Genomic DNA, 57671 nt, shown 5'->3' on the forward strand with positions numbered 1-57671 from the left:
TGGCGTCGGTGTTGGTTGTTCGGGGGCGGGTGTTGGTGGTGTTGGTGTTGGCGCCGGTGTTGGTGGTGTTGGTGTTGCAGTTGGTTCCGGTTCCGGCGTGGGTATGGGCGTCGGCGTGGGTATGGGCGTCGGGGCTGGTGCCGCTGCAGGTGTGGGTGTTGGTGCCGGTGTTGGTGTTGGTTCCGGCGCGAGTGTTGGAGTTGGTGTTAGCCCGGGTATGGGCGTCGGGGCGGGTTCCGCTGCGGGTATGGGCGTCGGGGCGGGTGTTGGTGTTGGTGTTGGTTCCGGCGCAGGTGTTGGTTCCGCTGCAGGTGTTGGTGTTGGTGGTGTTGGTGTTGGTTCCGGCGCGGGTGTTGGTGTTGGCGCGGGTGTCGGCGTCGGTATCGGCGCGGGTGTCGGCGTCGGTATCGCTTCCTTAAGGGGGATGAGAGAGACAGTGGCGACTGCCGCACTGGTGGCGCCGAGGTTATCTGTAGCGCTGTAGGTGAAGTTTGCCCCTGTGAAATTGCCGGACGCCTGGAAGAACAACTGGGTAATTTGCTCGGCTGTCAGGATTTGACCTGCCGTGACCCGCACTCCCTGGCTGGGGTTGCCCAAGAACAGCGTGCCTTCATTGGCTGGTGGCAAGGTGTTTACGGTAAAGGAAACCACCGTGCCGTCGGGGTCGGTTCCTCCGAGTCCGGGGATGTTCACGATTGTTTCCAGCAACAAAGCGACGCTGGAGTTGTTGGCGACGGGCGGCTGGTCGGTGGGAGGTAATAGTGCTAGCAGGGAGGCTGTAGCGGGGGCTGGACTAATGGCGCCGCGGCTGTCTGTGGCGCTGTAGGTAAAGTTGGTGGCTGCGAATTCGCTGGTTGCTTGGAAGAATAACTGGCTGATTTGAGTTGCGCTAAGTCTTTGGCCTGCCGTGATCCGGATTCCCTGGCTGGGGTCGCCCAAGAACAGCACGCCTTGAGTTGCCGCCGGCAGGGTGTGGATAGTGAAGAATTCGATCGAGTTGTCGGGGTCTTTTGCCGTGAGCTCTGTGAGGTTGACGGTGCTGTTTGGCGCCAGTGTCTTGCTGATGTTTGTGGGTACCGGCGGGTAGTTGAACGCTAGGGACACCAGAGAAACGGTGGCGGCAGGACTGCTGTCACCGAGATTGTCCTTGCTGCTGTAGGTAAAATTAGCTCCTGTGAAATTGCCGGCAGACTCGAAGAATAACTGCGTCATTTGCTCGGCTGTCAGCGTTTGACCTGCCGTGACAGCGATTCCCCCTGTTGCGGGGTCGCCCAAGAACAGGACGCCTTGATTTGCCGGCGGCAGGGTGCTGATTGTGAATGTAACCACTGTGCCGTCTGAGTCTCTGCCTCCGAGCCCGCTAATTTGGACAACGCTGTTGGGCGCGATCGCCACATTGCTGCTGTCGGCTGATGGAAGCTTGTTGGGTGTTGGCTGCGCGAGTAAAATGGCGGTGGTGACAGTGGCTCTGGACTCGGAACCGTTGTTATTTCTGGGTTCGGGGTCAAAAGTGGTCGCTCGACTCTGGGAAGTATTGCTAATGGTGCCCGTCGCTGGAACGACTACTGTTACTTCGCGGTTGATGTTGCTGCCGCTAGTCAAACTGGGAATTGTTGGGAAGGTGACAACCCCTGTCACTGGGTCGTAAGTGCCGTTATCGGATGCGCTGACTCCCGTTAAACCGGGAATGATGCTGTCTGTAATCACTACGTTTTCAGCAGCATTCGGCCCATTGTTTGCGGTAGTTATAGTATAAGTCACGGAACTACCAGCAGGAGCAGATGTGAGACCGCTTTTGGACGTAACCAGGTCGGCTAAAGCATCGATCGAGGTAATGACTCGCCCCCCCGCCTGACCGGGCAATGCGAATGTCGAGCCGTTGTTGTTCGTCAAGTCGGGGTCAAAAGTGGACGCTCGACTCAAGACAATGTTAGTGATGCTCGTCAGGGTAGGCGGCGGTACAAACATCAGGGTGCGGGTGACGCTGCTGCCGCTGGCTAAAGTCGCGATCGCTGGGAAATCGATCGTCCCTGTGTCTGGATTGTAGGTTCCTTCATCGGACACGCTGACATTAGTTAAGCCGGGAATCAGGCTGTCGGTGATGACTACGTTGGTCGCGGGACTCGGCCCTAAGTTGGTAGTAGTAATTGTATAAAGTAGCGTGTCGCCCACCTTGATGCTGGCGGGAGCCGTTTTTTGGGTGACAACATCGGCCACAGCATCGATCGAGGTAATGACTCGCCCCCCCGCCTGACCGGGCAATGCGACTGTCGAGCCGTCGTTGTTGGTTAAGTCCGGGTCAAAAGTGGACGCTCGACTCAAGACAATGTTGGTGATGCTCGTCAGGGTAGGTGGCGGTACAAACATCAGGGTGCGGGTGACGCTGCTGCCGCTGGCAAAAGTCGCGATCGCTGGGAAATCGATCGTCCCTGTGTCTGGATTGTAGGTTCCTTCATCGGACACGCTGACATTAGTTAAGCCGGGAATCAGGCTGTCGGTGATGACTACGTTGGTCGCGGGACTCGGCCCTAAGTTGGTAGTAGTAATTGTATAAAGTAGCGTGTCGCCCACCTCGATGCTGGCGGGAGCCGTTTTTTGGGTGACAACATCGGCCACAGCATCGATTGATGTGGTGACGGTGGCGTTGGGGTTTGTACCGTTGTTGTTGGCCGGAGTGGAGTCGGGAGTGATGGAGGTACTTCTGGCCGTGTTGCTAATGGAAGTTAGGGTGGGCGGTACTGTGAAGCCGATCGTCCGGGTGAGTGTCTCCGCATTGGCGATTGCCACCGGCCCGAAGGTGACAATGCCTGTCACTGGATCGTAAACGCCGCCGTTAGATGCCGTTACTCCGGTTAACCCGGGAATTATGCTGTCCGTGATGGTTACAGCTTCTGCAGGACTGGGCCCTAAGTTGACTGTAGCGATTGTATAGCTGACTGAGCTACCGGCGCGAGCATCCGTAGAGCCGGTTTTGGTGGTTGCCAGATCCGCGTTGGGCGCAATACTTGTCGTAACCGTAGAGTTGGTGGGAGTGCCGTCTTTGTTGGTTGTCGAGCCGTTGTTGTTAGTGGCGATCGGATCGAAAGTCGCCGCGCTACTCCGGGCGGTGTTGCTGATGTCGGTACGGGTGGCTGGGGCAATGAAACTGATGGTGCGGGTCGCAGTAGCCGCAGTTGCCAGCGCCGTCAGTGCTGGGAAGGTGACAATGCCCGAAACAGGGTCGTAAGTGCCGTCGTCCGATACGCTGACTCCTTTTAAACCCGGAATAATGCTGTCAGTGATTGTCACATCGGCAGCGGGGTCTGGCCCCCTGTTAGTCGTACTCAATGTGTAGGCGACGCTTGACCCGGCCGAAGTAGTCACAGGGCCACTTTTGGTAGTAACTAAATCCGCGACTGTATTGACAACTGTGGTAAAGACTACACCAGGCCCCTCGATTTGCCCAGGTGCAAGCACACCGCTGTTGTTGCTGAGGTCGGGGTCGAAAGTCGAGCTAGTGCTGAATGCAACGTTGGCAAAACTGCTACCGCTGGTTAAACCGGGCGGCAAATCAATTGTCAGTGTGTAAGTCAGAGTCTCGCCGGCATTGAGAACCGGAATTAACGGCCAGGTGACAGCCTTGGTTTGGTTCACGTAAGTGCCGTTGTTGGAGGCACTGAGAACCGGGGGCAATCCGCCCGGACGCAGGAGTTCTAAAGGTATTTCGTCTTGAATCAGAACATTTGTAGCAGGCGCTGGCCCCCTGTTTACAGTAGTAATCGTGTAGGTAATGCTGCTTCCGGGCTTGACGAACTGTGGGCCGGTCTTAATAGTGGCAACCTCTGCGGTGATACTGGGAGGATTGATAGTTTCAACTACGAGGTTTTGAAGTTCGTGAATGTTGTTGGCGGCTCCTGTGGAACTGCCAAAACCAAATTTGAAAATTGGCGGTACTCGGCCGTTTTCGATTGCCAAGTTGGGGATATCGATCAATGTAGTTTCGTAGATGTCGTCGAAATTTTCATCGAAGGCAACGGTGAGGCGAGAGGGTTCCACCGGATCATTAGATGGATTCAGCGTAATTTGAACGGATCTTTTGGCTAAATTGCGCTCGCTCGTGAACGTATTGCTGAAATTAAAACTGCGGCCGGCAATAGGGCCACTAAAGTCAATGCTCGTAGGAATGTTATCGATGCCGAAGGGAACGATCGCATTTGTTAAAAACTGATAACCGTCTGCTTGATTTCCTCTAACAGTTACTGAATCAGGTCTGAAAGAACCAATAGAGGAGCCTGGAATCGGAGGCGGCTCTGGGCCAGAGCGCCCTTCTGTGGATGTTGAAAAATTGCCAAACTCGTCAAGCCCAATGCCTAAATAACCTCCCTCAATACCGGGTATACCCGTTCGTGGAGCGTAAGCCACAGAACCGCCATAACCCCCAGTCCTTGTTGGGCTAACAGTGCCGTCAATCAAGAAGAAACCCAGCCCGTCCCCTGGCTGAGGGCGAATATTGGGTTGCGGAGCCTCAAATTGCTCCCTTGAACCGTAAGAATAAAAATCAAACTGAACTCTGAGACCGTCGGTTGAAGGAATGGGGTTGTTGTAGATAACGAAGGCTTCCCGAAGGTTTACTGCTGGAGTTAATAGCAGAGCGCCATCGCCGGGACTTGCACCGCCCAAAGCCGGAAGTACGCCGGATACTGTGCCTCCGGTAATGCCGGGGATAAGTTGATCGGCTGCTGGAAGGTTACTGCTGGGATCGAACAGTGCCCCGTCGTTTCCCCCGTAAATCCAAGGCCCCCTAACTGTGGAGTTTTTGAAGGTTTCGTTAACTAATGTGCCGAGGGCGTAAGGGTAGGCTTCGAGCACTTCTTTTTCAATGGCGATTCTCGCCTTTATTTCCCCGGTCGCAAATTTTAATTGCCAGTCGCCGCCGAGTGCCGCACTCCCCGTCAAGTTGTCGGAAGCTGCAATATCTGCACCGACAATCAAGCTCAGCCTCCGCACGAAGGCCTCGCCGTTTTCCCCCGCTGCGACGCTGCACCCGAATAACAAGATATCTCCTCTCTCGCTGAGGACTTTTCCCCACTGCTGTAACAAATGACTGTAGGTTTGTAAGTTGTCGTTGCAGAGTTCGATCGACCCTAGCTGCACCCCCGCTTCTCGACCGTGAGAAACTATCTGAAGGCTGTCTAAATCGCTGCAATTAGCCAGAATTCTAGTAATTTGCTCGACTCCATCCCGCGTCGAGTCCAATACAAATACCTCTGTGTCGGCTGTTGCTCCTCTTGCCAAACTGTCGAAGTTCTCTACTCTGGCATCGAGAAACAGTACATTTTTTAGAGTCCGGGCGCCCACAGACTCGGTTGCTCGTAAAAATTCTCTGTGGGGATGCCCAATTCCCGCGTCGCCACCAAGTTTGTGAGACAGGAAACACTCGTCTGCTTTTACTTGTTTTATTTGTTTTTTCTGATGATAAGTAGTTGTTTTTCGGAACTTTGTGCCAGCAATCCTTGCGGTGGAGTCACATATTTTTTGGGTTAGAAAGATTGATTTATTGCAGATGCTTTGCATGGTCAAATTGTCTCACGGATTGTAGATGATGTACCTAGTTCAAGATGATAATTATCACGTATTGAAAAGGTTAAATTGCAGACTAAGAGGCTCTGCTGCTTGACTTAAATCAAGAGCAAAAAGCGAATTTTACTCAGCAAAAAGCAGTGCTATATTGATATTGAATAGCATTGAAAATATAGCCGGCAGAAGCGCTGATGATTGGGGGTTTAAATCCCAATAACCTTTCTATCGGGTGACATTTTGCCTTCGGCTTTTTTCTGTTCTGTTAGCGAGTGTATCTGTTACACGCCTAGCTCTGACATCGCGCAGTAGATAAGAACACGAGTTCTCAAAAATTTACTTGATGAGGTTTTCTGTACCTCGTCTAATGCACTTTAGTTTGCAGATAAAACTCTCTATTTCTAGACGTATAAACCTGGTTTGAGGGACGAAAAGACTTCTTTGCAGCCCTCGCTCCCGGTAAACAACTCGGTTTCTTTGGTGTTGGTGTGCAAGCCCTGTTCACAATAGCAACCACACATTAATTAGGGAGTGATAGCCGTCACATAATTATGCCGGCCGTGCCCGAAGTGTCATTCAACTGAGATCTTTTACCATTATCAATAACCCTTCTATGGGGGGGGTCTCCTGCCCAGCCCATAAGAAAATTCACTTGTTGTGGAACAGACCAGAAAGCCTATTCTTGAAAATGGTGTAACATATGAGATTCAATTGAAATCGGCATACCCTGTATCGACGAAGCGTCTTAAAAATTCATGACTTGGAGTCTGGAGATAGCAATCTAGGTTTGAGACTGTTTCGCTACGATCGCAAAAACAGATTCGTGCAGCCCACAACTAACTTCTCAAACTGTCAACTTAGAGTCTTCGAGCGAGTTTCTGTTTAAGATAAATGCTCGGGACAATGTTTCGTGCAGAATTTTTCATGATGTTTTGGAGAAACTGATTTGGAGATTTGCCCCTCAGCTACTTACGATTTTTGTTGGCTAATTTTCTTAACTGCAGGAGTTACGACCAGGAGACTAGAAACCCAATTTATTCCTAGATTTCTCGCCGCCCAACCAAAATTTATCATCTAAACCTGGTTTCTGATCGTAAGTTGTCAACTAGAAAAACACCGATCGCAATCCGCCCGTTATGGCAACTGTAACCAAGCAATAATGCTCGATTAGGTTTTAATTGCTGAGTTGGGGCGTGGGTCGTCCAAAACAAGCTTCACCAATAATCATTACACGTAAGTACATATTAACTCATTGATGACTACATCCGCAAATAGACGTAGATACAAGCACCAGTATAAGCTATATCTTTTGATCCCCAACGTCAAGTGTTCTGGCTTGGTAGTACCGACAATCTTGACAGGGCCCAGAAGGATTGACAGCGCAGCGAATGTAATTTGAGCGGGCGTTATACTCGCAAGTGATATCGCCGATCGAATAACCGAGGCTTTGTATGTAAGTCCGATCGGCAGTGGGTAGTTGAGTTCGCATGGGTCTATTCGCTACCGCAAGTCTGGCCGCTGCAATTCTATCGCGGGCTTGGCTCTGGGCAGAGCGCATCACCCACAAAGACAGCAGCGACGGAGCTAAACCTATGAAAATAATCAGGAGAGCAGTTAGCACATTTTCAGAGCTTATGTGGAGAATATGTTTGTTGATTTAGGCGATGGCAACAGAAAATCCTCCCCTAAAAGACGGTTTTAAATAAGAAAAGTTTCCGATCAATTCTCAAACTATGCCGCCCGTGTGTTAACCGTTAGCTGGCGGCTGAGTCGGGCGATCGCGCGCAGCGCCAGGGTTCAACAAAGCCAGAAGTGCTGATATGATGTGATGTGATATTATGTCAGGTCAATTATCAGCAATCAAATAGGTTTGTAGTGACGAATGCCAGTCCTGAAAAAAATTAGAGGACTTGGATTCATCACTACAAACGCGAGAGCGATTATTTTACAGGAATACATATGAGAAACCGAGTCGAGTTCAAAAACAACCAAGCCAGAACATGGGGTAGCTATTGTTTGAGAAACCCGGTTGCTCTCCAAAACCACAACGGTTAAACCTTAGCAATATCCCCCGCTAAATCCATCAACGAACCCGCGCCCTCCACCTTAGCAACATCTAACAAAGTTTTCAAAACCGAATCGGGATTCAAACTCATCGAATCAATTCCCAACTCAACCAAGAAACGAGCAAACTCCGGATAATCGCTGGGCGCTTGACCGCAAATCCCAATCTTGCGATCGTACTTCTTGGCAGCTTTAATCGCAATTGCTACCATTCGCTTGACAGCTTCATTCCGTTCGTCAAAAATGTGCGCGACTAAAGCAGAATCCCGGTCTAATCCTAATGTTAGCTGAGTTAAATCGTTAGAGCCGATCGAGAATCCGTCAAAAACTTGGGCGAATTCGTCAGCAAATATGACATTGCTCGGCAATTCGCACATCACATACACTTGCAAGCCGTTCTCGCCCTTAACTAAACCGTGTTTTGCCATCTCGGCTAACACTTTTCGCCCTTCATCTGGGGTGCGACAAAATGGAATCATCGGAATCACATTTGTCAAGCCCATTTCGTCGCGAACTCGCTTTAATGCTTTGCATTCCAAAGCGTAAGCTTCGCGGTAATTCGGGTCGTAATAACGAGAGGCGCCACGCCACCCGATCATCGGGTTTTCTTCCTTGGGTTCAAACTGCCGACCTCCCAAAAGATTAGCATATTCGTTGCTCTTGAAATCGCTCATCCGCACGATAACTGGATTTGGATAAAATGCGGCGGCAATTGTGGCAATTCCGTGGGCGAGTTTGTCGGTGAAGAAATCGGGTTTGTGTTGGTAAAGTGCTGTGAGTTCTGCAATTTCTTCCTTGACTGATTCATCCACTAATTCATCAAAGTGAATCAGTGCCAGTGGGTGTGCTTTAATGTGATTTGCAATGATGAATTCCAACCGCGCTAAGCCTACGCCGTCGCAAGGAATGGCTGATAAACCAAAGGCTTCTTCTGGGTTCCCGACATTCATTAAAATTTGAGTGCGGGTGCGGGGTAAATTCTCGATCGCAGTTTCTTGAATTTCAAAAGGAAGCAAACCGGAATAAACTTTGCCTTCGTCTCCTTCGGAACAAGAAACAGTGATTTCTTGATGATTTTTCAAGATTTGAGTGGCGTCGCCGGTGCCGACAATGGCGGGAATTCCCATTTCTCTGGCTATGATGGCGGCGTGACAAGTGCGGCCGCCGGAATTGGTGACGATCGCACTTGCTTTTTTCATAATCGGTTCCCAATCCGGGTCGGTTTTGTTGGTAACTAAAACTTCTCCTGATTGAAATTCAGCGATTCTGTGCACATCTAAAATTATACGGGCTGGGCCTTGTCCGATTGATTCGCCAACGGCGCGTCCTTTTGCTAAAACTGCACTGCTACCTTGCAATTTGTAGTTTCGCAAAACTTTAGCAGACTTTTGAGATTGTACTGTTTCGGGTCGCGCTTGGACAATAAACAATTCGCCCGTATTGCCGTCTTTTGCCCACTCAATGTCCATCGGGGTATAAGTCCCGCGCACTTTAGAGTAGTGTTCTTCGATGACTACTGCCCATTTTGCTAGTTGCAGAATTTCATCATCTTGTATGGCAAATTTATTTTTTTCGGCTGCTATCACGGAGACGTTTTTGGTGTATTTAGAACCGCCGATGTCGTACACCATTTTGAGTGTTTTGCTGCCGAGGCGTTTGTCTAAAATCGGGCGAAAACCTTGTTTTAATGTTGGTTTAAAGACGAAGTATTCGTCGGGGTTGACGGTTCCTTGGACGACGTTTTCGCCTAATCCGTAGGCGGCGGTTACTAATACGGCGTTTTTGAATCCGGTTTCCGTGTCGATGCTGAACATGACGCCGGAGGATGCTAAGTCCGATCGCACCATTTTTTGGACACCGACTGATAGGGCGACTTCAAAGTGGTCGAAACCCCGCTGTTGGCGGTAGGAAATTGCGCGATCGGTGAATATGGAAGCAAAGCATTTGTGACAGCATTCGAGGACGCCTGCGCAAGCTTGGACGTTCAGGTAGGTTTCTTGCTGTCCGGCGAAACTGGCGTCGGGTAAGTCTTCCGCGGTGGCGGAGGAACGCACTGCTACGTCTGTACTGTCGCCGTAGCGATCGCACAATTTTTCGTAAGCATCCGCTATCGCCGCTTGGAGTTCTCGCGGAAATGGTGTGTCGAGAATCAGTGCCCGCGCTTGCTTGCCTTTTTGTCGCAGGTTCTGCAGATCTTCTACGTCTAAATCGGCAAAAATTTCGCGCAATTTAGCTTCTAAACCCGCTGACTGGATAAAGTACCGGTAAGCGTGTGCTGTAGTTGCAAATCCGTTGGGAACTCTAACTCCTTGGCCAGTTAATTGTTGAATCATTTCCCCCAAAGAAGCATTTTTACCGCCTACTAATGGGATGTCGGCGATGCCGACTTCATCAAATAACAATACTAAGGCTTTTTCTTTGGGAATAAAACCGGGTTTTTGTTCAATTGCTAAATTGTCGAGCATTGCTTTTTTCCTCTCAACTTCTGCTCATTTCGGTCAAAGGACAGTAAACAAAAGACAGTTTATTGGGAATTGTAATTTTGTTACAAAAATTCTCAAAATTTTTCCTAGGCTGTATCAACCGAGTTTTCGATTGCCTCTACTTCAAGATTATCACTTTTTGGCTAAATAGCAAGGCCTGTTGAGATTTTTTATTTGATTGCAAAAAGTAAAGAAATCGCAGTAATGAGTTTATGTAAGGTATTCTAAAAGAAGTGGTAAAAATATGAATAGCGAAGATAGTTCCCACCGTTTTTTTGGCGTTGAGCGCTCATTGGTGCGGGGATATTGCTCGGATTGTGTTGGTAGCGGAATTGAAAGACAACAAAGGATGGAGTTCGAGCGCGCGATCGGCTGAACCCGCCCAAAAACCGATACTTATTTTCCGACAGGAGTCGTGAGTCGCCCAAAATTTGAGATTCTAGTTCAACCTCCCCGATTCATCTGTGCACTACATCTAAAATCTAAAATCGTGTCACAGGGGCGATCGCCCAAAAAAATACTAAGCAGCTTAGTTTCCTCCTGAAACCCAGCTTCTAAAAACCTTAAAAAATTTCCCCCTGATTGCGTTAGCCTACTTAGAGGAAAAACACAATCGCATAGGTATCAGATATTGTACCATTTTCAATAAGCCTTTTAAGGGCTGGTTAGAAGAACCCCTCCCAAGAAAATTTACTCTTTGTGAAATGGGCCGGAAAGCCCGTTCTTGAGAACCGTTCAACATCTGAGATAAAGTGCATTGTAATTGTTGAACCAAAGAGTTTTTAACTGGGAAGGGCGGGATTTGTGGCTATACAATTCTTTATATGCTATAATAGTTGGCTAAACTGCCTTATGACAAAAAACAAGGTATATGATATCAGTTTTGAGCCCACCCGCAAAGCGAAACGGCTTTAAAGTTCTTCTGGTCGAAGACAATCAAGCAGAAGCCGATCTGATTGAAGAATTATTATTAGAAACAAACGTCAGTAGAGCCGAACCCCAGAGGCTATCAGTAAGTTGTACAGACCGTCTCAGCAAAGCGCAGCAACTTTTGGTCAGCGAACATTTTGATGTGATTTTACTAGATCTTTCGCTGCCCGACAGCCAAGACTTAAATACAATTGTCAAAATACAAGAATATAGTCTAAATACTCCGATTGTCGTACTGACTGCCCGCAACGATGAAGAGCTTGCCGTGCAGTCAATCCAAGCCGGAGCTCAAGATTATCTAGTCAAGCGAAAAATTGACAGCGAAGTGTTAATTAGATCGCTTCGTTATGCAGTCGAGCGACAGCACAACCAAGAAGCTTTACGAAAAAGCGAAGAAAAATATCGCTCGGTAGTCGAGAATTCTCTCGTCGGCATTGCCATTCTGGCTCCTCCGAGTTGCCCCTCAGCACCAGAAAAATGCGAGTGGTTGGAAGTAAACGATGCTTTGTGCGATTTGCTGGGATACGATCGCCAGGATTTTTGGCATGAGAGTTGGGAGAGGTGGGTTTTTCCTGAAGACTTGCAGTCGAGTTTAGAGCAGTTAAATAAAATTTTGGCAGGGGAGAGTGAAGGCTATGTTTTAGACCAAAGGTGGCGCAAAAAAGACGGAAAAACAGTTTATACTAGAGTTTCCATGCGGTGTATTCGCGCTCTCGACGGCTCGATGGACCACCTGATTAAAGTAGTCTTGGATGTGAGCGATCGCTACCGTTACGAAGCTCAATTAAAAGCATCAGAAGAGTTTTTAAATCACACGATTAATTCTACTCCTGACCCGATTTTTGTCAAAGATGAGCAGCACAGATGGATCGTATTAAACGATGCTTTTTGCAATTTGATAGGAAAAAGGCGAGCGGAACTGATTGGCAAGTCAGGATACGATTTTTTTCGCCCCGATCAAGCGGCTTTTTTTTGGCAACAAGACGAGCAAGTATTGCAAAGAAGTCTTTCTCAGGAAACAGAAGAAAATTTTACCGATGGCGGCGGAAAAGAACGCATTATATCTACCAAAAAAACAGTTTTTAACAACGCCGACGGTCGTAAAATGTTGGTCGGAACAATGCGAGATGTTACCGAATACAAACGCCAACAAATTGCGTTGCAGGAAAGCGAAGCTCGATTTCAAATAATGACCGAAAACGTGCCGGGAATGATTTATCAATATCGGCTTTATGTAGATGGTAAAATATCTTTTACTTACGTTTCTTCTGGCAGTTTGCAGATCTACAATTTAAAACCAGAACAAATAGAAGAAAATGCCACTTTGGCTTTTGCAACAGTTCACCCAGACGACATCTCAGACTTGCAGCGATCGATCGCAACTTCGGCGGCGACTCAGCAAGCTTGGCAACACCAGTGGCGGCAAGTTATGGGAGATCGAGTGAAATGGCTGCAAGGCGCATCGAAGCCAGAAAGGCAAGCCAACGGTGATATAGTTTGGGACGGTTTGGTGATGGATGTTACCGAATTGAAACAAACCCAGCAAGACCGCGATCGATTTTTTAATCTCTCGCTGGATTTACTTTGCATTGCAGGTTTTGATGGCTATTTTAAACGCTTAAACCCCGCTTGGTCAAATGTATTAGGTTATAGCAGTGATGAAATCTTAGCCAAACCTTTGATAGAATTCGTCCATCCAGAAGACCTAGAAATTACTGTAGCGGAATTAGAAAAACTTAAAAAAAGCCACCCTGTTATTAGCTTAGAAAACCGCTATCTTTGCCAAGATGGTACTTATAAATGGCTGTCGTGGACAGCATCGCCGTTTGCAGAAGAAGGTTTGATTTATGCAGTGGCTCGCGACGTTACATTTAGCAAGCAAGCTGAAGCTGAATTGCGTAAGAGCGAAGCCACCAACCGCGCTCTTTTAAATGCGATACCAGACATGATATTTCGCTGTCGGGCAGACGGCACTTTTGTAGACTTCAAACCTGCCAAAGATTTCGAGAAAATCATCCCACAAAAATCACTAATTGGCAAAAAAGCACAAGACATATTGCCGACTGCTTTTGCTGAAAAAATCTTGTCCGGCAATCAACAAGCGCTCGACAATGGCGAGATTCAATTCGTAGAATATCAAATGCCAGTTAATGGTGAACTGTACGATTTTGAAGCGAGAATTGTCTTCTGCACGGAGGACGAAATTATCGCGATTGTCCGCGATATCACTCAACGCAAACGCTCTGAGTCAGTCCTCCAGAGGCAAGCAGCAGCCATGGCCCAAGCTTCCGAAGGTATCGCCATATTCAGTGCCGACAAAGAGGTGATTTATTGCAACGCAGCGCGAGTAAAAATCTACGGTTACGACTCTCTCGAAGAAATCTTAGGTAAAAGTTGGAAAACATTCTACCAAGGTGCAGAGCTGCAAAGGTTCGAGCAAGAAGTCCTGCCGACTTTAGTGCAGAAAGGTTCTTACAGCACCGAAGCAGTAGGATGCCGTCGCGACCGCTCGGAAGTCCCTATAGATGTCTCGCTGACAATGCTGCCCGACGGGGAAATCATTTGCATTGTTCGCGATATTTCCCAAAGGAAACAAGCAGAAGCAGCACTGCGAGAGAGCCAGCGATTCATTCAACAAATTGCAGGGGCAAGTCCTAATATTTTGTATGTTTGTGACTTAATTGAAAAAAAAAATATCTATGGAAACGCTTCTATCTACCACATCCTTGGCTATAAATTAGAGGAGATTCAGGCAATGGAACCGTGGATGATGTCAACTTTAATCCACCCCCAAGATTCAATTAAAATGCCTGATTATTTACAGCAAGTTGAAACAGGCAGCGAAGGGGATATCTTTGAAATTGAATACCGAATTAGGCACAAGGATGGTTCTTGGCGCTGGATGGTCAGCCGAGATACTGTATTTGCGAAAACAGCAGACGGTAAGTTAAAACAAATTCTCGGCACGGCAACTGATATTACAGAAAGCAAGCAAGCAGAAGATGAAATAAAGCTGTTACTGGCAGCAACTCAAGCCATTAGTCAATTTGCAGATTTTCACAGCGCCCTCCCAGATATTTTGCGGTTGCTGTGCAATGCGATCGGCTGGAATTTTGCGGAAGCTTGGATACCGACTGCTAACGGTACTTTTTTGGAACACAGCGAAACTTGGTACGCTAGCGAGCGCGATTTAGATACGTTCGGGCGCGAAAGTAAAAAAATTAGATTCGCCGCCGGAGTGGCAGTACCTGGACGCATTTGGTCAACTAGCAAGGTAGAATGGATTGAAGATATTTCTCTAGCCACAAATCATCTTTTTGCCCGATCGCAAATGGCGGCATCAGTCGGATTGAAAGCTTGTTTCGGAGTGCCAATTCACGCTAGCTCAGAGGTGCTGGCAGTTTTGGTATTCTGCAAGCGCGACCGCTCAATTATGGAACCGCGTATAGTAGAGTTGGTCAAGGCTGTAGCGACTCAATTGGGCGATCATATTCAGCGCAAACAAGCCGAAGAAGAATTGCGTAAAAGTGAAGAACGCTGGCAGTTAGTTCTCAAAGGCAATCAAGACGGAATTTGGGATCTGAATCTTCAAACAAATGAAGCTTTTCGATCGGCCCGCTGGCAAGAAATTATCGGTTACACAGACGGCGACATCGACAGCAACTACAGCGCATGGATCGATCGCATCCATCCAGACGATCGCTCACGAGTCCAAGCAGCGATCCAAGGTTATCTCGATCGCCAAACCCCCAATTACGCCGCCGAATACCGCTTGCAGTGTAAAGACGGTAGCTATAAGTGGGTGCTCGCCCGCGCTCAAGCCGTTTGGGATCAAGCCGGAAACCCTCTGCGGATGGTGGGTTCGATGACGGATATTAGCGATCGCAAAGCAGCAGAATTAGCTTTACTCAAGGTCACTCAAGCCGTCGAAAGTACCAGCGATGCGATCGTGATCGCCGACTTGAAAGGGCGGTCTATTTACCACAATCAAGCCTTCATTCAGCGCTACGGCTACACAGTGGAAGAACTCAATGATATTGGCGATATCACCGCGCTTTATGTCCGGCATAAAAATTACAAACAAATCTATAAAAGCCTTCGCCAAGGTCGCTCTTGGTCTGGCGAAGCTTCCCTGCACACTAAGAGCGGCGAAGCAGTAACTGCTCTGGTGCGAGCCGACAGTATTCAAGATATTAAGGGAAATTACATCGGCTTAATTGCAGTGATTACCGATATCACAAAACGCAAAGAATCAGAGCTGATTTTACGGCAAAAGTTAAAGCGCGAACAGTTGGCAGTAGCCATGCTGGAACGCATTAGATCTTCTCTCAATCTTGAAGAAATTCTTACCAAAAGTGTCGAAGAAGTGCGACATTTTTTGCAAGTAGACCGTACTATTATTTACCAATTTAATCCGGATTGGAGCGGGTTTATCGCTGTCGAGTCGGTTGCCGAAAATGTCCGACCAATTGTAGGAATCGAAATTTATGACCCCTGTTTCGGGTCAGCCTACGTTCCTCTTTACCAAGAGGGCAGAATTAGAGCCATAGAAGATGTTCAAAATGCCGGGCTGGCAGACTGCCACTTGGGTTTGTTGACTCGGCTCGATGTGAGAGCGAATCTGGTAGTGCCGATTTTGCAAGGCGAAAACTTGTGGGGGCTGTTAATTGCCCACCACTGCACGGGCCCGCGTCCCTGGCAGCAATTGGAGGGAGAGTGCCTAAAACAATTGGGGGTGCAGTTGGCGATCGCCATTCAGCAATCGATGCTCTTTGAACAAGCACAAACCGAAATTGCCGATCGCAAACTTGCAGAAGCAGCCCTGCAATTAGCTAAAGAAGCCGCCGAATCCGCCAACCGCGCTAAAAGCGACTTTCTCGCCAACATGAGCCACGAATTGCGGACGCCTTTGAACGGGATTTTGGGATACATTCAACTGCTCAAAGTCGATAAAAATTTTACCGCCGATCAACAGGAAAGTCTTAACAACATTCACCAGTGCGGCAACCACCTGCTGATGCTGATTAATGATGTTTTAGACCTCTCAAAAATCGAAGCTAGTAAAATGGATCTGTCGCTGACAAACGTGCATTTTTCCAGTTTTTTGAAAGGTATTATTGATTTGTTCCAGATGCGCTCAGCTCAAAAAGGAATTGCTTTTAATTACGAGCAGGTTTCAGCGCTTCCAGACGGCATTTTGGCAGACGAAAAAAGGTTGCGTCAAGTTTTGATTAATTTGCTCAGCAATGCCGTTAAGTTTACGAACAGCGGCAGCGTTACATTCAAAGTCGGTTATGCAGAAAATTTCCCCGATAATTATCCTCAAACCAACGGCGAAAATTCTAGTTTGACAGCGGAAATTGCCCCTCAAATAATCAATTTGACCGCTAATTTACACGCGCAGCAAATGTCTAACCCGCCGCTAGGAACAACAGAAGCGCCCGAGGGGATAATAGCAGACAATACCGGCCCTACCCCTACCCCTAAAATTCGCTTTCAAATCGAAGATACGGGCATTGGCATCGGGCAGAATAAATTAGAAGAAATATTTTTGCCTTTTCATCAAGTGGGCGATCATAACAATTTCGTCGAAGGTACCGGACTGGGACTTTCCATCAGCCAAAAATTAGTCAAAATGATGGGCAGCCAAATTCGCGTCCAAAGTAGCTGCGGCAAAGGCAGCATATTTTGGTTGGATCTAGACTTGCCAGCAGTCGCCCAGTGTTCGGAACTCCCCTCCCGCCAAGAAAAAAGCCGGCTTGTAGGTTTTATCGGCCCTCAGCGGAAAGTGCTAATCGTGGACGATCACGAAGTAAATCGCGCCATGTTGCACAGGCTGCTTTTTCATTTAGGCTTTGAAATTGCAGAAGCTACAGACGGCGAAGACTGCTTGCACAAAGCACAGGAATTTCTACCGGATATAATTTTAATGGATTTGCTGATGCCGGTAATGAACGGTTGGGAAGCTACCAGGCTGCTGCGACAGTTGCCGGAATTAAAAGATACGGTTATCCTTGCTTTGTCCGCTAACGTTTACGAGACTACCAAGCAAGAGAGCATACTTGCAGGTTGCGATAATTTTCTCACCAAACCGATTCAAACTAATGAGCTTTTAGAATTATTGCGCCTGCATTTGAGACTAGAATGGGTTTACGAAGAAGGATCACAAACCAAAAAGCGGACAGATCAAACTGCAAAAGCATTTTCTGAGATTGCTGCTGCTGACTCAACGATGGTGTCTCCTGCCTCAGAGTCAGTCTTGGCGTTGTTAAGATTGGCTGCAATGGGCGATATTGAAGCTATTTTGGAAGAAACTGCTAAACTCGAACATTCTGACCCGACATTAGGGCTTTTCGTTCATCACCTGCGCCAACTTGCTAAAGGATTTCAGCTCAAGCAAATTCGAGATTTTTTGAAGCAACATTTGTCCTAAAATTGACGGTAGCTAACAGACAACTCAAAATCAGTTAAATCTCGCGCCCAGAGTACCATTCTCAATTAGGTGTTCTGGCCTCCCGCGAAGCGACAACTTAATTTGCTTGGGCGGCCCGGACTCGCAGCCGGCTCCTCAAAGGGTTATTGCAAATAGAAGCCTCTAGGAAGCAACCGGGTTTCTAGATCCGCCAAAAATTCATGGAATCCCATTTAACCTCACAACCCACAACTCAAAAATCAAAAATTTGAATGTTTCCCTTGAATATGAACGATAAGAATTCCGAAAGAAGCATCATACTAATTGTCGATGACAACCAAACAAATCTTGACGTACTTTTCGAGTTGTTAAGGAATTACGGGTTTAAAGTATTAGTGGCTCTAGACGGCGAAAGTGCGATCGAGCAAATTGACTACATCCATCCAGACTTGATTCTTTTGGATATCATGATGCCAGGAATTGACGGTTTTGAAACTTGCCGACGTTTGAAAGCAGACCTGTCAACGCAAGATATTCCCATCATATTTATGAGCGCCCTTTCCGATACGCCGGATAAAGTAAAAGGCTTTCAGACAGGAGCCGTTGACTACATCACTAAGCCTTTCCAGCACGAAGAAGTTTTGAGCCGGATTCAAACCCACTTGACAATCCGCAGCTTGCAAAAAAAACTCGAAGAAAAAAACCTCGAACTTGCCCACCTCAACCAAAACCTGGAAAGACTTGTTGAACAAAAAACCAAGCAATTAATAAACCAGGAAAAAACAGCCATCATCGGACGTTTGACTCAGGGCATGGTTCACAATCTCAAAAGTCCGCTGCAAGTGATCCAGACTAGCGTCGATTTGATTGAAACAAAAGCCACACAACTTCAAGAAGACTCTCTTTTTAACTATACTAAATATATTTTTCAAGCTGTCACAAAAATCAATCAGATCATGGATACTCTGATGATGAAAAGCCGAAACGAGCAAAAGCAAGATTTGCACCCGGTGAATATCAACGATTTAGTGCAGCGAGAAATTCAGCTATTGGAAGGCAACCTGTATTTTAAAAATAAGATTAGAAAAAAATACTTTTATGACGAAGAAATTGCCAGTATTCCATTAATTTATTCCTATCTTTCTCAAGTATTTTATAATTTAATCAATAATGCAATGGATGCTATGTGGGAAAAGAAAAGCAGAGAAATAACTATCGTGACTCGGCAAGATGACTCGAACATATACATGGATATTGCAGATACGGGATGCGGCATATCATCTGACGATTTGCCAAAAGTTTTTGACCCTTTTTACACCTCCAAGCCACCTAAAGGCGAGGAAAAAACCGAAGGCGAACCGACAGGAACAGGTTTAGGACTTTATACTTGTATTGAACTTTTAAAACCTTTTAACGGTGAGATTGCTATTAGCAGTAATGTCGGTCAAGGCAGCGTGTTTACAGTTGTGCTGCCCAAACCGCAGACAAATTGATCGACTCAACTGAGTTAAATTGTGTCCGGTTAGACAACCATAACTAAGTTGGTAATTAAATTTGTAGCAAGGAATGCAAGTCTTGGTTACTTGCTCAAGAAAAAACTTGCATTGCTCAATACAAATAGGCGCTAATTGCGGGTCATTAACCGAACACAATCTCAGCTCGTATTTTGTAAATTAACGGTAATTATTGTAGCTTAGTAGTAATACCATTAAAAAAAAATGCCACTTTAGGCAAGCTTTAAACCGCTATTTAAAATCTCAAATCTCAAAGGCTATCAGCAATGCAAATCCTGATTACTCCGCGCTCTTTTGACTTACCTCTTGCTATTCCCCTGCCAAAGGTTGTAAATTAAAATAGAGTTGAGTGGCAAGATTGGTAAGAGTATAATAGTTTTGGGCCACTAGGTTTGGGGCGAGGCGGAAAACTTGCAGCGAACAACTCAATTCTATAAATAAATCTGCGTGGTCTGCAAGCACACAGCCCACTCTCAAGCGTGTGGTTCAAGTTCCCCAATCATCAGCTAGGTAGCTGCATCCGCTGCTGACATTTTATAATTACTAAAAAATAGCAAAAGGATAGCAGGAAAAAAAATGCCACTGTACGCAAAAACCCAATTGCGATAGTCATCAGTCATTCCAAATCTCAAATCAAAAATATAAAATATAAAATGGTATGACATCTGTTTTTGAGTCAACTTTAACGCCTGCTTGTTTGAAAATTCTTTTAGTAGAAGACTGTGCAGAAGATGCAGAACTCATTCAAGAACTGCTGTGTGAACCCCAACTAGGAAAGTCAATTGATCTGACCAATGTAGTTCGCCTCCGGGAAGCTATAGAAATTTTAAGCGACAAAATTTTTGATGTAATTTTATTAGATCTTTCACTTCCTGACAGCCTAAAATTTAATACTTTTTTCCGACTTCAAGATTGCTGTATAAATACTCCGATCGTCATTCTGACAGCGGCCGATGACGAAGAACTAGCTGTCGAGTTAATTGCCGCCGGCGCCCAAGATTATCTGGTGAAAAGACAGGTAGACAGCCGACTGCTGGTACGGACGCTCAGGTGCGCGATCGCCCGCCAGAAACGGCAAGCAGAATGGCAAAAAAGTCAAGAAAAATACCAGCAGGTTGTTGGCAATATCAAAGAAGTCGTTTTTGAAACCAATACTGCTGGCAATTGGACTTTTCTCAATCCGGCTTGGACGGAAATTACCGGATTTACCGTTGATGAAAGCTTAGGAACTTCCTGTTTGAGTTACATTCATTCTGAGGATCACCACCAATATTTAAATTCCTTTAAAGGTCGGAGATCAAATCAACAAATATCCTGTTGTTACCAAAGTCGATATGTTACCAAAAATGGGGAAATTCGGTGGGTGGAAGTGCAAGAATTTTTTATTTTTGGCGGGAACGGCGAGGCGCAGGGGACGACAGGAACTATTAATGATATTACAGATAAGATTTTAGCACTTTCCGAACTAGAAGCTAGTAAAAAGTTTTTGAATTATACAATCGATGCAGTTGCAGACCCACTTTTTGTCAAGGATGAACAGCACCGCTGGATACTGTTAAATGATGCTTTTTGCAAGCTGATGGGGAAGCAGCGCGAGGAACTGTTGGGCAAATCGGATTATGACTTTTTCCCAAAACAAGAAGCTGAAATTGGTTGGCATACTGACCAACAAGTGTTTAGGACGGGGAAAGAAAACGAGAGTGAGGAAATATTTACTGACGCCAACGGTGCAAAGCACATTCTGTCTACTAAAAAAACTGTCTTTGAAAATACCGATGGCAGTAAAATTCTCGTGGGAATAATTAGAGATATCACTCAGGATAGGCGCAAACAATTAGCGCAGCAAGAAAGCGAAGCTAGACTGCGGCAACTTGCTGCCAACTTGCCGGGAATAATTTATCAATTTCGTCTCTCAACCGACGGTCAAAAAAGTTTTCCTTATATTTCTTCTGGCAGCCGCTATTTATTTGAATTGGAACCAGAAAATATTCAGCAGAATCCTCAACTACTTTTTAATTTAATTCATCCAGATGATCGTCAAAAATTTGAAGAATCTATTGCTGTCTCTGCGGCAAATATGCAGCCCTGGCAGCAGGAATGGCGCGCGATTGTACCGTCGGGCAAACTTAAGTGGATGCAAGGGGTTTCCAGACCGGAACGAGTTAATTGTCCGACTGAAATAGCGCAGGAAGGGGATATAGTTTGGGAAGGCATGGTGCTGGATATTACTGATTTAAAACAGGCTGAGGCAGCTTTGCGGGAGAGTGAAGCCAGATTTCGATCGCTCGTTGAGAATATCCCAGGCGCTATCTGCCGCAGCTTGTATGATGCTGAGTGGAGGATGGTATTTATTAGTGATGAAATTGAGGTCATTAGTGGGTATCCTGCTGGGGATTTTATTGGCAACAACGGCTTGAGTTTTGCCAGCATTGTCCACGAGGCAGACAAGGAAATGGTCGATCGACAAATCAGCGCAGCAGTAGAGTCGAAACAGCCGTACAATCTAGAATACCGGATTGTTCGCGATGACGGGGCGGTGCGGTGGATGTCGGAAAGAGGTAGACCAACTTACAATCTAGAAGGGCTTGTTTTGTGGCTCGACAGAGCGATTTTTGATATTACCGAGCGCAAACAAGCCGAAATGACTCTGTGCCTGGTAACTCAAGCTGTAGACAGTGCTAGTGATGCGATCGCGATCGCAGATTTGGATGGTTATTCCGTTTATCACAATCAAGCATTTATTCAGCGCTACGGCTATACAGTTGAGGAACTAAATAATGCTGGCGGCCCAGCAGTAATGTATCCCCGATCTCAAGACTTGAGAAAGTTATTTAGGGTGCTGCGGAAAGGTTTTTCCTGGGAAAGTGAAATTGAAATTAAGAGTAAAAATGGCGCTATCATAGAAACTTTCTTGCGAGCTAACTGCATTAAAGATAGCGCTATGCAACCGATAGGAATGATAGCTATCATTGCCGATCTCACAGAAATAAAACGCACCGAATCGGCATTAAAACTCAGTCAAGAGCGATTGCAGTTGGCAGTTTCAGGCAGCTCTTTGGGTCTGTGGGATTGGAATATAGCTACTGGCGAAACTTATTTCGATTTTTATTGGAAATCAATGCTAGGCTATGCAGAAACCGAAATTGAAAATAACCTCAAAGGTTGGGAAAGTTTGGTGCATCCAGAAGACCGAGTAAAGGTAATGGAATGTTTAAATTCTTATTTGGAAGGTGAGACTGATATCTATGAATTTGAATTTCGGATGCTCAACAAAGGGGGGAATTGGCAGTGGATTCTGGCGATGGGCAAGGTAGTCGAGTACGACGAATGGGGTGCGCCGTTGCGGATAACAGGCACTCACAAAGATATCAGTGCCCGCGTTGCAGCAGAAGCAGAAAAAACTCAGTTGATCGCATCTTTGCAACAACTTGCCGAACAGTTGCAAGCAGCGCAAAAAATAGCCCGCATCGGCAATTGGGAATTCGATAGGGAGGCAGGAGTTATTACTTGGTCGGAGGAACTGTTTCGAGTTTACGGTCGAGAATTGAATCTGCCACCGACAATGGAAGAACTTTTCGAGCAAATTCATTCCGATGACAAAGAAAGGTTTGCAGAAGTTGTAGAAAAAGCAGTGACTGAAGGGACAGCTTACGATATCGACCACCGCATCTATTTTCCATCAGGAGAAATCAGGCACGTCAACTGTAAAGGACAAGCTATTAAAAATGAGTTGGGTCAGGTGGTGCGGCTGTTTGGCACGGCAATGGACATTAGCCATCGCAAAAAAGCAGAAATTGCTTTACAAGAAAGCGAACAGCGATTTCGCGCTGTATTTGAACAAGCGGCAATTGGCATTGTTAAAGTGTGGCCAGACGGTCAATTTTTGAATGCAAATCAAGGGTTTTGCAATATAGTCGGATACTCGGAATTGGAGCTAAAATCACGAAATGTTGGGGATATTTCTCACCCCAAAGATCTAGCAGCCGATGTCGAGTCGCGCGACAGACTGTTAGCTGGGGAAATTTTTAATTATTCTCTTGAAAAACGCTTTATTCGCAAAGACAGTTCATTTGTTTGGACTAATATGACTGTATCTTTAGTGCGGGATGGGTTTGGGGAACCTAGCTATGTAATTGGTGTGATTGAAGATATTAGCACTCGCAAACTTGCTGAGGCTATATTGCGCCAGCAATTAAAGCGAGAACGCCTGGTGGTAGGAATGCTGGAACGCATTCGCTCTTCTCTCAATTTAGAAGAAATTTTGACAAAAACTGTTGCTGAAGTACGGCAATTTTTACAAACAGACCGGACAGTAATTTATCAGTTTAATCCCGATTGGAGCGGTTTTGTAAATGTCGAGTCAGTGGGCAAAAATTGGCTGGCTATTCAGGGAATAACTATTGACGATTCCTGCTTTGAAGACCGCTATGCTTCTGCTTACGAACACGGTCGTACTGTAGCTGTGGATGATATTTACCAAGCTGATCTTTCCGAGTGCTACATTAATTTATTAAGTCAATTTCAGGTGCGAGCTAATTTGGTAGTGCCAGTTTTGCAAGGCGAGAAGTTGTGGGGGCTATTGATTGCTCACGAGTGCGCGGGCCCCCGTCACTGGCAGGAAATTGAGGTCGAGTGTCTCAAACAAATTAGCGTGCAGTTGGCGATCGCGATCCAGCAATCAATGCTGTTTGAGCAAGCACAAAGTGAAATTGCCGATCGCAAACAAGCCGAGTCAGCTTTGCAGGAATCGGAAGTGCGAGAACGTTCAAAAGCGCTAGAGTTAGAAGTAGCTATTAACAAACTCCGAACGACTCAAGCTCAGCTCGTTCAAAATGAAAAAATGGTGAGCTTGGGTCAGTTAGTTGCTGGTGTTGCTCACGAAATTAATAACCCTGTTAGCTTTATTCACGGCAATCTCAATCCGGCTCGCAATTACACTTTAGATTTGCTGGAATTGATTAAAGTTTACCAGCATTACTGTCCTCATCCGCCAGCCCAAGTCTTGGAGAAAATTGATCAAATAGACTTGGATTATATCGCTGAGGATTTCCCGAAATTGTTTAATTCGATGCAAGTAGGAACCGAGCGAATTGTCGAGATTGTGAAATCGTTGCGTAATTTTTCACGATTGGACGAGTCCGCAGGGAAGTCGGTTAACATTCATGAGGGCATTGATAGCACGTTGATGATTTTGCAAAATCGGTTAAAATCTCACAGCAGTTATGGAGAAATTCAGATAGTTAAAGATTACCAACTATTGCCACAAATTGAATGTTTTCCGGGCGAGTTGAATCAGGTATTTATGAATATTTTAATTAATGCGATCGATGCTTTGGAAGAACGGGACAAGCAGCGTTCGATCGAGGAGTGCGATCGACATCCCAGCACGATCGCTATTCGCAGTTATCAGGCGGCTGCCGACTTCGTAGCGGTATCTATTGCGGATAACGGGCGAGGGATACCGGAGTCGGTGCGATCGAGGCTGTTTGACCCGTTTTTTACGACTAAACCTGTGGGCAAGGGTACGGGTTTGGGATTGTCGATTTCTCACTCAATTATCGTCGATCGCCACGGCGGCAGATTGAGCTGTATTTCGACACCGGGAGAGGGAGCGGAGTTTTTGATTGAAATTCCAGTCCGACCGAATTTAACAACTACAAATTCAAATTTGGGGCAATAAATTAGCAATTGGCAATTGAAATTTGGAAGCGAAAATGGGTAATATCTCACATCTGGCACCCTTCTCAAAAACAGGCAATATGCCTGTTAGACACCGAGTAAATTTTCTTGTGTAACAGGCATATTGCCTGTTCCTAAACAAGTAATTGAGAAGACTGCAACATCTCAGTAATATCAAATACCGTAATATCTGAATTATATCCTGCAAGTGAGCATTCTCCTTACTCCATGTCACTCGATTGCATCCCACGGGCAGTGCACTCAGAAAATAATTATTCTGATACAAAGGTAAACAATATGAGTTAGGAGTTGTGAATTAAAAATTAAACACGATATTACAAATTACAAATTACCTTCAACTTTTACATAAAAATCGGGGAAGATTCCGAGTTACTGCTGGCGTGACAAATGCGATTTTTGCCTTCGGTTTTGGCTTGAAAAAGGGCGCTGTCAGCGCTGCGAATTAGGGTGTTGGGAGATTCCTGGGCAGAAGGAATCGCTGTCGCAATGCCGCAACTGAGGGTAACGTAGGGGCCGATCGACGATCGCGCGTGGGGCAGTTTCAAGCTGGCGATGCCGTCGCAAATTTTCCGGGCGACAGCGTTTGCCCCTTCGGCGCTAGTGTTGGGCAGCACTAGGGCAAATTCTTCGCCACCGTAGCGGGCAGTCAAATCCCCAGCCCGCTTGGTGGCGCTGGCGATCGCCCCGGCAACTTGGCGCAAACAATCGTCCCCGCCGAGGTGCCCATAAAACTCGTTGTAAAGTTTAAAAAAGTCGATGTCCAACATAATTAAAGACAGCGACAGTTTCTCTCTTGCCAATCTGCGCCACTCTAAGTTCAAAACCCGATCGAACTGGCGGCGATTGGCAATGCCAGTCAGTCCGTCAGTAGTTGCCAGTTGCTGCAATTTTTGATTGGCTATTGCTAGCTTGCGGTAAAGTTGAGATTGTTCGATCGCGATCGCCACTTGATTTGCCAAGTGCTGTAAAAAATCTATTTCCCACTGCTGCCATTCCCTGACACCGCAGCAATTGTATGCTGTCAACATTCCCCACAAATTATTGCCATTTTCTGCGATCGAATCCGGCAAATTTTTACTGTGCGCCTGCGGTTTTCCACTCGCGTGGTGCCAGATATAATTTTCCGCTGCATCTTGATTGTTCTCGACTTCCCAAACAGTGGCTTCTGGTGTTTCTTTTGCCGTTTCCCAGTCGCCTGATTGCCAAATTGGTACGCTTATAACTGCTGCAATTTCACAATCTGTCAACAATTCTTTGCAACTGCCAGCCAAGGGGGCAGTGCTGACATCTGCTATTGCTTGTACCGACTGGGATTCGACTAAAATAAAGCATGACACCGCCAAAGCAGCACTAATATTTTGGTTTTGAATATAACCTTCTGGCAAACCGTCACCTGCGACGATCGCACCTTTTTGCTCTTCCCCGTCCAATTGAGACACCCAATCCTGACAGCGATAAATTAAAACGCGGTCTGTTTGGAGAAATTGGCGCACTTCTGCAACGGTACTTTGGAGAATGCTTGCCGGATCTATTGACGATCGAATATGTTCGATCATTTTGCCCAACAGCCGCTGTCGCAGAGCCTGCTGCCGCAATTGTTCTTCGATTTGCTGGCGTTCAATCGCGTAATGGATTGCCCGCACCAGCAGAGTTCTGTGAAATCTTCCCTTTACCAAACAATCTTGAGCGCCCCAGCGCAATACCGACCGGGCAATATTTTCATCGCTGATATCTGTCAGCACCACAATTGGCAATGTGGGCCATCGCCCTTTCAAAACTGCGATCGCCTCGCTTCCCCTCAAGCTGTCTGACACTGACAAATCTAATAGTACGGCGTCAAACTTTTCTACTTCCAGACACCCGACTCCTCTCTCCAGAGAGGTAACAGTTTGGAGGAGAAATAGAGACTCGCTGAATGACCCTAGAAGGTCTTCGATCATTGTCGGAGCTCCGAGGTCATCCTCAACCAACAAAATTTTCAGACATTGGTGACGTGTTAACACAACTATAGCGTTCGGAGCGCGTCGAAGGCAACTTTTTTGTTTTGAGAGCGATACTTGCGATAAGCCAATATTTCGGCTTATTAAATTCACTATACACTCAAACTAGGCATTTAGCGCTCCATTAATGCTTACATATCCGGCGGGAGTGAAACGATTTCAAACCAATACTCACATAAAGTCTTCATTACTTCAAGCAAGCCTTCAAAAGTGACTGGTTTGGATATGAAAGAATTGGCTCCCAAGCGGTAGCAAAGCAAAATATCTCCTCTGCGGTGGGAAGTTGTGAGCATTACAACTGGAATTTGTTGCAAATGGGGGTCAGATCTGATCGAAGTTAGTGTTTCTCGCCCGTCCAGCCTCGGCATATTCAGATCCAAAAGTATCAAGTCTGGCTGATGCCAATTGCTGCTACCAAGATATTGACCGCGACGGTACAAGTAGTCTAGCACTTGTTCTCCATTTTCCACAAATTCGCTCGTAATTGCTAATCGAACTTCTCTCAGTGCTTCCTTCACCAAAAAGCGCGTGTCCTCGTCATCGTTTGCTATTAAAAGAGTAAATTTTTTCTTGTGATAATTCACGGCTTTGCCTCACTACCAAATTCTTTTGTGAGGTTGCGGGACTTTGAGCCGTGTCTGACTACCTGCAAAGAATCTCTTGCCATCATCCGGTAAATCTGGCTGATAACACTGAAATTGTGTAGCTGTAATTTACCGTTTTTCTCCATTTGCAAAGGTTTGCGAATCATGCTTGTTTCACTTGGCAGTCTGTCCGAGAACCGGCCAACTGCAAACACATCACAAATCCTTCTCCGCGAACTACTAGGGAAAGTATTGCATCCCAAAGCAAGATGCTCTAGATACAGTTGAAAAAAATTAACAAGTCTTGCGCGCACCGCTGATTTATAAGTTGTATAAGGATAGAGCTACTAGATTTATATTGATAGATTTATCGCTCGATGTCATCAGTGAATATGCTACACTTTATAAGCATTTTTGTAAAGAAAAGATAAAGCTATTTAAAGCTTAAGTAAAGGACGGGTGACAATCAAGCAATTTGGTGACAAGCGCCCGGATTCATCCGTGGAGCAAGAAAAAAGCTCCCAATCCTGATCACAAGCCCCTGGATTTATCAGTAAGGTCGCTTTCTTCAATTCTAAAATCTAAATTCTAAAATCTAAAATTGATTGACTGCTTCAGGCGGACTGCTGACTTCACTTTGGTATAGGAATAGAAAAATAAAAAGTCGAGCCTCGATTGGGTTCTGATTCTACCCACAGGCTGCCACCGTGCCGATCGACAATTCTTTGACAAATCGCTAAACCGATACCAGTTCCCGAATACTGTTTTTGGGTGTGCAAGCGCTGAAAAATCTGAAAAATTCGCGGATGGTACTGTGAGGCAATCCCAATACCATTATCCTGCACTGAAAACACCCAGCTATCCCCCTGATGCGAAGCGTCCACCTGCACCACCGGCGCCTCACTGCTGCGGTACTTAATGGCGTTACCAATTAAATTTTGAAACAGTTGCAGCAGTTGAAAAGAGTCACCTTTTATCCTTGGCAAATTCCCCCTAGTCACTGAAGCTTGATTCTCGCGGATGGCCAAATGCAAATTAGCACAAGCATCCTCAAAAACCCGATTGCAATCTATCATCTCAAAAGGTTTCTGACTGCGACCGACCCGCGAATACTCCAGCAAGTCATCAATCAGCGCCTGCATCCGCTCGCAAGAATGAACAATATTGCGGATAAATTTATTCCCTTGGGCATCAAGTTGGTTGGGAAAGCGTTTTTCTAATAGTTGAGCGTAGCCAGCAATCGTGCTCAAAGGCGCTTGCAAATCGTGAGAAGCCACGTAAGCAAACTGTTCTAGTTCGGCATTAGAACGAGTTAATTCTTGAGCGTAGCGGGTTTGAGTGTCTAAACTCTCTTGCAGTAATTCTTGTACCAGCTTGCGTTCGGAAATATCCTCGATCGCACAAATCAAATACTGCAGCGTCCCCTTGACATCGCGCATTGCCGAAACAGTAACATTTGCCCAGCGCACTGCCTCATCTTTGCATAGCAAACGCTTTTCCACAGAAAAAGTTTGAATCTGCCCGGATAACAGCGAGCGCAGGTATTCTCTGTCCGCTTCTCTGTCATCTGGGTGAGTAATTGCCTCCCAATTTTGCTGTAACAATTCGGATTGTCCATAACGGACAATTTGACAAAAGCCGGGATTTACCCGCATAAATTTACCACAAAGCGCGGTTTTAGCTATGCCGACCGCAGCTTGCTCGAATATCGCGCGGAAGCGTTCTTCGCTGTCTCGTAGGGCAATTTCTGCTCGTTTGCGCTCGGTAATGTTACGAAATGTTACTGCCAGACCATCATTTAATTTGACCGCCACAATGTGCAGCCAAACAATTGTATCTCCCTCCTGTTCGTAATAAAATTCTTGGTCTACAGTTTCTCCTGTTTCTACTACAGAAACATACAAATCAAATAACCTTTTATTGCTAACCTGGGAAACTTTGGCTAACAAATTCTTGCCAACTATCTCATGTAATAGCAGACCATAAAATTTTTCAGCGGCAGGGTTGATTAAGAGCCACTGGAAATCTACAATATTTTCCTCACTGTTGCGGACAGCAGAATAAGCCACCACACAGTCTAAGGAACTATTTAATATGCTAGCAAGCAGCGACTGAGACTGTTGCAGTTGAGAATTTTGTTCTTTTAATTGCTGTTGCAGTTTTTGCAATCGGACTTGCTTGTCGATGCGCGCTAAAACTTCTTCTACTTGAAATGGTTTAGTAATATAATCGGCGCCTCCTACTCGAAATGCTTGTAGTTTATCGTTCATTTCATCTAATACGCTTAAAAAAATTACCGGAATTTGTTCAGTTTCTGGTGTCGCTTTCAGTCTCCGACAAACTTCATAACCGTTCATTTCCGGCATTCTAATGTCGAGCAAAATTAAATCTGGGCAATGGGTGATCGCAACATTCAACGCCAGTTGACCGCAAATAGCTCGATAAACTTGATACCCCTGGGAGGTTAGCAGTTTGGATAAGAACCGCAGATTGCTTGGTTGGTCATCAACCACCAATACTTTAATTTCGCTATTATCCATTTATTTTAAACTCGATTGAGTTAAATCCATTATCTTGTCGAGTCGGTAATCGGCAAGCAAATCTTTTAAAGCCTCAGCTAAAGTTGGATGACTTTCCCAGATGCGATCGACAAGTTGAATCGCCAGCTCTTCATTAACATCATTAGCTGCCTCATAGAGTTCCTTCACCCAGCTTTGAGGCATCTGATCCAGCAGCCCTCCGAAAAATGAATCGGGTTTTTCGTTCACAGAATAACGGCGTAAAGCCCCGATAGGGAGTCGGGGCAACTCTTGATAAAGATAGCGCACTCCCAAGTAGCAAGCCATCTTATCAAAAAGGATTTGTTCTTGAAAAGGTTTCCGCACAAAATCGTCGCAACCTGCGGCGATAATTTCGCCTTTTTTTTCCTCAAAAGTGCTAGCAGTCAGAGCAATAATTATAGTTCGCCACTGAGTTTGTTTCTCTTTCGCTCTAATTTTTCGGACAGCTTCAAAACCGTCCATTACTGGCATTCGCGTATCCAGCCAAATTAAATGAGGCTGCCAAGTTTCCCAAAGTTCAACCGCTTGGTAGCCATTTTCCGCTTCTCGGACTTCAAAACCAATTGGTTGCAACATTTTAACCAGCAGCAGCCGATTTTCTTGATTGTCGTCAACTGCTAAAATCCGATAAACCGGTTGATCTGCTTCTAGTCCGATCACCCGCTGCAATGTCGCCATTGTTATTTCAGACGAAATAGCGGCAAATACTCGGATATTAAATTTAAAACTGGTTCCCTCACCTAAAACACTTTTCACCCAAATATCCCCACCCATTATCTGCACATATTTTTTAGTAATTGTCAAACCCAATCCCGTACCATCAGCAGCTTTTCTCCCGACTTGTGTTTGCACGAAAGCATCAAATAAAGTATCAATTTCTGCTGTTGCTATGCCAACACCCGTATCTTCAACTTCAAACAAAATTAACAATGGCTCGACTGAGGTAGAGTTAGGATGAATTTCCGATTCTGCAGGCTGTGACTGGTTGCTTTCCACGCTCACGCGCAGCCAAATACGGCCCCCGTCGCGAGTGAATTTCATGGCATTTACCAGCAGGTTAATTAAGCAAACCCGCAGCTTTTTTTCGTCAGTTTTTATATATTGGGGAACATTTGCCTGGACGGAAAATCTCAGTTGCAGTTTTTTTGTTTCAGCTTTGATTTGAAACATTTCTTCGAGAGTGTCGAGGAGTTGATAAAGGTCAAAGCTGCGTTGATCTAAGCCAATTATCCCTGCTTCTATTTTCGACAAGTCTAAAACATCGTTAATTAGTTCCAGCAAATGTTGACCGCTGCGATTAATAATTCGGAGATTTTCGAGATTTTCGTGGCTGAGCAAAGAGTCGCGGCTCATGACTTGGGTAAAACCCAGGATGGCGTTCAGGGGAGTCCGCAATTCGTGGCTCATGTTGGCAACGAATTGACTTTTTGCTAGCGAAGCAGCGGCCGCTGCTTCTTCGGCTTTTTTGCGTTCTATTATTTCTTCTTGCAGTTCTTTATTGCGATCGAGCAATTGTTTTTTCAGTCTCTGGATAGTCAGTTGGTGTTCGATTCGCGCTAAAACTTCTGCTACATGAAACGGTTTTGTGACATAATCAACCCCTCCCACTTGAAAGGCGGTTAGTTTGTCCAATACTTCATCTAAAGCGCTGATAAAAATAACGGGAATGTCGGATGTCTTCGGATCTTCCTTGAGCTGTGTGCAGACTTCGTAGCCGTCCATTTCGGGCATTTTGATGTCGAGCAAAATCAAATCGGGAGAACCAGAGCGCGCGGCCCTGATTGCCATTTTGCCGTTAATTACGCCGCGGACTTTGTAGCCCCGATCGGACAGCGTTGCTGATAAAACTTGCAAATTTTCTGGAGTATCGTCAACAATTAATATGTTGCCTTTATTTTCTTCTATTTGATTGTTGGTCATCGAGCGCTATTTTTTGTTAATTTAAGAAGTGGTGAAATTATGAAAACTGCTTAAATAATCATTATAGCACTCCCTCCTCAATCAACTCCTTTTATATTTACAGAACTTATCCTAGTTAAGATTTGAGATTTGACCTTAAAGAATGGGGAATGACTGATGATTACCAGGGTGTGGAGCTGGGCTACAAGTAAACTAGTCTATCGGCTGCAGGCGAGTTTACAAATAGGCGATCGACCTACATCATCAATAATCCTGAACCTGCCCCTATTATCCCTTGTTATTTCATCCTTCAACAATTTCTAAACTCGTCAATCAAATCGAGAATCCGATCGCACCGGAAGTTATTCGCCAAATCGGCGATCGCGCTGCGGAAACTCGCATTAATAGGAGGAATCGACAACAGCCGAAAAATCTCCTCGTTATCAACCGCATCCGCCGCAGAATACAATTCATCAATCCATTCAGCAGGCATAGCTTCCAAAAATGAAGTATTGAGCGTAAAAGCCAAATCAGCCGTTTCAGTTGCCGTGGAAACCTCGGCGGACACCGCAGCATCAGAAGTTAGCGAAGCTTCTCGATCGTAAACATAGCGGACTCCCAGATACTTAGCCATTTTTTCCAGAATCACTTGCTCCCGAAAAGGCTTCGCTACAAAATCATCGCAACCAGCAGACAAAATCAGTGATCGCTCCTCATCAAAAGCACTTGCAGTCAGAGCAATAATCACCGTTGCTTGACCTTTCAAATGCGCTTTAATCTGTTTAGTAGCTTCGTAACCGTCCATCACCGGCATCCGCATATCCATCCAAATCAAATGAGGTTCCCAACTCGACCACATTTCCACAGCTTGAACGCCATTTTCAGCTTCCTGCACCGCAAAGCCGAGCGATGTCAGCATTCTGACCAACAGCAAGCGGCTTTCCAGGCGATCGTCAACAGCTAAAATCCGGTATTCTGGCTGTCCGGGTTCCAGACCCACCACTCGGCGAGCTGTTTGAGCCACCTGAATTTCCACTGCATTAGGGAGCCAAACTTTAACATCAAACCTAAAAATGCTGCCGCGACCGAGGGTGCTTGTTACCGTCATCTTCCCTCCCATTAACTTAACGAACTGCTTGCTGATTGGCAAGCCCAAACCTGTTCCTTCTTGAGCTTTTTTCCCGCTTTCTGTTTGTGCGAAAGGTTTAAACAAATTATCCATTTCTTCCGCAGAAATTCCTGAACCAGTGTCTTCCACTTCAAATAGCAAATAGCAACTTTCATTTCGCCGAAATTCGGGGGAATTTTTGTTGCTTAGCAGCTCATGTTTTAGTCTCAAATTAACACCCCCTTCCGCAGTAAATTTAATAGCATTACCTACAACATTGATCAAGACTTGTCGCAACTTGCTTTCGTCAGTTTCTATATATTGAGGTAGATCTGGGGGGCAATCAAAAATTAACTGCAACCCTTTTTTCTCGGCTTGCAGCTTCAGCATATTTTCAGTATTAGTTAGCATTTTGTGCAAGTCGAAGGTGCTGTTATTAAGTGTCACCAGCCCGACTTCAATTTTTGACATTTGCAGAATATTGTTGATCAAAACGAGCAAATGTTCCCCGCTCTGGGTAATAATTCCTAAGTATTGCTGTTGGTCGGCATCGAGGTCTGGGTCGCGGGCTAGCAGTTGGCTAAAACCGAGAATTGCGTTGAGGGGAGTTCGCAATTCGTGGCTCATATTCGAGAGAAATTCGCTTTTTGCCCTGTTCGCTCTGTCGGCTTCTTCTTTAGCTTTTTGCAGGACTATTTCAGCTTGTTTGCGTTCGGTAATATCGCTAGCAGTGCCTGTGGTGCCGATGATGTTTCCTTCAGCGTCCATGCGCGCGATCGCCTTGGTATTTACATCAATCTTTCTGCCGTCTTTTCCTAATACTATATTTTCGTACTGAAACACAGTTTTTCCCGTCAGCAAGCGCTGCTGAAGTTCCCATTTCCAATCTATTTCTCCTGGGGCTAAGAAATCGCTAAAAGAACAGCCGAGCATTTCTTCAGGCTCGTAACCGTATATTTGTTTAACTGCTTGGTTGACAAAAGTAATGTGTCCTTGAGCATTGCAAGACCAGATAATATCTTGGGAAGTTTCAACTAAATGACGGTATTTTTCTTCGCTCTCTGCAAGGGCTATTTCTGCCAGCTTGCGTGGGGTAATGTCCATCAAAGTTGTGAAGAGTTTTGTCACTTGACCTTGTTGGTTGACAACTACTTCTCCTCTGGCTTCAATGTAGCGGATGAAGCCGGCTTCACTTATTTGTGACGGGCAATTATCTGCAGCAATTTTCGGTTCCGGGCGCAGAATTCGATATTCCAAACTGTAAGATTGCCCGCTAGCAATAGCAGTGTCGATCGTTGTTTGCCACTTTTGTCGATCGTCGGGATGCACGTATTGCGAAAACTCAGTTAGTGTTGGCGCAGGCTGGGTTGGATCGATCCCAAAAATCCGAGATAGTTCTTCCGACCAAGTAGTTGTGTTTGCCGATAAATCGCATTCCCAATTACCGACACGGGCGATTCTTTGCGCTGCTGCTAAAGAAGCCGCTACAGCTCGGAGTTTTTCTTCGGCTAATTTGCGATCGCTAATATCTTGAATCACAGAAATCACGCAGGTTTCGCCATGAATGTCAATGATTTCTGCTGACAGCAGCCCGGTTCGGATTTCCCCTGTTTTAGTGCGAAAATCCAATTCGTAGTTGAGAATAATTTGTTTTTCATCTAACATTTTAAACAACTCGGCGCGGGCTTGTATATTTTCCCAAAGATTCAAATCAAGCGCCGTGCGATCGATAATTTCTGCAGCCGAATAACCGATTGTCTGGCAAAAAGCCTCATTAATTTCTAAATAACGACCGTCATTAAATCTGGTAATAGTAATCGGATTGGGAGAAGAACGAAAAGCTTTAGCAAACTTTTCCTCAGACAATCGCAGTTGTGCAGTCCGCTCCTCGACTAAAGTTTCCAGTTCTTGATTTAGGTTTTGGAGTTGAGCATTTTGTTGCGCTAATTGCTTCTCCCTAAAATAGCTGTTAATCGCTTCTTTTACCGTCAACTTCAAATCTTCTGACTGCCAAGGCTTCGATATATATCGGTACAATTTAGCATATTTAATAGTATTCGCCACTGCTTCTAGGTCTGCTTGCCCCGTCAGCATAATTTTGATAGTTTTTGGCGAAATTATGTGAATCTGCTTGAGCAATTCGTCCCCTTTGATATTCGGCATCAGATAGTCGGAAATCACTGCTACGATTTCGCACCCCTCTGCCAGTAATTCCTCGATTAACTCTAAAGCATCTTCGCCACCTTCAGCGGTTTCTAATAAGTGTTCTTCGCCCAGGGTTTTTTTTAACTCAATTTTCAAACTTTCAAGAATTATTGGTTCGTCATCCACACAAATAATCACAGGTTTATTGTTCATATTTTTGTCAAACCAGATTTTATAGTTTCTACTAATTCTTTGCGTTCCCACGGCTTGTACAAACAACGGTGCAAGTTTGCTTGCTCTTTCACCCGTGCTATTGCTACTTCGTCTGCTTGCCCGGTCAGCATAACTTTCACAATTTTAGGATATTTGTGGTGAACCATAATCAAAAAATCATCTCCTTTAATCCCTGGCATTAACCAGTCAGATACTATGACTAAAATATCACTCTCATCTTCGTTTTGAATTTCCTCCATAATTTCCAGAGCTTCCTCTGCATTTTCTGCTACTTCATAGAGGTAAGCATCCCCAAATTCTTTTTTAAGTTGAATTTTTAAACTATTTAAGACCACAACTTCATCGTCAACGCACAAAATTACTGGTTTAGACATAAAACTTTACTGCTATTAAATTTTAAAAATTGGGGCATTTCCCTCTTTTTTTTCTTGCTATCAAGGGATTCCGACTGGCAAGGATATAGTAAATTTTGTTTGGCCAGGCACGCTTTCTACTTGCAGTTCACCTTGGTGTTTTTCCAGAATTTTTTGAACTATATCTAATCCCAAACCGCTGCCTTCCCCTGGAGGTTTAGTTGTGAAAAACGGCTCAAAAATTCTCGGCATAATCTCTGGAGGAATGCCGGGACCACTGTCGGTAATACTGACTGATATTGCGTTCGCTTGGTGTTTGACATCAATTTTTAACACGCCTTTGTTGCCCATCGCTTGTAAAGCATTGTGAACCAAATTTGTCCAAACTTGATTGAGTTCATCAGGATAGCATAGCACAGAGGGCAAATTAGTACCATAGTTTCTGACTACTTCCACACCGTGTTTGATTTGGTAGTGGTAAAGCGTTAAAACAGTATCAATACCGTCGGTAATATTAGAGATTACTTTGGAACCCGACTGGTCGTAACGAGAGTAGCTTTTTAAAGCAAAAACAATTTTGGCGGCCCTATCTGTAGCAGTTGCAATATTTTTAGTGCTTTTTTGTACCGTAGCAAATTGGTAGGCGGTTTGTACAATGTTTCGACTTTGCTTGTCTTTCAATAAAGGTAAAAAAGGTTCTATATTATTACCGATGCCGATATCTAATAAAGTACAGGCAAGACTGGCGGCGTCGTCAATTTTTTCTGATTCTAATTGCCCCTGCAAAAGTTTTTTTAACTGACGTTTTTCTTTACTAGATAATGTATCTGTTTCTTGGCTGGACTTGTGTAGCAAAGCAAAGAAATCCTGCCGCCGTTCCGGGGATAGTTGTTGAAAAAATATCGGCAACTGCTGCAACTGTTCCGTCCAGAAATCGGCGATGTTCTGCACAGAAGAGCGAATCGCCCCTAAAGGAGAATTGATTTCATGAGCAACTCCGGCAATTAACTGTCCGAGGGCTGCCATTTTTTCTGATTGAATAAGTTCTTTTTGAGTCCGCTTCAGTTCTTCTAAGGTATGAGATAACTCTGCATTTTTTTGGCAGAGGGCTGACTCGGCTATTTTGCGGGCGTTGATGTTGCGGGCAACCCAAATGACTGCATCTTTTGAGAATAGAGAAATGCAGGCAGAAAACCAAATTTCGCGATCACAAACTGTTAAGCTGTAGTCAAAATTGATAGTTTGTTCGGTTTCTAAAACTTGCTGAACTAACACCCACCAATCATCCGGGTTGTTATCGTCAAGAAAATGTTCTATAGTCAAGCTGACTATATCGCAATCAGGCTCAGACACCGCTGCCACATTCGTTGGCAAAATTTCTATGTTCCGCTGACTGTCTAGCACGAGAACTATGTCGGTCATTGCTTCAAAAACGGCGCGGACTTTCCTTTCAGAAAAGTGCAATTTTTCTTCTAGCAGTTTCCGACCACTAACTTGTTGCTGCAATTCTTCGTTACTGGCTGCTAGTTGAACCGTGCGGTCTAGAACTCGCTGTTCGAGTTCGGTGTTGAGGCGGCGAACTTCAGCTTCAGCCGTGGTGCGGTCTTGTATTTCCTTTTTTAACTGACTGTTGGCATTAATTAATTCTAAAGTTCGCTGTTTTATTTGTTCTTCCAAATTATCATTTAAAATTCGCAATTTTTCTTCGACTTCTGTTCTCCGCAACGCTTCTTTTTGCAATTCTTCGTTCATTTTGTTCAACTCCTGAATTTTGTCGGCAACTGTTTCCTGCAAAAGCTCGACATTTGCGTGCATTTCTACCGGATCTAAAGCCTGCAGCAGGCTAATTTCAGTCACAATTCCGGCTAAAAATCCTTCCTCGTCCACCACCACTAAGCGCCGGATGCTGTGCTGCTGCATTAACTGGTGAGCCTGCCACAAGGTGGCTTTTACCTGCAACGGTATCAGCGGAAAACTCATCCTGGCGGTGATGGGAGTACGTGCAAAATCTAGTCCAGAAGCTTGGAATTTAACAATGTCGCGTTCTGTAATTATGCCCACAGGTTTCTGATTTTTGTTGTCGCTGTCAGTGCAAATGACTATGCAGCTTTTGCGCTGGCTTCTCATCTGTTTTGCGACTTCTAAAACTGAGGCGCTGCTTGAAGTAACTATTACTTGTGTGGTCATAATTTCTTCGGCGCGCCACATTTTCAGCAAGTCGGCCGGTTTGAGGATTTGACGGATGCTTTCGCAGGTGATAGCGCCTAGCAAGTTGCCACCTTCGTCTAGGAGGGGTAAATGACGGATTCTTTTCGATCGCAATATGCTCAATACCTTGAAGATATTTCCCGCTTGATCGAGGGAAATAGCGATCGGGTTTTCAGTCATCACCTCAGAAATTGCCACCCCTGCTAGCGGTATTTCGCTAGCAGTTATTTTCACAACATCGCGTTCTGTAAAAATTCCGAGCAATTGCTGCTCAAACGCGATTAAAATGCAACTGGCACTCGCCTGAGTCATGGCAGCAATTGCGACTTTCAAGGGTGTGTCTGGAGGTAGCACCGGTGGTTTGGGGTCGATCGCCTGTTTTAGCAAGCTTTGGGTATTAGAAACTGTTGTTGACATGGGCAAATCAAGGGGAATATATGCAGGCGAAACCGCCACTTAATACCATTTTAGATTTCAAATTTTACACTCGCGGCACGCTCACCGCAATCGATAATTGACATCAGTCTAAAGTTGCATTTTAGTCGCACATTGGTAGGATTTTTAGTGCAATCCCGCTAAACGGCGATCGGAATTAACACCATACACATCCTTTGACCGATAACTGATGTTACTTCTATTTTACCCGAATGTTTTTCCACACTTTTTTTAACAATCTCCCGTCCCCAGCCCCTGCCTTCGTCGGCGGGTTGTGTGGTAAAGAACGGAGCACATATTTGTGGCCAAATTCCCCGGTAATTCACTTGCCACTGACGAGCAGGCTCTGATTTTCTGCTCTCACCTCTACTTTTAAAAGTCGGCAATTCTCTATCGCTTATAAACCAATACTCCGGACAGTTTTTGGAAAGATACTACAAGCCTTACAGGGCAAGCATCATAAAAAAGTCGAATTAAATGCAAGTCACGGCTATAGGTGACATTGATTTAATTATCCACGCTCGCCTCAAAGTCAAGCGAGAATAAGCCATTGGGCCATAGAAAAAGTGTCCCGACTATTGATAAACCATTCTGCATCATATTTAGGGAAACTTATTTGAGTTCGTCTGGATTACACAACAATTTAGGCAGTGTAGCTTGAGAATTTCTGACAACTTCTACTCTGGGTTTTAGTTTTTTTAATCAAAAGTTAATAGATTTTTAAGGGGTCATTAAGAGTGGCACTTACTTTTATACCCTACAGTTATATCGAAAATTTTTTTAAAATTAAAAATTACTTGTGTGTCTCTCCCTAGCAAATTATCTTATTGATAATCTGTGAATAAATGACAGAGACTATCTGCCTGAATCAGCCATTTAAGCACCCTTTGATGAAATCGATGATTGCCGTGCAATTTTCGGGATTTTTTCTGTTGAAAAAGCAGGTTGATCTATTCAGAAAAATCCCGTTTTATTCCTGTAAGTTATTGTCATAAAACAATAGAAATATTGCGTTTTTTTGCACCATAACCGACGACTTCAAACTCAGCATTTTTGATAATAATTTAATAGCTTTCTCGGAACATGAGCCTGCTTTACCTGAGATGAAACTTGCTGTGAGCGATACAAGCTGCTACTAAATATAATATCCTGCCTCAGAGGCTGTTGGCATTGAACATCGATAACTGTACCTATGTGTTGCAGTAACTAGCAGCCCAGAAAATCACAGTGCCCGCAATTGTAAATAATAACCCTGCCTTTGCGCGCAAGCATTCAAGGCAGGGTTATTATTGAGTATTCCGAGTTCTCAAGGGTGAAGCGAGGGCGCTGCTGCCGACTTCGGCTGCCCAGCAATGCACTACTCGCCCAATCGAGTGATTTTAGCGCTGCGTTCGGCCAACATCAGCACTACATAAATAGTCATTACATAGCCGGCGGCCAGAATGGGAATAATTAGAGGAATATCGCGATAAATCATAGTTAGAACCAAAAGTCAAGGACGAGGAGGAGCAGGACAAGTTCAAGACCTACTACATTAAGTCAGCACGCAAGACCATGCCTTGGTTCTGAAGGCTGTTTTTCCATATCAAGCCTACGGGAACATTTAGGCGTTCCCGGTCATCAATAATGATTTACTGCTTTACAGATGCTTAAACAGCCTAAAACCATCCACTTTAGCTGCTTTGAGCTACCGTGCACATAAGATGCGCTACTCTTAACTTCTGAAAACTTTTAGCCGCGAGGAACTAAAAATCTGTCCCAGAAATTTTGGCTGCGATCGACTAACAAGGCTGGCTCTACGAAACTCTTACAGGCACCTACAAGCTACCTGCCAGTCTGGCTGTACTTAATGTATAGAATTGTTTAAATCCTTAATACCCATAATAACACAGGGTTTCTGGGATTTAGAGATTTTTTGGCAGTGTCCTTAACAATTCGATACAATAGGGGCAACCCCTCTGGCAGCCGGCTACTCGCCTGTGGCAGGCGGGTGACTTCCATCGGGTGGCAGATGACAAATAACTGCCGATCGCCTAGATTTTTCTTTTCTATTGCAGAGAATTACCTTAAAATAAAGATATGATTTGTAAAATTTTGTTACTTTACGGCTTGAGTCGGCGTATCCATGATCTCTAGCACTCTCCTATTTTCCTCGGTTGAAGAAGACCTGCGACTGTTGACAGAAAACTTAAAACAGTTAGTGGGTGCCCGTCATCCCATCTTGTACGCGGCTGCAGAATACTTATTCGGCACAAAGGGAAAACGAGTGAGACCCGCAATCGTTCTGTTGATGGCCAAGGCGACTATGCCCGATCGGGAAATCACGGAAAAACACCGCCGCCTCGCTGAAATCACGGAAATGATCCACACAGCTAGTCTCGTGCACGACGACGTGGTGGACGAGTCGGATCTGCGACGGGGAGTGCCGACGGTTCACAGTCGGTTTAACAACCGAGTGGCTGTATTGGCGGGAGACTTTCTGTTTGCTCAATCTTCCTGGCATTTGGCAAATCTCGACAACCTGCCAGTAGTCAAACTGCTTTCAGAAGTGATTATGGATTTAGCTGAGGGGGAAATTCAACAGGGACTCAATGGATTTGACACCAGCTTGTCGATCGAAGCGTACCTGGAAAAAAGTTATTACAAAACAGCGTCTTTAATTGCCAACAGTTCCAAAGCAGCGGGCTGTTTGAGCGAGGTTTCAGCGGAAATAGCAGACGATTTGTACAACTACGGTCGGAACATTGGTTTGGCATTCCAAATAGTAGATGATATATTAGATTTCACCGCTTCAACGGAAACTTTGGGGAAACCTGCAGGCTCGGATCTCAGAAGCGGTAATCTGACAGCACCCGCACTATTCGCCCTAGAAGAAAAACCTTACTTGGAAGTTCTCATAGAACGCGAATTTGCCCAAGAAGGAGATCTAGAGCAGGCCCTGGCACTGGTAGAAGATTCTAAAGGCATAGAGCGATCGCGAGAACTAGCCACAAATCACGCACAAAAAGCCGTCGAATTCTTAGCTGCGCTGCCTCATTCAGAGTCCCGTCAAGCTTTGATTGATTTGGCTGAATACGTTTTGAGTAGGCTTTATTAGAGGTTAAAAAGTTACACTTTATTGGTAATGGGGAATTGGTAATGCGTAATTCCCAATTCCTAATGCCCTGTTACCAATAAATAGAAAATTGAGTTGTTTAGGCAATATCCGGCGGTGGAGCCGATCGATACTGTTGCAAGTAAACGTTAATTAAGCTCTGTACTTGCTCGCGAGGAATTTCCGTCCCGACTTCCTGATTGCCGGGACTTTCAAAAAAAACAATGCTGTCAAGACCTTCAAGAGCTATCATCTGAAATAAAATGTGAGTGACAGGCAAAAGCACCGGTCTGAGGCGATCGCCCCCAGCCGCCGCAGCCTGCGACGCATCTTTAAGATTGTTCCAAGCATAAATCACCCTCTTCTCCCGTCCCGGTTGCTTGAGATTGCTCAAAACCACGATCGCCCAACTTTGGTCTACCGCTTGCAGGATCGAGTATTCGAGGTGCTGTAGCTGTTGGGCAATTAACACCAGTGCCGGGGCGATCGCCTTTAAGATTTGTGGCGTCGAACCGTCGGGCGGAGCTTTTTCGATCAATGCTTGAATCTGTTGGTCTAAATCCATCAGTCAGTTCTTTGATATCTAAAATTAAAAATTTCAGGTTAGCAGGTCCGCATCCAAGTATATATTACCCAGCACTGCCCTATTAAAGATAAGCTGACACCCATCTAAATTTAATATTTAGCACCCTAGAGTCCTTGTAGCGAGCATTTGGGCAAAAAAATTAAGTGCGTAACAGCTTACACAATGTCATCCAAAAAGTCTAACCATAGGGTGCTGAGCGCTAGCGCTGTCAAGGTGTGTTAAATCTGAACCCGATAAAAAGCCGAAAACGGCTATTTCACGTTCGGATTTTTCAGACTTAAAGCTATAAAAACTGTTTGGGGAGTTTGGTTTCAAAATAAAAGCGCCCAAAGTTAGTAACCTCATGAGCTGGCTGGGTGTTTATGACGCACCTTACCCCAGATGGCGGCTCAAAGAATTTGTTGGCCCTACTCCTATATATCTATTGTTCATATTTATAGTTGGTCGATCGTCCTTGACGCTACCCTACCTGCCGCAGCACCTCGGCCTCATCAGCTACACCCCTAGCTTTTTCGTTGTTAACAGACCCACATTTACCTCAAATGTAACGAAATATTACAAGATGACGCTAAAGCTGCATAGAGGCTTGACAGCAAAGAATTAAGCGGCTAATCTGATATACATACCCGGGTAAGTCAATTCACTGTCATATGCAAGAAAAGCAAAAAGTTACATTGTATCTTCCACCAGAACTGCATCGCCAGCTCAAAATCCGAGCCGCAGTCGAAACTGAACCGATGTCATCAATTGCAGAAAGGGCAATTGTCTTCTACCTAGGAAATCCCGAACTGGTTGACGAAGTAGAAGCCTCCTACGGACAAACCCATCGGGTATACAACTGTCCAGAATGCACGGGTTCAGTAGTAATGCGAGATGGAGAACTGGCCTCCGTAACAAGTCAGCCGAGCGTATTGGCTGAACAGGATCTTCCAGTAAAGCAGGTGTCGGGCGTCAGTGCCAGCACGGCCAAACCGGGAGAGGAAGAATTGGTTCCCTGCTAAGAATGCCTTGCTTCCCCAAAAAGCTAAAACTGAAATTTTCAGTAACAGGGCCAAGGGCAGCAGTGAGATTCAGCAAAGATAGCACCGTCTCTAGTGGGTCGAGGACTATGCAAGAAGAGATCAGTATTCTAATCCAAGCTCAATATCCTCTGATCTACCTCGTGACATCCGAGGAAGAGCGGTGTGAGCAAGCAATTTCGACAATAGCTCAAGCAAAACCACAGCGACGAGTATTTATCTGGACTGTAACTCACGGCATTGTGGAGTATGGTCAACCCCGCACCACCACCCAACACAACACCGTCTCGCCAGAGGCAGCAATTGAATGGGTGATCAGGCAGCGAGAACCCAACAGTAACGCTAGCATCTACATTTTCAAAGATTTACATCCTTTTATAGATTCTCCTCCGGTAACGAGGTGGTTGCGCGATGCGATCGCCAACTTCAAAGGAACGCAAAAGACAATTATACTGATGTCTCCTTTGCAGCAAATTCCGATCGAGCTAGAAAAGGAAGTAGTGGTATTAGACTTCGCGTTGCCAGACATGAAGGAACTCAACCAAGTATTGTCTGGTCAGTTGGAGCAAACGAAATCGCGACGCATTACCACAGAAGCGCGAGAAAAACTTTTAAAAGCAGCCTTGGGATTGACCAAGGACGAAGCTGAAAAAGTTTATCGCAAAGCCCAAGTTTCGACGGGGCGCCTCACAGAAGAAGAAGTAGACATAGTTCTTTCGGAGAAAAAGCAATTAATTCGGCGCAACGGCATTCTAGAGTTCATTGAAGAAGACGAAACCCTGGATGCAGTCGGCGGTTTAGAAGAGCTGAAGCGGTGGCTGAGACAGCGTTCCAACGCCTTTACAGAAAGGGCGAGAGAATACGGTCTGCCCCAACCAAAAGGGATGTTAATTCTGGGCGTACCGGGATGCGGAAAATCGCTGATTGCCAAGACTACCTCCCGCCTGTGGGGACTGCCCCTGCTGAGGCTAGATATGGGTAGAGTCTACGACGGTTCGATGGTGGGTCGCTCGGAAGCCAACCTCCGCAATGCCCTCAAAACCGCAGAATCCATCTCTCCAGCCCTCCTGTTCATCGACGAACTAGACAAAGCCTTTGCAGGAGGCACTGGTTCTGCCGACTCAGACGGAGGAACCTCCAGCCGGATTTTCGGTTCCTTCCTCACTTGGATGCAAGAAAAGACTTCCCCAGTCTTCGTAATGGCAACAGCCAACCGAATCGAGCGGTTGCCGGGAGAATTCTTGAGGAAAGGCCGATTCGACGAACTCTTCTTTGTTGATCTGCCTACCAAAGAAGAACGCCAAGATATATTTAAGATTCACCTGTCAAAGCGGCGTCGGGAAATTACTCGCTTCGATTTAGAGCAACTTTCCAATGTTTCCGAGGGCTTTTCAGGTGCAGAGATTGAGCAAGCGCTAGTAGCCGCAATGTACGAAGCCTTCGCTCAAGATCGAGAGTTTACGCAGCTAGACATCATCGCGGCCATTAAATCTACAATGCCACTGTCTAAAACAATGACCGAACAGGTCACCGCCCTTCGAGATTGGGCTAGACAGCGTGCACGGCCCGCTGCGTCTTCCGTCGCTGAATACCAGCGAATGGAATTCTAAAAGCTTTCTCCTGGTCCAAACAGGAGCAAAGGCTAGCAACAGCTAGCAGTTCGATTGAAGAGCCGCCCAGCGGCACCGTTAAATCCAGACCGTTGTTGTTTCTCTCTCAGTTTTATTAGGAGGAAATCCAATGTCTCACTTTAGCACTCTGCGTACCAAAATCACCGATGCCGAAATCCTGAAAGCTTCACTGCGCGACTTGGGCATTTCAGTCAAGTCAGAAGCTGATGTTCGTGGCTATAACGGTCAGCGCGTTCGCTCCGACATCGTAGCGATTCTCGAAGGCGAATATGACCTAGGTTGGTCTCGCAATAGCGATGGTTCCTTTGACCTGATTGCCGACCTCTGGGGCGTCGCCAAAAAACACAATCAAACTGAGTTAATCAACTCCATCAACCAGAAGTACGCAGTTAACAAGACCTTGGCCGCAGTCAAGCAGCGCGGTTTGCAAAATGCCAACGTTAAGCTGGTAGTGCAAAACTAATTGATCTGCAGGTTTCCAAGCTCGCGGGTTAACCAAACAAACGGGTTAACCCGTTTTTCGATGGCTAGGATGTAGAGGGGGTCTTGGGGCCGCCACATACTTTTTTATCACCCCCAAGCAGCAGCTTTCAACTTGAAAGCTGCTGCTTTATGCTTTAATGGTCGGCTACCTAATGCTTCGGGCAATCGTCGATCGTTTGTTGATAAATTTCAAGTATTCGATCGACTTTCCGTTCCCAATCAAAATGCTGCCGGACTCGTTCCCGTCCCGGACAACCCATACTCTGCAGCAATTCTGGTGAAGGAGCGATCTTGAGCATCGCATCTGTCGATCCCTTGACAAATCCTTATTTAGGGTTTGCTGAATAAGCGATCGCAAACTAGCCCTGTCAAGGTGAATGCCGAGCCTGGTCTAAAAGCCTTGTTGTAGAAAGATGACGATGACGTGAGTTCACAATTCCCCGGGGGTTTCTTCTTTTTGGGGGAGCGTGGCTGCTTCAGGAAAGACTTCAAATTCACTCGGGGAGCCAAATCCAACAAAAAATCAGCTAATTGAGATAGAGACCAAGCCTGGATAAATGACCAATGATCAGGTTCACAGGCTATAGTCATTCCTCGATAAGTGCCTTGAATTTCATCAACCAAGTATAATTCTGAAAGACTCGACTCAATTTTACCGACACCATGTACACTGCCGAGAGTTCTTCGGACAACAGCTAAAATATTGTAAGAAACCAAAGCGAGGCAAAAATAAAATAAAGCAGCTTTCAGATAACCCAAGGTTTGAATTTCGCCCTCAAAGTTCTTAGTTACGATTTTAAATAGAGTTTCAACACTCCAACGTCCTCGATATATAGTCATTTCAAATAAATGTGAGACAAATGCAAGATGATGTAAAATCAAGAAAAATTGTTAACTCGGAGCCGAAAAATGGCTTACAGTCTAGATTTGAGAAAAAGAGTAGTGAATTATGTGGAAAATGGAGGGGGTATAACCAAAGCCGCCGCCCTGTTTAAAGTAGGAAGAGCAACAATATACAGATGGCTAGGGAGAGAAGACCTCCCTAGCAACTAAGGTAGAACACCGTGAGCGAAAGATAGACTGGGAAGCGCTCAGAAAAGATGTAGAAGAAAATCCCGAAGCAAGATTAATAGAAAGAGCAAGGAAATTCGGGGTGAGAGCGAGTGCCATATCCTATGCCTTAAACAAAATGAAAATTACGAGAAAAAAAATCGTTATAGAGAAAGAAATAGAGAATAAATAATAAAATACTACCAAACAATAAGAAATTTAATTAAAGCTCATGGTAGTAAAAGCCTTGTATTTATTGATGAATCAGGATTTGAAGAGTTTCAGGCTTATGTTTATGCCTGGTTCAAAAAAGGAAAAAAAGTCTATGGGGATAGACAAGGAAAACGGGGGAAAAGAGAAAATTTAGTAGCAAGAAGAACAAAAGGAAACAAGGACTTCATTGCACCTATGGTCTTTACTGTCAGCTTGAATCCAGAAAGTTTTGAAGGGTGGTTAGCTTTATATTTATTGCCATCTTTAACAATACCATCAATATTAATCATGGATAATGCACCGATTCATCGTAAGACAGCAATTAGACTCCTGGTGGAGGAAGCAGGCCATCAGATACTTTTTTTACCAAAATACTCTCCTGACTTAAATGATATTGAGCATGATTTTAGTGCATTAAAGAGAGCTATAATGTATTCGCATTCTGCCACATCTCTTGATGAGAGTATTCGCGTTTATTGTGCAACTTAGTGTCTCATTTTTATTTGAAATAACTATAATATAGAATGGCTGAATCTAGTATTAGAAAAGTTTGCCAAACAAACCGGAGCTGGACAATCGAAAACCATCTTGCTAGTCATGGACAGAGCCGGCTGGCATAGGAGCGAGCGAGTGGTGGTTCCATCAGGAATTTATGTAGAATATTTGCCACTTTACTCTCCGGAACTTCAGCCAGTAGAAAGGTTGTGGTCTCTGGCTGACAAACCATTAGTCAATAAAAGTTTTGACAAAATACAAGACTTGGAAGCAGTTCTGGAAGAACGCTGTCAAATTTTATCGACAACTCTGACAGAACCCATCAAAAATCTTACCAATTATTATTGGTGGCCCAATAACTGCTCGCCTCGCGAAGGATAGCTGATATTTTTTTGGCCTTCTTATCTAAATAATCATTAACGAGCGCCTGAGAGCTTGTCAAGCGAATAGATTCACTTGTTTACTAATTATCTAGCGGGCTATATTTATTGAACTTAGTGACAGTATTCGTTCAAAGTTTACCCAAAGTTGGATTTTTTAAAATAACACAAGCGAATGAAGTTTTTTTTCGCCATCATAAAGGGGGTAAGTAACCCGGATTTGGTATAAATACAATCCCATTGAACATCGACTCTTCCCTCATATAACCAGAGCCTGTCAAGGAGTGATTTTTACAAGTCTAAATTTAGTCAAAAATCTCATGGAAAAAACTCACACTAACAAGGCTCTATCTGTAGTTGTAAATGTGGTAGATAAAATCTATGAAATTGGTCGAAAGGTGACTGATGATTTAAAAAAAAATCTGAAAATTGTTTTTGATGAATATTTACCAAATGGAATTATCGAGCGGTGCCTCTACTCAGGAATTAATCAAGTTATTACTTTTTCATTCCTTAGCCCAGATGTAAACATACTTTTTTTGCTTTAATATCCTCCGAACTTGTCCTCCACTTAATTTTATTCCTGTGGATTCCTCTAAGTATGTTGCTAATCTCTGCGCTGTCCATCGTCCCAAATTATATCCTAATTATTCAGGGTCTTTCTCTAGGGTTTTTAATAATATTTCTATATATTTATCTTTGGCTTTTTTGTGATTTCCCTTCATCCTTTCATCTATTAGACTTTCTAGATGGTCTGGGTCTCCCTTGAGACACCAGTAAGATACCTTGTTTACTAAACAACCCAAAAAATCAGCGATTTTAGATTGCGTTTTGCCGTCCTTGAGCAATAATAAAATCATAATTCTTTCTCTGATATTTGCCTTTTATTCTTCTCTTAAGGCTTTTTTTAGTTTCTCTATTTGTTTGGGATTGAGATGGTTTTTGGCTGGCATTTTTGTAGTTATTGACTAAACTAAATTTTTATTAGACCCTATTTAAAGGCACAACAGCTTATCACTGACGGCTATTGTGTGTATCGCTTGTTTAAGCGATGAGTGTGACCAAAAGAGGGAGCAAAACAGGGATGACTAGAGTTGAAGGAGAAAATTGTCGTCTACGGCACTATCTGGCTCGACTTCACCGCAAGACTTTGTGTTATTCCAAGTCCGTTGACATGTTGTACAAGTCAGTACGCTTGCTGATCTACTATCTTAAACACGGGCGGATTCCTCTGTTCTCTTAATCATTCACCTTTGTGCAACACCAAGGAAGTTACTTGCCAAAAAATCTCTCATGTACCGATTCACTAACTGCGGCTGTTCCTGCTGCACCCAGTGGCTGCAATTAGGAATGTAATGAATCTGAAAATCCCGGACGTAATCTGCGGTTCCATAGGTTAACTCTTTGCCGAGGGCGGCATCATTTTCTCCCCAAATCATCAGCGTCGGAACTTCCAGAACCCTCCAATTCTGGCGATCGAGAAATCCGCGAGCAATATTGCGGTAATAATTGATAGTAGCAGTCAGAGCGCCCCGTTTGGCAGCCGCATCTTTGTAAGCTTCAATATCTGAGGGGCTAAAGGTGCTTTTGTTAACTGCCATACCTTCCAAAGCAGCCGAAATTGCCTGATAGTCGCCCAACTGAATTAACAACTCCGGCAAAACTGGCAACTGAAACAAAAAGATGTACCAACTTCTCAGCAATTGTTGGGGAGTGCGTAACCCTTCAGCAAACTTTGCCGGATGTGGTAGATTCATCACAATTAATTTATCCACCATTTGGGGATAAGCATAAGCAAAATTCCAGGCGATCGCACCTCCCCAGTCGTGACCCACTAAGACGCAACTTTCGTATCCCAAACCCTGAATAATGCCTTTGACATCTTGCACAAACTCTGCCATCACGTAAGCAGATTGATCCTGAGGTTTGTCGCTGTCGTTGTAACCTCTGAGATCCACAGCGACAACTTTATAATCTGATGCAAATTCGGGGATTTGATGCCGCCAAGAATACCAAAATTCAGGAAATCCGTGCAGCATCAGCATCAGCGGCCCAGAACCTTGAGTGACACAGTGCAGTTTGATGCCGTTCGTAGGGATAAATTCGTGTTTCCAAGCAGCTTCTAGCACAGACATATTTGATGCTTCCTCTAGCTATCGAGATAGCCTAACAGTTCCTCTTTTTAAGAGGAACCAACTTTAGGCATATCTAGCAATTCTCCCAGCACTGGTAAACTCTTCCTTTTCTCTTCATTTATAGAACAGGCGCCCCGCCGGTGGTTCTTCGCGCAAAAAAAGCCGTAGCTTGCGGGGCGGGACTCCATCGCCCGTTGCCCAAAAAGATTGCTATCTCTGTCCAAATAATAGTATAATGTTGCTGGCATCCAGACAACTGTTAAGCCAAAAATTACTCATTTTTGAGCGCGCGAAAATCCCGAAGCGCAACATTTTGAGGTCTGGTGAAGGTGCCAGTTCAATAATTAATATCTGGCGAGTGTACTAGGAATTAAAGGAGTTAATACTATGTCGGGCGATCGGCTGCAAAACATTGTTAACCGCTTGACAGATCGTCTAAAGCGCGACGTATTAGTTGAAAAATCCCTCTACGACATTCGAGAAGTTTTGCAGAGCGATCGCGCCGTACTGTACTATTTTTACAAGCAGTGGCAAGGTCGAGTGACTTACGAGATGTTGAGTGCGATCGAACTCTCAATCTTGGGTTCAACAGGGCCCGATGATTGTTTTAACCACGAATACGCTGCTTTGTACGAAGCCGGCAGAGTTAAAGCAATTGCAGATATTGAAGTAGAACCAATTAACCCATGCCACCGAGATTTTCTGCGTAGCCTGAAAGTTCGCGCCAATTTAGTCGTGCCAATTTTAACAAACAAAGGACTGTGGGGGCTGTTAATTGCTCATCAGTGCAGCGGGCCCCGCACTTGGTCGCGATCGGACATTGAATTCATGCAGCAACAAGCACAAAATATGGCAATGTCTCCGACAATTCAAGATAGTTAATCTTTTATCCTAAGTCCCGCTTTGTGACAGTTGGGGTGCATTGTCTGTGCGATCGAAAATTACCAACCAACCAAAATATTGTGTTCTATTGTTAAGGGGTAGTTTGTACCGACTCCTAGGGCTGGATGAGAATCTCAGCCGGAATCCCTAACTCTTGATTCAGCTTCCGATGTCATAACGGATTGAGACAATCCGCCGTAAAATGCAGCGGCGACAAATAACCTCGAATTCATCACCAGTGGTTTTTGCTCGTCCGCTGCCATAAACTGTTACCCCTAGCGCTTATGGTGACTGGTTTTCAGCCTTTTTAATTAGCTTTAAACAAGCGTGTATCGTTGCCAGATAGTAATAGAACATCCAATTATACCAAATGGCTTTGTCATAATCCTGCTTTTGCTCATCATTGTGGTGTCGTATTCCAAACTTATTAGCTATCTGAAATAAATCGCTCTCGTCGCTTGATATTAGTGCCTTAATTTGAGGACGCAGAAACTCAAGAACAGCAGCTAAGTCTCGAACTGCATCATACTTTCCATCTAGAGATGAGCGAGAACGTCTAAATTTAAGAATTGCGGATTCAACTCGCTGCTCAACATTTTTAGGATCGTAAGGAGGCAATTTTTCAAGAACTAAGTCCTCCAATCCTTGCTCTGGAAATTCTAGAATTTCACCCTTTTCGGATAGTTCATATCCCTCTCTATAGTCACACAATAACTTATTCATGCTATCTCTAAATTCTTGCTTACCAATCTCCCTATCGAAGGTTTGATAATCATACTCATATTCCAGGAAGCGTCGCTCAATCGGCTTAGAAACATAATCGTAAAGAAACTCAATGACATCAAACAAGTCATCCTCTGAATAATTATTACATTTTTCCTCAATTGGCCCTAAGTCAGGTTTCTTGAGGTCGATAAACATTTGTGCTTCTATATCAGCACCTAGCTTGCCTGGAACCTCTCCAGAGTTTTCAGAAAAATAACCGTTCTTTAGAAAATCAAGATAAACAGCATTGAAAAGTTTAACTAACATGGGTAGCTCGTAGCGACTCGCCTCAGGATTTCTGCCAGTACGATTAGAATAGTATTTCCGATTCATGAACGATTATCCCAATTTTGTCAATATACCCGGAGGGGCGAAGGATTCGCACCTATATCATATCAATTATACGACGTATTTTAATTGTAGGGTGCGTCAGGTGAGTTTCTTAAACGATTATTGAAGGTTTAAATATCTGACGCACCTTACTAATAATGAGAATTGCGTAATTCCTGTTAGTATTAACTAACAGCTACAGCCTCCCCTAAAGGATGCTGCTGCAAAACCGCTTGCAAATACTTCCCAGTATAAGACCTCTGATTTGCCGCCACATCCTCCGGCGTCCCCGCCACAATAATCTCGCCGCCCTTATCTCCCCCTTCCGGCCCCAAATCGATCGCCCAATCGCAGCACCGAATCACATCTAAATTGTGTTCGATTACCAAAATTGAATTACCCTTATCCACCAATCTTTGCAGCACATTTAACAAATGGTGAACATCATAAAACGACAAACCCGTCGTCGGTTCATCAATCAAATAAAGCGTCTTTCCAGTAGCGCGGCGCGACAGTTCCGTTGCCAATTTTACCCGCTGCGCTTCGCCCCCAGAAAGCGTCGGCGCCGGCTGTCCCAACTGAATGTAACCCAAACCAACATCAACCAAAGTTTGCAGTCTAGCGCCCGCCCTGGGAATATTTTTAAACATCTCCAAAGATTCTTCTACGGTCATGTTCAAAACATCAGAAATCGACTTGCCTTTATACTTAACTTGTAGCGTTTCCCGGTTGTACCGTGCACCCTTGCAAACCTCACACTGCACGTAAACATCGGGCAAAAAATTCATCGAAATCACGTTCACGCCTTGGCCGCCGCAAGCTTCGCACCTTCCCCCTTTCACGTTAAAAGAAAACTGCCCTGCTTTGTAACCTCTTGCCTTCGCTTCAATGCTTTCGGCAAACAAATCCCGAATCACATCAAAGACTCCCGTGTAAGTAGCGGGATTAGAGCGCGGAGTACGACCGATGGGAGATTGGTCAATTACAATTACCTTATCAACCACATCCTCTAGAGAGCGTTCGCCTTTAGTTTTGAGGGCGTCCATATCGGGTGGTAAAGGCACTTTTTTGGTGATATAGTGTTGCAGCGACGGGTACAGCAATTCATTGATTAAAGTGGATTTTCCCGAACCGGAAACGCCTGTCACGCAGACGAGTTTTCCCAAGGGAATTTCTACATCAATATTTTTTAAATTGTTGCGCGTCGCATTTATGATTGAGAGAGCTTTGCCGTTGCCTTTTCTTCTTTCATTAGGCGTTTCAATTACTCGCTTTCCCGACAAATAAGCACCAGTCAAAGATTCCTCGGCCGCCAGCAAGTCTGCTAAACTTCCTTGCGAGATAATTTGGCCGCCGTGCACGCCAGCGCCGGGTCCGATATCGACAATGTGGTCGGCCGCTCGCATGGTTTCTTCATCGTGTTCTACGACAATCAAAGTATTGCCTAAATCGCGCAATTTTGTTAAGGTTTGCAGCAGGCGAAAATTGTCTCTTTGGTGCAGTCCGATGCTCGGTTCGTCCAAAACGTAGAGTACCCCCGTCAAACCCGAACCGATTTGAGTCGCCAGCCGAATTCGCTGGGCTTCTCCGCCAGAAAGTGTCATTGCGGCGCGGTCTAAAGTCAGGTAATCTAACCCGACATCGAGCAAAAATTGCAGCCTTGCTTTGATTTCTCTCAGAGCTAAATCGGATATTTGGAATTGCCGATCGCTCAATCCCAAATTATTGACTCTTTCGCGGCATTCGCGAATCGAAATACTGGTTAAATCTACAATTCCGTACTGTCCCAACCGCACGGAAAGCGCCTCGGGTTTCAAGCGTTTGCCGTGACAAACCTCGCAAGAGCGATCGACCCGATACTGTTCCAACTTCTGCTTGATCAGATCGGAACCAGTATCGTCGTACTGGCGCTGCAACATGGCAATCACGCCATTAAAATCTCTCCTAAAATCAGTGCTGCCCTCGCGCTTTTTACCTTCTGCGGTGCGCTTTTGCTCATTTCCATACAAAATCACCCGCTGGTGTTCGGGCTTTAATCGATACCAAGGAGTGTCGATATCAAACCCACAACTATCAGCAATACTGCAAAGCAAAGAAAGATAATAGGAATTATCTTTGTCTGACCACGGCGCGATCGCACAATAAAGAGGCGCTTTCTCGTCGGGAACTACCAACTCCGGCGCAAAAGCCCGCAAACTCCCCAAACCGTGACAGTTCTGGCACGCGCCGTAGGGCGAATTAAACGAGAATAACCGGGGGGAAAGTTCCTCCATTACCGCGCCGTGTTCGGGACAAGCAAAGTTTTCGGAAAATACTATCGGCCCCTGTGGTTGGGAATTTTCTTCAGTCGGTAACTCTTCAATAATCGCAATCCCCTCAGAATGGCGCAAACAAGTTGCCAGAGAATCAACTAAACGTTCTTCTAAACCGGGTTTTTTAATTAACCGATCGACAACTATCTCGATATTGTGCGTATGATTTTTATCTAATTCGATATTTTCCGAAAGTTCTAAAATTTCTCCGTTAACTTTGACGCGAATAAATCCTTCCGCAGCTAAACTCGACAATAATTTGCGGTGAGTGCCTTTTTTTCCGCGCACAACTGGTGCCAGAATGTGAAAGCGAGTGCCGTCGGGAAGTGCCATGACTCGATCGCACATTTCATCAATTGTCTGCGGCGCAATGCAGCGATCGCAAATCGGACAGTGCGGTTCGCCGGCTCTGCCGTAGAGCAATCTGAGATAATCGTAAATTTCTGTAACAGTACCAACTGTCGATCGCGGGTTGTGAGAAGTTGACTTTTGGTCGATCGAAATAGCCGGACTCAAGCCTTCTATCGCGTCCACATCCGGTTTGTCCAACTGTCCCAAAAACTGGCGCGCGTAAGCGCTGAGAGACTCGACGTAGCGGCGCTGTCCCTCGGCAAAAATTGTATCGAAAGCGAGGGAAGACTTACCCGAACCGGACACACCAGTAAAAACGATCAGGCGATCGCGCGGCAGTTCCAGATCGATATTTTTCAGGTTGTGCTGTCTCGCACCGCGAACCCGAATCGTATTTTGGTTGTTGGAGTGAGCATTCGTCACATTATGCCCGTTGCGGGATGCACTTGGCTGGCTGTTTGAGGTTTCGGCGCGTTGGGACATGAGAGTAGTGCAAAACAGTGCTTAACCATCTTAGCGCTGCCGATCGAATAGCTGGCATCCAAACTCAAGAATATCAAAGAATTGTCAAATAAGTTTCCGTCGGCCCGTCGGGCAACACCTTCAAACTTTGATGCTTCAAATCCACTTCAATTCCCAGGGCTTCCATCGGACTCACGCCTAAAAGTGGCGTTTTCCCCTCGGACAATTCCAAACACTCAAAAGTTTCTTCGCGCCCGCACAGAGAAATCTTGGCATCTTGAAAAATCCTCGCCTCACTAATACCCGTAGCTGTTTCCACAACCACTTGATTGAGGATTTTTAAACCCAGTCTGGCGATGACATCTTTAGGCAAACACAAAGTTGTCGCGCCCGTATCCACCAAAACATTTTCTAGAGTAACAGACCTCACTTGCTCCATTGGAATCAGACCATCTTCTGCTTTAGCTTCATCGATCCGATTCGTAATTACTAAGGTTGTGATAACTTTTCCCATTGGAGTTTCCGTAGTTGTTTCCATTACGTTCCAATTATCATAAATTGCTGCTTTAATTATAGCGCCTATTTGCACAGATTGTAAGGCGGCGATGCACTACCCATTCTGCACCGCCCTGACGAATATCTCTGGCTAAATTATCAAATTATTGCACGCCAATAAACTTGTGAGTTTGCAAAGATAGCCTGTAACTAGGATTTTGTTTCAGCAATTCCAAAATAATGGGGAGCGCTGATTTTTTGGAGTTCCATTCTGGTTGCAAAAAAACCGGAATGTTCACATTATTTTCCAAATGCTTGTGATAAAATTCAACTTCTTCGCCAGTGCTAATAACTAACTTAATTTCATTGGCTCTAGTCCAAAAAAGCTCTTGCACCGGATATTTAGGATTGACGTGTTCCTTCGGAGAAAGAGTAATCCAAGCCTGCGGGGCAACATCCTGCCAGCAAGCACCCGAAGTTTCAATGCTCACCTGCTTGTCAGCTTCTAACAAAGCTTCAACTAACTCAGGCAAATCGCGGTGAATAAAAGGTTCGCCGCCAGTAATCACAACCCTCGGAGACTGCAATTGAGCGAGCAATTGTGCGATCGACTGCGGTACAGACGGCAAACCTTTGCCCCCATTTTCGTAGCCTGTGTCACACCAAGGACACCGTACAGGGCAACCGGCCAATCTGATAAAATCAACTAAAGTCCCCGTCCAGTAACCTTCGCCTTGAACAGTACACTGAAAAGTTTCGTGAATTGGTAATTTTAGTTGTAAATTAGACACCCGAATTTATGCCTCAAATTAATTAATGACGTTGTTTAGATATAATATTCTTAAATTGTTATTCCTTCGCGGTTTGCAGCAACTAAAAACAGTCCTGAACGCATAAACGGGGTTTTTGAAAAAAAATTACTCGTTTTATCCCAGAAGCTTGACTCAGAAATCCGGTTTCTTCATAGCTTTTCTATAAGCCCTGAGAAATCCACCACAAACCGCAAATAACTCTTTAATTATCCTGTTCAGGTTCCATCATAGTAGCCCAGCGGCGTTTCAATGCCAAAGTCAGCCCGTCAGCAATGGGGACAACACTTAGACTAACTCTGGGATCGTTACGCAATTTCTCGTTAAAAGTACGAATGGCGGTGGTACTTTCGTCTTGTACTTGAGGGTCAGCAACTCGTCCTGACCACAGAACATTGTCAATTACAATTAAACCCCCATTGCGTACAAGTTGGAGCGATCGCTCAAAATAAGCCTCATAATTTTCTTTATCGGCGTCGATGAAGGCAAAATCAAAGGTTCCTGCTTGTCCCTCGGCTATTAGTTTGTCGAGAGTATTTACTGCGGGGCCCAACTGCAAAGAAATCTTATTAGCAACGCCCGCAGCTTCCCAATAGCGTCGTGCGATCGCAGTATATTCCTCGCTGACATCGCAGGCAATAATCTGACCGTTTGAAGGCAGCGCCAAAGCTACGCACAGCGAGCTATAACCAGTAAAAACGCCAATTTCTAAGGTTTTTGTCGCTCCCATAAGCTGCACCATGAGCTCCATAAACTGACCTTGTTCGGGAGCAATCTGCATCATACCCATAGGATGTTTAGCAGTTTCTTCCCGTAGTGAAGCGAGAATATCTGGCTCCCGCAGAGAAATAGATAACAGATAATCGTAAAGTTGATGTTCTAGGCCAAGAGTTGAGTTCGCCATCGGTTTGTCCTTGCTGCTCACTTTTGATTTTAGATTGTAGACGCGCTGTTAATGGAAATCGGAGACTGTAGAGTTAATTTTGGCACCTATTTTGGTGTGGCTGATGACAGGTTGCAGTAGCAGTGTCTCGGTTACACAGAGGCAACTTGCAAAACGCGCGCTCTACTTCCAAATCAGTTTATCTCAGCTACAGGTGATTTAGCACCTCTGGAAAAGAAAAATGGATAGAGAGGAGCGTTTGGAGATTCCTGCTTTTCTAGCACCACGTAACGCCGTTAGTGATACGAGTTCAAAAAATGAATGCAACTCTACACAAGCTGCAAAGTCATACATAATAAGCTATTGGCATCTCAAATTTGAAATAAATCTCAAATGATCTGAGTCGGGGAAAAAGTGACTTCATCCCGATCGCGAAGTAGACGAACTGCGAAAAACATAAGTATGTCATTGCCAGTAAAATCAAGCAATCCTAGAGGTTATGAGTCCTTTACATTTAGTTACATTATCAAGTTTTTTTGTGTCGCTCTACTTAATCGCCAATGAGTAATTATTGAGGACTTACGCACTCCCAAACAAACCAACCGTTTCATTTAACTATTAGACATCTCCAAAAAACAAACTATCGTTGAATTGCATATATATTCTAATCGAGCTTTATGTAAAAAAAATGAGTCAACTTCGCGCACACCTAGAAAGACATCCCTCAGAAACTACTCGGCTATTGGGTCTAGACTATGACCAACTTATAGGGCTAATTACTCACGCAGAAAATCTGTATAACCAGCAGAAAAAAGTTCAAGATAATTCTAAAATTCGCATCATCAAAGCAGAAATGCTAATGCTAAGGTTTCGGCGTGAATTGAGGGTTTTTGCCAAGTGTCTTCGATTCCGGGGGGGATTGTATCGGTAGTGAGCCAATGTATAGCTCCGATTTTGTCTGCCAGCAAGGATTGCACTTGGGGCCAAATCGCTGTTGTGGTGAGGGCGATCGCGACTTGGGAATCGGTTGCAACTGATACGGCTGTTTGAAGTCGGGCTGCGTGGCGCTGATTGGGGGGCGGGTAAGCTGGGACTGCGAGCGCTCCAGAG

General features: G+C 45.0%; 36 protein-coding genes and 2 pseudogenes (1 of these 38 running past the window's edge). 13 read left to right on the forward strand and 25 right to left on the reverse strand.

The genetic code is table 11. From position 1 onward, the window contains the following. The 3 genes from QUA57_RS14200 to ppsA form a co-directional block, all read right to left on the reverse strand. On the reverse strand, nt 1–5553 hold a 5553-nt coding region (locus tag QUA57_RS14200), incomplete at its 3' end, for a DUF4347 domain-containing protein (RefSeq protein ID WP_333061655.1). A 1303-nt stretch (nt 5554–6856) separates the two neighbouring features. Continuing rightward, nucleotides 6857–7177 (reverse strand): DUF6464 family protein, encoded by a 321-nt coding sequence (locus tag QUA57_RS14205; protein WP_333061653.1) that lies wholly within the window; start codon nt 7175–7177, stop codon nt 6857–6859. Between the two features lie 430 nt (nt 7178–7607). Beyond that, nucleotides 7608–10085 (reverse strand): phosphoenolpyruvate synthase, encoded by a 2478-nt coding sequence (ppsA, locus tag QUA57_RS14210; RefSeq protein WP_333061652.1) that lies wholly within the window; start codon nt 10083–10085, stop codon nt 7608–7610. 262 nt (nt 10086–10347) lie between these two features. On the opposite strand from ppsA, the gene QUA57_RS14215 reads away from it, so the two are divergent. The 4 genes from QUA57_RS14215 (at nt 10348) to QUA57_RS14230 (ending at nt 24639) form a co-directional block, all read left to right on the forward strand. After that, nucleotides 10348–10479 (forward strand): hypothetical protein, encoded by a 132-nt coding sequence (locus tag QUA57_RS14215; protein ID WP_333061651.1) that lies wholly within the window; start codon nt 10348–10350, stop codon nt 10477–10479. A gap of 495 nt (nt 10480–10974) precedes the next feature. Further along, the gene (locus QUA57_RS14220) at nt 10975–17466 is read left to right on the forward strand and encodes a PAS domain S-box protein (protein ID WP_333061649.1); all 6492 of its coding nucleotides are present in this window, start codon (nt 10975–10977) and stop codon (nt 17464–17466) included. Between the two features lie 251 nt (nt 17467–17717). After that, nucleotides 17718–18938: a hybrid sensor histidine kinase/response regulator gene (locus QUA57_RS14225; protein WP_333041389.1), complete on the forward strand. Its 1221-nt coding sequence runs from the start codon at nt 17718–17720 to the stop codon at nt 18936–18938. A 679-nt stretch (nt 18939–19617) separates the two neighbouring features. Next, nucleotides 19618–24639: a PAS domain S-box protein gene (locus tag QUA57_RS14230; protein WP_333061647.1), complete on the forward strand. Its 5022-nt coding sequence runs from the start codon at nt 19618–19620 to the stop codon at nt 24637–24639. A 361-nt stretch (nt 24640–25000) separates the two neighbouring features. Here QUA57_RS14230 and QUA57_RS14235 read toward each other — a convergent pair whose 3' ends face one another. The 9 genes from QUA57_RS14235 to QUA57_RS14275 all read right to left on the reverse strand — a co-directional run bounded on the left by QUA57_RS14235 (nt 25001) and on the right by QUA57_RS14275 (nt 38572). After that, nucleotides 25001–26752, reverse strand: coding sequence for a diguanylate cyclase domain-containing protein (locus QUA57_RS14235; protein WP_333251161.1), 1752 nt, complete (start codon nt 26750–26752; stop codon nt 25001–25003). 38 nt (nt 26753–26790) lie between these two features. Beyond that, nucleotides 26791–27243 (reverse strand): response regulator, encoded by a 453-nt coding sequence (locus QUA57_RS14240; RefSeq protein WP_333061643.1) that lies wholly within the window; start codon nt 27241–27243, stop codon nt 26791–26793. Next, nucleotides 27240–27410, reverse strand: a complete 171-nt coding sequence (locus QUA57_RS14245; RefSeq protein ID WP_333061642.1) for a hypothetical protein — start codon at nt 27408–27410, stop codon at nt 27240–27242. The genes QUA57_RS14240 and QUA57_RS14245 overlap by 4 nt, the downstream gene beginning before the upstream one ends. 465 nt (nt 27411–27875) lie before the next feature. Then, nucleotides 27876–29783: a PAS domain S-box protein gene (locus tag QUA57_RS14250; RefSeq protein ID WP_333061641.1), complete on the reverse strand. Its 1908-nt coding sequence runs from the start codon at nt 29781–29783 to the stop codon at nt 27876–27878. Beyond that, nucleotides 29784–31724, reverse strand: coding sequence for a response regulator (locus QUA57_RS14255; protein ID WP_333061639.1), 1941 nt, complete (start codon nt 31722–31724; stop codon nt 29784–29786). 289 nt (nt 31725–32013) lie between these two features. Further along, nucleotides 32014–35169 (reverse strand): PAS domain S-box protein, encoded by a 3156-nt coding sequence (locus QUA57_RS14260; protein WP_333061637.1) that lies wholly within the window; start codon nt 35167–35169, stop codon nt 32014–32016. Beyond that, nucleotides 35166–35564: a response regulator gene (locus QUA57_RS14265; protein WP_333041397.1), complete on the reverse strand. Its 399-nt coding sequence runs from the start codon at nt 35562–35564 to the stop codon at nt 35166–35168. Before QUA57_RS14265 ends, QUA57_RS14260 begins: the two co-directional genes overlap by 4 nt. 60 nt (nt 35565–35624) lie before the next feature. After that, nucleotides 35625–38168, reverse strand: coding sequence for a CBS domain-containing protein (locus QUA57_RS14270; protein ID WP_333061636.1), 2544 nt, complete (start codon nt 38166–38168; stop codon nt 35625–35627). Between the two features lie 158 nt (nt 38169–38326). Beyond that, complete coding sequence (locus QUA57_RS14275) at nt 38327–38572, reverse strand: hypothetical protein (RefSeq protein ID WP_333061634.1); 246 nt, start codon at nt 38570–38572, stop codon at nt 38327–38329. A gap of 1739 nt (nt 38573–40311) precedes the next feature. Between QUA57_RS14275 and sds the strand changes: the two genes are divergently transcribed. Next, entirely contained in the window at nt 40312–41283 is a 972-nt protein-coding gene (gene sds, locus QUA57_RS14280) for a solanesyl diphosphate synthase (protein ID WP_333061632.1), read from the forward strand. 97 nt (nt 41284–41380) lie between these two features. Here the strand turns inward: sds and QUA57_RS14285 are convergent, their stop codons facing one another. Then, nucleotides 41381–41845, reverse strand: coding sequence for a hypothetical protein (locus QUA57_RS14285; protein WP_333061631.1), 465 nt, complete (start codon nt 41843–41845; stop codon nt 41381–41383). 671 nt (nt 41846–42516) lie between these two features. Between QUA57_RS14285 and QUA57_RS14290 the strand changes: the two genes are divergently transcribed. The 3 genes from QUA57_RS14290 to QUA57_RS14300 all read left to right on the forward strand — a co-directional run bounded on the left by QUA57_RS14290 (nt 42517) and on the right by QUA57_RS14300 (nt 44979). Continuing rightward, nucleotides 42517–42867, forward strand: a complete 351-nt coding sequence (locus tag QUA57_RS14290; RefSeq protein WP_006635783.1) for a hypothetical protein — start codon at nt 42517–42519, stop codon at nt 42865–42867. 107 nt (nt 42868–42974) lie between these two features. Beyond that, nucleotides 42975–44495, forward strand: a complete 1521-nt coding sequence (gene ycf46 / locus QUA57_RS14295; RefSeq protein ID WP_006635782.1) for a stress-responsive protein Ycf46 — start codon at nt 42975–42977, stop codon at nt 44493–44495. Nucleotides 44496–44625: 130 nt separating this feature from the next. Then, nucleotides 44626–44979 carry a DUF1257 domain-containing protein gene (locus QUA57_RS14300; RefSeq protein WP_006635781.1) on the forward strand — a complete coding sequence of 118 codons (354 nt, stop codon included), beginning with the start codon at nt 44626–44628 and terminating at the stop codon, nt 44977–44979. Nucleotides 44980–45148: 169 nt separating this feature from the next. On the opposite strand, the gene QUA57_RS14305 is transcribed toward QUA57_RS14300, so the two are convergent. Then, nucleotides 45149–45298 (reverse strand): hypothetical protein, encoded by a 150-nt coding sequence (locus tag QUA57_RS14305; RefSeq protein WP_333061630.1) that lies wholly within the window; start codon nt 45296–45298, stop codon nt 45149–45151. A gap of 31 nt (nt 45299–45329) precedes the next feature. Beyond that, complete coding sequence (locus tag QUA57_RS14310; RefSeq protein ID WP_333061629.1) at nt 45330–45839, reverse strand: hypothetical protein; 510 nt, start codon at nt 45837–45839, stop codon at nt 45330–45332. Nucleotides 45840–45908: 69 nt separating this feature from the next. Between QUA57_RS14310 and QUA57_RS14315 the strand changes: the two are divergent. From QUA57_RS14315 to QUA57_RS14325, 3 genes and pseudogenes are all read left to right on the forward strand, one after another. Continuing rightward, a pseudogene (locus QUA57_RS14315) lies at nt 45909–46751 on the forward strand (IS630 family transposase). 39 nt (nt 46752–46790) lie between these two features. Then, nucleotides 46791–47138, forward strand: a complete 348-nt coding sequence (locus tag QUA57_RS14320) for a transposase (protein WP_333251170.1) — start codon at nt 46791–46793, stop codon at nt 47136–47138. 283 nt (nt 47139–47421) lie between these two features. Beyond that, nucleotides 47422–47685 (forward strand): ISAzo13-like element transposase-related protein, encoded by a 264-nt coding sequence (locus tag QUA57_RS14325; protein ID WP_333061626.1) that lies wholly within the window; start codon nt 47422–47424, stop codon nt 47683–47685. Here the strand turns inward: QUA57_RS14325 and QUA57_RS14330 are convergent. After that, nucleotides 47644–47772 carry a winged helix-turn-helix domain-containing protein gene (locus tag QUA57_RS14330; protein ID WP_333061625.1) on the reverse strand — a complete coding sequence of 43 codons (129 nt, stop codon included), beginning with the start codon at nt 47770–47772 and terminating at the stop codon, nt 47644–47646. The genes QUA57_RS14325 and QUA57_RS14330 overlap by 42 nt on opposite strands. Nucleotides 47773–47784: 12 nt before the next feature. Then, nucleotides 47785–48012 (reverse strand): helix-turn-helix domain-containing protein, encoded by a 228-nt coding sequence (locus tag QUA57_RS14335; RefSeq protein ID WP_333061656.1) that lies wholly within the window; start codon nt 48010–48012, stop codon nt 47785–47787. A 197-nt stretch (nt 48013–48209) separates the two neighbouring features. On the opposite strand from QUA57_RS14335, the pseudogene QUA57_RS14340 reads away from it, so the two are divergent. Then, nucleotides 48210–48380, forward strand: a pseudogene (locus QUA57_RS14340) (IS1 family transposase); the annotation flags it as partial. Nucleotides 48381–48384: 4 nt separating this feature from the next. Here QUA57_RS14340 and QUA57_RS14345 read toward each other — a convergent pair. Further along, nucleotides 48385–49272 (reverse strand): alpha/beta hydrolase, encoded by an 888-nt coding sequence (locus tag QUA57_RS14345; RefSeq protein WP_333061624.1) that lies wholly within the window; start codon nt 49270–49272, stop codon nt 48385–48387. A 387-nt stretch (nt 49273–49659) separates the two neighbouring features. On the opposite strand from QUA57_RS14345, the gene QUA57_RS14350 reads away from it, so the two are divergent. Then, on the forward strand, nt 49660–50154 hold the full coding sequence (locus QUA57_RS14350; protein WP_333061623.1) for a GAF domain-containing protein: 495 nt from the start codon (nt 49660–49662) through the stop codon (nt 50152–50154). Nucleotides 50155–50288: 134 nt separating this feature from the next. On the opposite strand, the gene QUA57_RS14355 is transcribed toward QUA57_RS14350, so the two are convergent. The 7 genes from QUA57_RS14355 to QUA57_RS14385 form a co-directional block, all read right to left on the reverse strand. Next, nucleotides 50289–50417, reverse strand: a complete 129-nt coding sequence (locus QUA57_RS14355) for a hypothetical protein (protein ID WP_333251164.1) — start codon at nt 50415–50417, stop codon at nt 50289–50291. A 19-nt stretch (nt 50418–50436) separates the two neighbouring features. After that, nucleotides 50437–51186 carry a hypothetical protein gene (locus tag QUA57_RS14360; protein WP_333251167.1) on the reverse strand — a complete coding sequence of 250 codons (750 nt, stop codon included), beginning with the start codon at nt 51184–51186 and terminating at the stop codon, nt 50437–50439. 248 nt (nt 51187–51434) lie between these two features. Then, nucleotides 51435–54395: an excinuclease ABC subunit UvrA gene (gene uvrA, locus QUA57_RS14365; RefSeq protein ID WP_333061621.1), complete on the reverse strand. Its 2961-nt coding sequence runs from the start codon at nt 54393–54395 to the stop codon at nt 51435–51437. 73 nt (nt 54396–54468) lie between these two features. Then, a complete protein-coding gene (locus tag QUA57_RS14370) occupies nt 54469–54912 on the reverse strand; it encodes a retroviral-like aspartic protease family protein (protein ID WP_333061619.1) in 444 nt (147 codons plus the stop codon). 121 nt (nt 54913–55033) lie between these two features. Beyond that, nucleotides 55034–55660, reverse strand: coding sequence for a 7-carboxy-7-deazaguanine synthase QueE (locus tag QUA57_RS14375; RefSeq protein WP_333061617.1), 627 nt, complete (start codon nt 55658–55660; stop codon nt 55034–55036). A gap of 223 nt (nt 55661–55883) precedes the next feature. Beyond that, complete coding sequence (locus QUA57_RS14380) at nt 55884–56582, reverse strand: class I SAM-dependent methyltransferase (protein ID WP_333061615.1); 699 nt, start codon at nt 56580–56582, stop codon at nt 55884–55886. Between the two features lie 821 nt (nt 56583–57403). Further along, nucleotides 57404–57671, reverse strand: partial view of a hypothetical protein gene (locus QUA57_RS14385; protein WP_333061612.1) — the 3' portion only. Its footprint extends 53 nt past the window's final position; only the last 268 of its 321 coding nucleotides appear in the window; its start codon lies beyond the right edge, outside the window; the stop codon is at nt 57404–57406.

This window comes from Microcoleus sp. Pol7_B2, assembly GCF_036701035.1.
Classification (GTDB): Bacteria; Cyanobacteriota; Cyanobacteriia; order Cyanobacteriales; family Microcoleaceae; genus Microcoleus.

Coding starts and splice junctions, on each gene's coding strand:
- ppsA (WP_333061652.1), bottom strand. CDS start 10,085: ATGCTCGACAATTTAGCAATTGAACAAAAACCCGGTTTTATTCCCAAA.
- QUA57_RS14215 (WP_333061651.1), top strand. CDS start 10,348: ATGAATAGCGAAGATAGTTCCCACCGTTTTTTTGGCGTTGAGCGCTCA.
- QUA57_RS14220 (WP_333061649.1), top strand. CDS start 10,975: ATGATATCAGTTTTGAGCCCACCCGCAAAGCGAAACGGCTTTAAAGTT.
- QUA57_RS14225 (WP_333041389.1), top strand. CDS start 17,718: ATGTTTCCCTTGAATATGAACGATAAGAATTCCGAAAGAAGCATCATA.
- QUA57_RS14230 (WP_333061647.1), top strand. CDS start 19,618: ATGACATCTGTTTTTGAGTCAACTTTAACGCCTGCTTGTTTGAAAATT.
- QUA57_RS14245 (WP_333061642.1), bottom strand. CDS start 27,410: ATGATTCGCAAACCTTTGCAAATGGAGAAAAACGGTAAATTACAGCTA.
- QUA57_RS14250 (WP_333061641.1), bottom strand. CDS start 29,783: ATGGATAATAGCGAAATTAAAGTATTGGTGGTTGATGACCAACCAAGC.
- QUA57_RS14255 (WP_333061639.1), bottom strand. CDS start 31,724: ATGACCAACAATCAAATAGAAGAAAATAAAGGCAACATATTAATTGTT.
- QUA57_RS14260 (WP_333061637.1), bottom strand. CDS start 35,169: ATGAACAATAAACCTGTGATTATTTGTGTGGATGACGAACCAATAATT.
- QUA57_RS14265 (WP_333041397.1), bottom strand. CDS start 35,564: ATGTCTAAACCAGTAATTTTGTGCGTTGACGATGAAGTTGTGGTCTTA.
- QUA57_RS14270 (WP_333061636.1), bottom strand. CDS start 38,168: ATGTCAACAACAGTTTCTAATACCCAAAGCTTGCTAAAACAGGCGATC.
- sds (WP_333061632.1), top strand. CDS start 40,312: ATGATCTCTAGCACTCTCCTATTTTCCTCGGTTGAAGAAGACCTGCGA.
- QUA57_RS14285 (WP_333061631.1), bottom strand. CDS start 41,845: ATGGATTTAGACCAACAGATTCAAGCATTGATCGAAAAAGCTCCGCCC.
- QUA57_RS14290 (WP_006635783.1), top strand. CDS start 42,517: ATGCAAGAAAAGCAAAAAGTTACATTGTATCTTCCACCAGAACTGCAT.
- ycf46 (WP_006635782.1), top strand. CDS start 42,975: ATGCAAGAAGAGATCAGTATTCTAATCCAAGCTCAATATCCTCTGATC.
- QUA57_RS14300 (WP_006635781.1), top strand. CDS start 44,626: ATGTCTCACTTTAGCACTCTGCGTACCAAAATCACCGATGCCGAAATC.
- QUA57_RS14305 (WP_333061630.1), bottom strand. CDS start 45,298: ATGCTCAAGATCGCTCCTTCACCAGAATTGCTGCAGAGTATGGGTTGT.
- QUA57_RS14310 (WP_333061629.1), bottom strand. CDS start 45,839: ATGACTATATATCGAGGACGTTGGAGTGTTGAAACTCTATTTAAAATC.
- QUA57_RS14345 (WP_333061624.1), bottom strand. CDS start 49,272: ATGTCTGTGCTAGAAGCTGCTTGGAAACACGAATTTATCCCTACGAAC.
- QUA57_RS14350 (WP_333061623.1), top strand. CDS start 49,660: ATGTCGGGCGATCGGCTGCAAAACATTGTTAACCGCTTGACAGATCGT.
- QUA57_RS14355 (WP_333251164.1), bottom strand. CDS start 50,417: ATGGCAGCGGACGAGCAAAAACCACTGGTGATGAATTCGAGGTTATTT.
- QUA57_RS14360 (WP_333251167.1), bottom strand. CDS start 51,186: ATGTTAGTTAAACTTTTCAATGCTGTTTATCTTGATTTTCTAAAGAAC.
- uvrA (WP_333061621.1), bottom strand. CDS start 54,395: ATGTCCCAACGCGCCGAAACCTCAAACAGCCAGCCAAGTGCATCCCGC.
- QUA57_RS14370 (WP_333061619.1), bottom strand. CDS start 54,912: ATGGAAACAACTACGGAAACTCCAATGGGAAAAGTTATCACAACCTTA.
- QUA57_RS14380 (WP_333061615.1), bottom strand. CDS start 56,582: ATGGCGAACTCAACTCTTGGCCTAGAACATCAACTTTACGATTATCTG.